This is a genomic window from Clostridium sp. Marseille-QA1073, from assembly GCF_054863625.1.
Window position 1 is genome coordinate 115,343 of sequence record NZ_JBSVQM010000008.1, and the last position, 57,671, is coordinate 173,013.

Sequence of the window (57,671 nt, forward strand, 5' to 3'; positions counted from 1 at the left end):
ATATTTTCAGCCTTTCCAAAGATTATTACATTTTCAAATTTAGTATTAAATGTTTTAGATAAAACTTCAATATTATCAACAATTGAAAAACATACTTTATTATTAAAATTTATATTATCAAGTTTGTGTCCTACAGGAGCACAATGAAAATAAATAGCATCATTGTAGTATACATAATTTAAAGTTGTACAGTAAGGATAACCATTTTCACCTATAGTACCCAAAGTGCCTTCTTGTCCTCTTTCTAATAGTGCAAATATATCTTTATCATCCATTGCTTTGTTAATCTTTATCATCTCTTTAAACATTGAAAATACCTCCACATCCTTTAATTATTTAAATAAGATTAGTTTTATATTAACATATCTTTTAATTATATGTAATATATAATAAATATATTGTAAGTTTCACATTATATACTGTAGAACTCTATGTAATTATCAATCAAAACTTTGAGTTAATGATAAAATAAATTAATAGTGTAGAATGGAAGGGTCTGTGGGGTAGAAAAATTAAAATCTACAAATGCTGTGATGAGCGGTGTTTGTGGGATTTTTTGTTTTGAAATGAAAGGGATGTGCCTTGTAAAAATTAAAACTTGATATAACTGACGAACTTCTCACCAGTATGTAAATCATTTGTGGCTCCTGCTAATAGTATTATTTTCAGTGTTATTTATTAATACTTTTAAATTCTCAGCTTCATTTTTAAGCCGTACTTCTTCCTCTTGGTTCAATGAGTGGTTTTGTCATAAATTCAGTATAATCCAGTGATTAAGAACTTATGGGTAGTATAAATTATTCTGATTGTTGGTAAAAATGAATTACTCTTCACTGGATGTTTTAAATTCCAGTAGGCCTCAACACCCTTATATTCAGAATAAACATCCTTCTATCACAAGCTTAGAATCTCTGACTTTCTCATACCGGTAAAGGCGGCTGCTCGAAAGAAAGTCTTAATCTTATCATTTTTAGAAAGCTAAAGATGTGTCAAGAACTCTTTTAAATCTTCTTTAGCATAGGTTATGATTCCATTAGTTCAATAACTGTGCCGATAAAATTACAGATATAACTATGAATGCCGATTAGAGAATAGAACTATTAAGCAATTATCTTTTAAGCGACAAGAAACTTTACAACAAGTGATTTAATTTGTTGATATAAAGTAAAATAGAGTGTAATATAAAACATACCGAATGAATGTTTTTTAGAAAAAGATTAAAGGAGGATTAAAGAATGTGTTAGAAGACAGCACTAAAAACAGGGTTAGAGAATAGAACCATTAAAGAAATTATCTTTTAACCCAGAAGAAACTAGAAATTTATGATAAGTGATTAAGTTTGTTTACATAAATTAAAATGGAATGTAGTCTAGAACATACCGACTAAATGTTTGTTAGAAGGAGAGCTGAGTAATGAGTAAAAGGTATAGTACTGAAGACACAATTAGAGATATTTTAGATGCATCGACGCGGCTGTTTGTAGAAAAAGGTTATGAGAAAACGACTATCCAAGATATTGTCAACGAATTAGATGGCTTGTCGCGTGGAGCGATTTACCACCACTTTAGATCAAAAGAAGAGATTATTGATGCAGTTGTAAAGCGACTTGTTCCAGGCTCAGAGTATATAGAGGCAATTAGTAAGCGCCAGGATCTAAATGGCTTAGAAAAAATTCAACATTTACTAGTGGAAACGCTAATTAATAAAGATGTTAGAGCTTCATTTGGGATGACATTTCCTTTATTTAATAATCCAAAATTTTTCATGATGCGTATGATTAATAGCAACGAGGTCCTATCACCCCAAGTTGAATTATACATAGACGAAGGAAATAGGGATGGATCACTTGATGTGAAGTTCCCAAAGCAGATTTCAGAGATTATTGTCCTATTATTAAATACTTGGTTTATGGTATCTTTATTTCCCAACACTATAGATACTTTTTGGGATAAAGTTTATGCAGCGAAATATGTGTTCGATGGTATAGGAGTTGACGTACTAAGCGATGAAATTATAGAAAAAATTATTAGTGAAATAAAGAAAACGGAGGCAGAAAATGAAGGAAAATAAAAAAAGTGGTATTAAACAAGTTCTGCATATCCTAAAGATAAGTGCTCTTGCACTTATACTGATAATAGCCTTAGCATTGGGAGGAATCTTTACAGCTCACCGTTTAAGTTTACAAAGTGAGGCTAAGAAAATTGTAGATTATGGACAGAAATTAGAGGTTTTCGATAGCACGATGAACGTATTTATTGAAGGTAAGGGCGAAGAAACAATTGTTCTTTTAACAGGCTATGGCACGGCAAGTCCAAGTATTGATTTCAAGCCGCTAATTGATGAACTTAAAAGTGATTATCGTGTGGTTGTTATCGAACCCTTTGGCTATGGATTAAGCGGGCAAACGGAACGTGAGCGAACAGCAGAAAATATGGTTGAGGAGATTCATGATGTTGTTAAACAATTAAATATAGACTCCTTTATTTTGATGGGTCACTCAATTGCAGGCATTTATGGGTTGAACTATGTCAATACTTTTCCTGAGGGTGTCAAAGCTTTTGTTGGGATTGATTCAAGTGTTCCGAACCAACCTTGGCCAGGTTTTGATGATAGATTAATCAACTTCGTGCAAAAATCAGGAATCTTCAGATTAATAGTAAAATTGAATCCTGAAAGCTTCATGGGTGAAAATATGAATGAAGAGTCTTCTGATCAATTGCGCATGATTACCATGAAAAATATGGGAAATAAGACCGTGCGAAATGAACTAAAGTCACTAGGACAGAGTTTTGATTCGGCAAAAAGTCTGTCGTTTCCAAAGGAAGTCCCTTTATTACTATTCGTAGCTGAAGCAAGCGAAACGTCTATAGAAGGATGGCTTGAGCTTCATGAACAGCAAATTGAAAACTCATCTAAGAGTAAGGTGGTTGAATTGCCAGGAACACACTATCTTCACCACACGCAATCTAAAGAAATCGCAGAAGAATTAAGGAAATTTTTAGATTAATAGCAAAAAGCTGATAATAAGAATAGGAAGTGCCTATACTTTTTTGGCTGCTAACTCAAATAAAACAGTATATTTAGAGAGAACTTATTGTCGATTCATAAATGTAAGTTGCAATAAATTCTTTTTTTATTTTAAAGAAACCATTGCTTCTATCAATCATCAATGCCATGAATGAATTAGTCGAATTATATGATAAAATAATCATAAGGTAAGTAATTTATAAATTCAGTATAAATTATTAGTTGAAAGTAGAATTGATGTCATGTAAGTTAAAAAAAAGTGACGAATATACTCCATTCTAATAAATAGATATTTTTATTAAAGCGGAGCATATTGCATTATAGCATCTCTTTTAATAGGTTTTAAATATAAAAGATAAAATAATCAGTTGATTTATAAATATATAACTAATTATTTTATTCTAAAATTAAGGACGAATTGGTAGTTTTGAATATAAATCTACATCAGTTAATTTGTTAACTTGGGATATTATCAGTTTGTCATCAACTTTATCTATAGTAACTTGTCCTATAAGTTCTACGTCATCTTTAGTATTTTTTTCTACATTATTTAAATTTATTATAGCCTTAAAATTATAAACTTTATCTGTATCACTTTCTTTAAACTCTTTCAATTCTATGAACTTAGAATTAGTTTTATTGGCAACTAAGTGGCTTATATACGCATAATTAAGTCTATCAGATGTAATTGCTTTAAAGGCATCATCTGATAATAATTCTTTATATCTAAGGGTATATTGATCATTAGGAAATCTGTCAATAACTTCATTAAGATTAACTTTAGTGTAATCTTCTATGTCATATAAAGCATGAAGAAAATCTTCTGTTAATTTTTCTTCAGTATTTGCTTTACTGCATCCTATTAAGAATATTGGAATAATAAATACTATTAGAAGTATAGGAATTAACTTTTTAAATTTCATAACATTACCTCCTAATAAATAATTTTTTACTTGACTTTTTTTCATATATTAGATAAAGTATTTTAAATATTATAAATCTTTTCATAGAATTACCTAATTAAAGAGTATACTATTATTATATTAACATATTTTACAATAATATATTAAAAGATCCTTAATATAAGAACTTTAATAACTACAAAAAAGAATAATATAAATAAATTAATGTTGTTTAGTAATTAAAAATGTTGAACAAGTTTTACGGTACATTAATAAAATTTATAGGGGTAAAGTATATGGGTAAAACTAGTAAAATCTTAATTATGACTTTTTTAACAATAAGTTGTATTTTATTATTAGGTTGTGAAAAAACAGAACATAAAATTGTTCTTAATGATTTTTCAAAAGAACAAAAAGAACTATTACAAGGTACTATTGATACTGATTTTAAGGCTTTTAAGATAATTGGAAGTTTAAAAGAATATGATAATATAGAGTTGAATTTATGTATTTATGAAAAAGGAAAGCTTATAGGTGAAAATAACATAGTAGGTATGACTTTAAATAAAGAAGATACTTTAAAGTATATAACTATGAGTTTATACCAATACTCGGATAAATATAGTGATAAAGGGGAATTTAAAATTGCTATCATAGGTGATCATTTTAATAATTCAGTTAAATCTAATATAGACTTTAATAATAAGTCAAATGAAGTTGGGAAATTTTATAACAACGAAGTAAAAATAGAAAAAGATGTAGAACATATTTTATTCGCACAATTAGAACAAAATCAAGAAACAGGTAGTATGAGCTTTATTTTTGATAGAAAAGATGAAGTAGATAGAGCTATAAAAAACTATGATAGAGTAGTTTTATTAAAATGTAAATTTAAATAGGAGCATATTTATAAGAAAACAGCTATATTTGGAGTTTCTTTAATTTACCTTTATAATAGCAGAAATAAACTAGTTAGTTAAAAGAGAAATTCTATTTATAATATAGATAAATTTTTTAGGGAGGCAAAGAGATGAAAAGAGAAGAAGCGTTTGAAATTTTAAAAAAATATATGAGTAGTGAAAGTTTATTTAAACATTCCTTTGCAGTGGAAGGATCAATGAGAGGACTTGCAAGAAAATATAATGAAGATGTAGAAAAGTGGTCTATAGTAGGTCTATTACATGATATAGACTATGAAAAATATCCTGATACTCATCCAGAGGAAGGACAGAACATTTTAAAAGAAGAAAATGTAGAGGAAGAAATAAGAGTGGCTATTTATGGTCATGCAAAGGAGGCAAAATCATACAGGGAAAGCCTGATGGCAAAAGCACTTTTTGCAGTAGACGAGCTTTCAAGTTTTATTGTAGCATGTGCTTTAGTTAGACCTTCAAAAAGTTTTGAAGATTTAGAGTTAAAGTCAGTAAAGAAAAAATTAAAAGATAAGGGTTTTGCTAAAGGAGTAAATAGAGAAACAATTAAAGAAAGTAGTGAAGAATTAGGACTAGAGCTTTCTGAACTTATAACAGAAGTGATAGAAGCGCTTAGAGTTAGAGAAAGAGAATTAAACTTAGAGGGTTACACATTACTTTAATTATGTGGAATGAATAAATTTAAGTATATTCTTGCTTTAAATAATGTATAATTCATAATACAAAATACATGGAGATTAGTTTTACCAAACTAATCTCTTTAACTGATTCTCATAGCGGCGAACAGTGTTCGCCATAATATTTTTATATTAATATTAAATTTTGCATTATGAATTGAAATACTTAAGAGTGTAACTACATTTAGCTATATATTAACTTTTAAGGCAGTTTATCTATATATGGGAGAAAATGGTTATGGTAAAAGTAGAGATTTTAACAGATAAAATAAAAGGATTAATATTAAAATTTTTATATAAGGAAGAGGAGATAAATCTTTTTATAATACATTGTATTGAAAGCAATAATATAGGAGATTTATATATAGATAGTGAAGAAAGTATAGGAGCTATATTGCATATAAAGGATGATGGAAATTCACTTTTTACTAATTTTTATTATAATAATAAAAAGGGTTTTGAAATTATTGTAAAAGAAATTAAAAGAATAAATAACCCACGTATGCTTTTGGCAGCTAAAGAAGATGATGTAAGAGAAATCCTAAAGAGATTAAATATAAGTAAAAATATAGATAAAAATTTTTATTATATTTTTGATAATGAGAAAAAACTAAATTTACATATAGGGGAATTTAATTTTAAAAAAGCAACTTTTAAAGATAAAAATTTTATTAAAGAATCATATATAGATTTTTTTGGGGCAACTTCTGAAGAAGACATAAAATCTTTAACTAATGATGAAAAAATAAAATATGATTTAGAAAATGGAGTTTATTTGTTATATAGTAACTATACTCCAATAGGATTAGCTAAATTTAGCGAGTTCAGTAAACATTTTGGAGAAATTACTACTGTTTATATAAGAAAAGAATATAGGGGCAAAGGTCTAGGAAAAATTCTTATGAGTAAAATGGTAGAAATATTAATAGAAATGGGAAAGACACCAATAACTCAAGCAAATATGAAAAATTTAAGTGCAAAAGCTATATATGAAGGTATAGGATTTAAAAAATACTGTGACTATGCCTTTGAATTCTTAAATAATTAAAATTTATTTTTAAGTTCTTTTTATAGTAAACATATATAGTTAATTACTAAATTAAAAAGTCGTGATGGTTAATCACGACTTTTTGTTAGTTTGCTACTATATTTACAAGTCTACCTTTAATTACTATAACTTTTCTTACAGTTTTTCCTTCAAGAGCAGCTTTTATATTTTCAGTGTTTAATGATGCTTCTTTTATTCCAGCTTCATCAAGAGTTGTTGGAACGTCAATTTTAGCTTTGATTTTACCATTAATTTGTATTGCTATTTCAACTTCATCTTTAATTAAAGCAGATGGATTGAAAACAGGCCAACTTTCGTTAAATACTGAATAATCCATACCTAAAGCTTCCCAGTGTTCTTCAGAGAAGTGAGGTGCAAATGGTGCAAGAAGTTTAATATAATCTATTAATGTTTCTTTTAGGAAAGCAGGATTTTTAATGCTTTCATTAAGATATTTAGATAGGGCATTAGTAAACTCCATCATTCTTGCTATTGCAGTATTAAATTGAAGTTTTTCAGCATCTTCAGATACACCTTTTATGGCAAAATGTCTCCAATAATTAAGCTCTTTTTCAGCAGTTTCTATAACTTCTTTATTATTATCCTTGCTTCTAAGTTCAGCTATAGAATGTTCTAGAACTCTTTCTATTCTCTCAACAAATCTGCCTATAGATTTTATTCCATCATCACTCCAAGCTCCACCTTCGGTATATCCAAATCCAAACATTATATACATTCTAAATACGTCTGAGCCATATTCTTTAATATATCCATCAGGAGATATAGTGTTTCCTTTAGATTTACTCATCTTAAGTCCGTCAGGTCCTAAGATTAATCCTTGGTGAGTTAGAGATTTAAATGGTTCTCCAAAGTTTATATAACCAAGGTCTCTTAATGCTTTAGTTATAAATCTTGCATATAATAGATGCATGCAAGCATGTTCAGGTCCTCCAACATATTTATCTACTGGAAGCATTTTATTTGCTAATTCACTATCAAAACAAACTTCATTATTTTTGTTATCTACATATCTTAAATAGTAGAAAGAAGAACAAACGAAGGTGTCTAAAGTGTCTGCTTCTCTTTTAGCAGGGCCACCACAACATGGGCATGTTGTATTTATGAAACTTTCACATTTAGCTAGTGGAGATTTTCCGTCTGGTGTAAATTCTACATCATATGGAAGTTCTACAGGTAAATCCTTCTCAGGTACTGGCACTGTTCCACATTTTTCGCAATATATTATTGGAATTGGTGCACCCCAATATCTTTGTCTAGAAACTAGCCAATCTCTTAATCTATAGTTTATTTTCTTCTCACCTAAATTTAAATCTTGAAGTTTATTAACTATAGCTTCTTTAGCTTCTTCACTAGAAATCCCATCAAATTCTTTACTGTTTACAAGTTTACCAGGTTCAGTATATGGAGGATTTTCTCCACCTTCAATAACTCTTTCTATTGGAAGATTATATTTAGTTGCAAAGGCAAAATCTCTTTCATCATGTGCTGGAACAGCCATAACTGCACCAGTTCCATAAGTATTTAATACATAATCTCCAATCCAAATAGGAATTTTTCTTCCGTTAATTGGATTTATAGCATAAGAACCAGTAAATACACCAGTTTTTTCTCTTGTTATAGATTGTCTTTCTATATCAGATTGCTTTTTAGCATTTTCTTTGTATTCTTCTACAGAAGTTTTATACTCCTCGGTAGTTAACTGATCTACTAGCTCATTTTCAGGAGCTAGAACAACATAAGTTACTCCAAATAATGTATCAACTCTTGTAGTGAATACATTGAAGGAAATATCTTTTCCATCTACTTTAAAAGTAGCTTCTGAACCTGTAGATTTACCTATCCAATGTTTTTGCATTGACTTAGTTTTTTCTGGCCAATCAAGATTATCAATTTCATTAAGAAGTTCTTCAGCATAATCTGTAATTTTTAAGAACCATTGAGTTAAATTCTTTTTAGTAACTTCACTAGAACATCTTTCACAAACACCATCAATTACTTGTTCATTAGCTAAAACAGTATTACAATCAGGACACCAGTTTACTGGTGCATTTTTTCTATATGCAAGCCCTTTTTCATATAATTTTAGGAATAGCCATTGGGTCCATTTATAATAATCAGGACGACAGGTTACTACTGAATTTTCCCAATTAAACATAGCTCCCATAGCCCTTAATTGTTTCTCCATAGTTTCAATATTTTTTTCTGTTGAATCCATTGGGTGAATTCCAGTTTTTATTGCAAAGTTTTCAGCAGGTAATCCAAAAGCATCAAAACCCATTGGTTGAAATACATTATATCCTTGCATTCTTTTCATTCTAGCCCACGAATCAACAGGTCCAAAGTTAAACCAATGACCTGCATGAAGTTGACTTCCAGATGGATAAGAGAACATTTCCAAAACATAAAGTTTTTTATCTAAATTATTTTTATCAAATTTATATAGGTCTGTTTCTTCCCATTTTTTTTGCCATTTCTTATCAATTTCTGTGCTATATCTAGCCATATTATTTCCTCCTAATCTATAGTGAATTTTTATTATTTTAAATAATATATAAGCCTATAAGCTTTTTCTATCTATGAGAATCATTGAACATGGTATTAAAATACAGGTTTTAGCTGTTTTGTATTAGTAGATATATATAAGATTATTATAAATAAAAAAAGCCTTCATCTCGTAAAGAGACGAAAACTTATAATTCCGCGGTACCACTCTAATTAGGCACAATGCCTCACTTTAAAATATAACGGTTTAATCCGTACTTGCTTTTTACAAGTAAGCTCCTAGGCAAGTTCATAGTTCTTAATTACTGCATTACACCAAACTGCAGCTCTCTGAGAATTAAGGTGAATATTACTACTCCTAATCAGTGCAATAACATATTAAGTTAATAATTTTAAATTATAAATTAAAATCTTTTTATTGTCAATAGTTTACTAATTTTTATATATAGTATTAATTATTTAATTTATGAATAAAGTTACTATCTACATAAGTTATAAATATAGTTAGTGCATAATCATAAATTATAAACATAAATTGATAAGCTAATATCAAAAACAAAAAGTTACTTGGCATCGATAATGAGGGTACAAATAAAAATTTATAAATTAAATAAAATATTCCCATAGATATATTAAAATATACAATCTTTAATATAAATTCTAAAGACATTTTTCTTAATCTCTCTATGTAAAGTTTTATAAAACCATAAAGTCCAAAAAAAATAGTATAAGATAGCCACATAGATTTCAATGGAAGTATAAAGTAAGATAATAAGGAAACACTTACATATACTATAATAGAGTTTTGTATGCTAGTAGTTAATATTGATAGAGGGATTATAGCTGAAGCCACTCCTAAAAGAAATATTGTATTAAAAGGCAAAAATGAAGTGGAATAAAGAAGAAACAGACTAAGCGCTACATATATTCCACCTCTTGCAACAAAACTTGCTTTATTGTTCATATTATGTTTTCCCATATTAAAAAACCTCACAATAAATTATTATTTTAAATTATTATGTTGTAAATTTAGTTATATTCACAAATGAATCTAAAGAGTAGTTTATTCTTTCTAAAAATGATTTTTAATAGTATAAATTATATTATTAAAAGCAACTAATTAAATCTCCACCCATACATTCACAACAAGTATCTGCGCACCAAAGTTTACAACAAAGATCGCAGCATTCCCCATCACTACCTCTTCGCGTTCCATAATAAGTTTGTCTATAAGAATTTTGTCTTTGATTTAAGCTATTTAGTGTCTGTCTATACTCAAAATTATTTGGATCCATATTACAAGCTTGATGAATTAAATTATAGGCATTATCAAACCATCCTTTTCTATAATTAACCATACCCATTAAAAAATACCATTCTGCAGTTCTATCTGATATAGAATTAAGTTTTGATTCTGCACCACCTATATTTCCTCTATTTAAATCCATTCTTATGCTTTGATAAATGTTAAAATTATTATTTCCTCCACTATAACTTTGATAGTTACTAGAACTTGCATTATTTTTAGTAAGAGCATCATAAGCATCGTTTATTTCTCTCATCTTTTCTTCAGCTAAATCTTTTAGAGGATTATTAACATATTGATCTGGATGATATTGCTTTGCTAGTTCTCTATATGCTTTTTTTATTTCATCTTGTGATGCACCTTGTCTTACGCCAAGTACCTCATATGGATTTCTCATGTTTCTTACACTCCTTAATCTTTATACTTTCAATTTTTTCCATTAAGCCAAGCTGAAGGATGTTGGTTAAAAGCTCTTTATTTTTCTTTAATGGAAGATTTTCTAAAGAAGCTACACAACTTTCAGCACTTAATATTAGATTAAATTCAATTCTTTCCCTAATGGTTTCTATAAATTCTTCAAAAGTAAGTTTTTCACTATTAAAAGCTTTTTCAATAGCGTTAAATTTATGGTTTTCCATATCTTCCTTTAAGTCATCATAGGCATCAATTAAATATATAAATCTTCCTAAATTATATCCAAGCCAATAAAGGGCAGTGTTATCTTCTTTCTTATAATATTGAGAAATTATATAACCAGTTAAATCTGCAAATATATCAGAAATTTCATCTATATTTATGGGATCTTTAGAATTCTCCATTTTACTTAATAAATCTAGTTTAGTTTTCATATAATCAATTATTTCTTTTTTTTGTTCATCACTAATTTTTATATACTTTCTTAAAAATTTAGATAATAATTTACTAATTTTAGAATTATTATCATTGTAATTATCTAATAATTTAAAGTAGGTTAAAGTTACATTACAAAAAGCTGCATATTTTAAAGCATCATTATCAATTACTTTAGGTTTTTTATTTAGTGGATGTGCAACACAAATAGATTTCTCATATTGAATTTTATCTTCGTTAAGTCCATCTAAAAGTATAGCTAAAAAAGTCATGTCATAATTTAAAGTAAATCTAGGTATATGACCAAAAGTTTCCTTTATAGCTAAACATAATCCACAGTAATAAGCTTTAAATTTTTCATAGTCTTTTACTTTAAGCTCCATTTTACAGGGAGTAACATATCCAAACATTATAGTCCTTTTAAAGCTCCTTTATTTTTATCTTCTAAAATTTCATGAATAGTTTTAGAAGTAGTATCTTTCATAGTGTACCCTAATAGCTTTACTACATCCATGATTTCATCCTCGTTACTAGATTCAATTTCTACGTAAGGAAAAGGACAAAAGCTTTTATCATTAATGTCTATTTCAATTAGGGTATTTTTATACTTATAACTTTCTCTATATTTTTTAATAGACTCTACTAATTCTAGGCCTAATGCTTTAAAAATATTAGAGCCTTCAACGGAGTCTAATATTTCAATTTCATGCTCTTCCATTACCTTATATTTTTCTTGGCTTATAAGCTTTTTAGTAGTCATATAATTTATTGTTTTATTATGTAAATGATCATCTACTATTCTAATTCTAGCATAGCCTTTGGCATTTAATAGTCTTCTATCTGAAAAATCATATATATTATTAATTTGGCTTTCTTCCTTAACCTTTACTGCATTAATATCTTTCAATTTTTTTCGTATATCTTCTACGTCAATATCTAGTATTCTAGTTTCCATTTCTTTCAAGGTTCTCACTCCTTTTAGGTAATTATATCATAATTTTTTTTCCTAAGCTTTATTTTAATTTGTTTATAATTTATTTTTAACTAGATTAATATATTTAACAATTACTTTGGAGAAAAATTATATATTGTTATATAATTATATTGATCAATTGATAATTGTCAATTAAGATAAATTCATTTATAGATGATGAATTGACTTTTAAAATTTTTTAATTAATTTAAATAATTAGTCAATGCTTAGAGGAGGTTTAACATTTGGATTACATTAAAGAAATAAATATAATTGAAGCAGTGATTCATATATTAGATAACAATGCTGATGGAGCTGTATTAAATGAATTTGCACTAGAATTAAATGAGGAGATATATACTTTCCTTTTAAAGCATATTCAGAGATGTTTAAAAGATGAAGAATTAAAGTATGCTGTTTTTAATGAGGAAAGGAACATAGTTAAAGATCTATCCCAAGAATTTTTGAATGGAGAAAATAACATTTTAGGAGTATCTAAAGAATTAGCAAGACAGATGTTTGTGCTTATGAGATCCAAAGGAAATATTCCATCTTGTGATTTAATTACCGTTAGTTTTTCCACAGAATATGGAATGTTTTTAGGCATATTTAAAATGGATTATATAAAAAATTATATGCATACTATTGAATATATAGATGATAAGGTAGGAATTGATATAATTCCTCAATTTACAGGATTACCTTCTTCAAGTTCTCGAATTCAAAAATGTGCTTTTATAAAAGCAATTAGAGATGATAATGAATATGATCTTATGGTAATTGATAAGCAAAGTAAAAATAAAAATAATGAAGATTATGGTTCAAATTATTTTATAGATAGTTATTTAGGATGTACTATAATTGATAATGAAAGAGACATGACTAAGACCTTTGTAAAAGCGGCAGAAAAATGGACTCAAAATGCACTAGTTGAAAATGCTTCTGAACAGGAGAAGATTAGAACTCATATTAAGAAAAAGCTAAGAGAAGAGGAAAATATTGACGTTAATGAGTTAACTGAGGAAATTTTTAATGATAATGAAGAAAGAAAAGAAAGCTTTAAAACTTTTATTGCTGATCAAGGAGTGGCAGAAAAGGTTTCTATTGATAAAGAATGGGTTGATAAAAGACTTAAAAGAATAAGATTAAAAATTGATAAAGATATAGATTTATATTTATCAGAGGAAGCTTATCATGATTTTGAAAGATTTGAAATTAAGCGTAATGGTGATGGAAGTATTAATATGATAATAAAACATATAATGAATTACGTAGAAAAGTAATAAATGAACATAATAATTACAAATTTATTAACAATAATTATAAATATGAATAAATACAAGAGTCGCTAGAAAAAATTCTAGCGACTCTAAACCGTTGAACTTGACTTAAATATAAATTTGGTAATATCTAAATATAAAATTAAAGTATATATTATGTTAATATTTTATCAACAAAATATAAAATAATAAACCCTAAAATTACATTAGGTATATAAAAAAGATAAATTAACTAGAATTATGCGTATTTTTTATAATAATTATTAATTCTAGATGTCTTATTAACATAGTTACCACTCCTCTAAATTTAGTTTCCATTTAAGAATATCATATATACAGAATAAATATATAGGTTTATATGGATGTGTTTACAAAAAAATAATATTTATGAATTATTTAGTAAAACTTTAGATTAATTAAAATTTTTAATTTAATTAGGCTATGACTTATTAAATTTACTTATAAAACCTATATGAATAAATAATAATTGATTTAAAGGATAATATTATAATCATGTCTAATTAAAATTGTTAAGAATATTTCAATTATTTCGACTAAGGAGGAGCGTAATGTCAAGTTATGATGAGAATGAAATAAAAAGTATAGTCTGCTCTATAATGCAAAGTGATAAATTTGTACTTCTTCCAATAATACAAGAAGAAAAATACCTAATTTATGAAATTAATATTAAAGGTGATAAATATGCCACCTTTAAACTTTCTAAGGAAAATATAAATACTAATGCTAATGTAATTGAAAAAGGTGTTTTAGAAAGTGGAGAATATTGGGTAATGGAAGGGGATTAGATATATATAGATGTACCCCTCCTAAATTTAATTTATACACTCATAAAATTGTGTTAACAAATTGTTTTAGCTTATATTTATGTAATTGAGAATTGACGATTGACAATGGACAATTATGGATACTTCTCTCAAGAGAAGTTTTGAACTTATTCCTTTGATTTATTTTTTGAAGTTACATAGTAATTTTTTATAAAAACTAGCAATTGTATTGCCAGTAAAAAATCGATTAAAGAAATTAGTTCGATTAAAACTAATTTCCACCATAATTTTCAATTGTCCATTTTCAATTCTCCATTGAATAAAGTTCTATATTGATTAAAGTTGTGAATTGAAATATTTAATGACGTACATATATATTGCTTTTTAATGTAGTTTATTCTCGTAATAATAATAAATAGGCGGCACCTGATTTAAATATATCATCACCATGTATCTTTCCTATAGGTTCACCTCCAAAAGCATTATCGTAAATAAAACCATTTTTATCTACATATCCTACAGGGAAACTCCCTTTGCTATAATCATAAACTAATCCATTAGTATCTACCTTACCAATAGGAGCGTTTATAGTGTGATTATAAATAAGTCCTTCTTCATCTATTCTTCCAACAACATTACCAAAAAGTGAATCATCATAAACTAGTCCATCCTTTTCGAATACACCAATTGGTCTAATACTGAAAATATTATCATATATTTCACCCATATCAATACCTCTTAAATCATAATAAAAATACATTATAATATATGATAAAGGAAGTCTTATATTACGTTAAAACATAAAATTAAAAGAAGATTGATAAAGTATATGCTGTGAAATAAAATATAACCAGGAAGTAATTGAAAATTGTTATCAATAAATAATGAATTTTATTAGATAAGGAGGAGACTATGAATACTGCATTGTTTGTATTTATTCTAACAGCATTATCAGGACTATCTACAGGAATAGGAAGTGCTATAGCATTTTTTGCTAAAGAAACTAATAAGAAATTTTTAACTACTTCCTTAGGAGTTTCTACAGGGGTTATGCTTTATGTATCTTTTATAGAAATATTAGACAAATCAAAATACTCCTTATCCTTAGTTTTAGGAGAAGAAAAAGGAGTTTATATAGCCATAATTTTATTTTTTTAGTGGAATGATATTAATTTGAATTATAAATAAATTTATATCAGATATAGACCATGGAGAAGAGGGCGATAGTAATCTCTATAAAATAGGCATACTTTCTGCACTAGCTATTGCTATTCATAATTTTCTGGAAGGGATAGCTACTTTCACTGTAGCTTTAAATGAACCTGCAGTGGAAGTTTCTATAGCTATAGCAATTGCTATACACAATATACCAGAGGGGATAGCAGTGTCTGTGCCACTTTATTATGCTACAGGAAATAAGAAAAAAGCTTTTAAATTATTATTTTTGTTAGGACTTACTGAACCTTTAGGAGAAATAATTGGATTTATTGTTTTTAGAAATGCTTTTAACGATTTAACTTATGGAGTTAGATTTGGGGTGGTAGCAGGAATTATGATTTATATATCTTTAGATCAAATAATGACTACTGCAGAAAAATATGGACAGCATAAATATGTTATGAGATGTACTTTTGCAGGAATGTTGGTAATGCAAATAGCTTAGTATTACTTATGTAAATGCAATTAATTTTTAATAAGTAGCTTAAAAAACGTGGCTGCTATGAGCCACGTTTTTCTATTTATTCATAGAATTTTGACATCCTAAAACACTTGTTATCTTATCTTCAACTAGTACTTGAATGTTTTTTCTAGCTTCTCCAAGATATTTTCTTGGGTCAAACTCACTTGGTTTATCACCCATAACTTTTCTTATTGTACCAGTCATAGCAAGTCTTAAATCTGTATCCATATTAATTTTGCAAACAGCCATTGATGAAGCTTTTCTTAACATTTCAGCAGGAACTCCTTTAGCGCCTTTTATATCTCCACCATTTTCATTACACATAGCAACATAATTTTGGTCTACAGCTGAAGCACCATGAAGAACTATTGGGAAGTTATGTATCCCAGCTTCTTCTAATTTTTTTGTTATTGTTTCTAATCTATCAAAGTCTAACTTTGCTTCGCCTTTAAATTTATAGGCACCATGACTTGTTCCTATAGCAATAGCTAAGGAATCAACGCCAGTTCTTTTTACAAAGTCAACTGCTTGATCTGGATCTGTATAAGTAGCTTCATGAGCAGCAACTTTAACTTCATCTTCAACTCCAGCAAGTTTTCCAAGTTCTGCTTCAACAACTACGCCTCTTTCATGAGCATATTCAACTACTTCCTTTGTAAGTTTAACATTTTCTTCATATTCATAATGAGAACCATCAAACATAACAGAAGTAAATCCAACATCTATACATTTTTTTACTAATTCTAAAGAATCACCGTGGTCTAAATGTAGGGCTATGTCTATTCCAGAATCTTCTACCGCAGCATCAATCATTGCTTTTAAATAAGAAGGTCTCATATATTTCATAGCGCCTGAAGAAACTTGAAGAATAACAGCAGAATTTTGTGCTTTACATCCATCTACTATTCCTTGTATAATCTCCATGTTATTGATATTGAAAGCACCAATAGCATAATTTCCCTTAAAGGCTTTATCAAACATTTCTTTAGTGGTAACAAGTGCCATAATAATTCACCTTTCCTTTCAGCGTAATCCTTTTAATAATATAACTATCTTTATTATAATGTATGCTATTAGTATTTTCCATATAAATTAGGATTATTTACAAATTTATAGAGTTGACATGTTAAAATTATATATCAAAATACATTACGAAGAGTTATCTTTTGACCTTCTTTAATTCCTTCAATTAGAGACTTTACAAGATGAATTGAGGATAGTGAATGAGTTTTATCTTCTTCCTTAGTGTACTGAGTTAATTTTAAAGCCTCATTATATATAATATCTAATTCTTCATGATTTAAGAATAGTGTTACTATAGACATATCTTTTTCATAACTAGTAAGTAGTGCCATAGAATTTATATATGCATTATCCCACTGTTCAAAAGCAATGGATGATTCAGTTTCATAAGCAATTTCTAAAAGTTTGTCGCAGGTATTATTTGTATATTTAGTAGAATAATAAAGCCCTACTAACATGGCTAAAAAAAGCATAAAAGGCAATATAACTTTTTTCATCTTTCTACCTCTTTATAAATTTATTTTTTATTATTCTCCTTAAGTTGATAAAAGAATTTATCGTCTTCGTAAACTATTCCTATAAATACATCTTCATAAGATTCGATATTGTTTTTTCTAAGTTGTTTTTTAACCCATTTCATATTTTTACCTACTTTTTCTAGGTTTTGATTATTTATGGTGCCATCATTTATAATTATCATAGGCATAGATCTTTCTTGTACACTTATATTTAAAAATTTTGGAGTTATAGGAGTATTTTCTTCTTTAGGCATTATAGATATATTTCCATTAGTTTCTAATATAGCATAATGAATATCGGATAAGTTGAAATATCCATTTAACCGTAACTCTTCTAATAAATCATCTAGATTAAATCTTTGATTTCTAAGTTCCTTTAAATCAACTTCACCATCTTTTATTAATATGCTAGGCTCTCCGTTTAATAAAGTACGTGCTTTTTCGCTCTTAAGTTGAATTATTGAAGTAATTATTTGAAGAACAACTAATGTAGTTATAGGAATCATAGAGCTAATAAGTGGCATTCTATTGTCTTCCATTGGAAGAGCCGCTAACTCTGAAATCATTAATGCAGTTACTAAATCAAAAGGTTCCAATTGTCCTAGTTGACGTTTACCCATAAGTCGCATTATTATTAATAAAAAACTATATAATATAATTGTTCTTATTACTAATATGAACATAATTTCACCTCCTAATAGTTTTAGTCTTCCAATTTTTCAATAAAATATTATTAAATAAAGGATACAATTCATAGGAGTGCAAATATAATAATATTAATAATTTTTGAGGTGTTGAGATGAAAAAAATTAAATTACAATTTGAGAAAGATTACATTATCGAAGTTAATAGTGGAGTTAGTTGCCATGAGGTTGTAAAAAACTATAATTTAGAAAAAGATGTACCAGTAGTACTTGCAAGAGTTAATGGAAAACTATGCGAATTATCTTCAACTATAGAAGAAGATTCCACATTTAACATTGTAGATATTAAAGATAAATTTGGAATGATGACTTATATTAGAACCCTTCAATTTGTTCTTATTAAGTCAACCTTAGAATTATTTAAAGATGCTCAAATCACTATTGGACATTCTTTAAGTAAAGGGTTATTTGGAGAGATTTATAAAAAATCTAAACTTGATATAGATGATATATATTTAATAAAAGAAAAGATGAAAGAAATTATAGGCAAAGATATTAAAATAAATAAGAAGTGTTTTCAGAAGGAAGAGGCAATTAAAATCTTTAAAAACTATGGAATGGATGATAAAGTAAGACTTTTAAGCTCCATAGATTTAGAAAAAGTAAATTTATATGAATTAGATGGACAATACGATTATTTTTATGGTCCAATGGCATATTCTACAGGTGTTTTAAAAATCTTTGATTTAATTTATTACGATCCAGGATATATTTTAAGATTTCCAACATCAGAAGAACCTTTTAAAATTCCTAAATTTGAAGAGCATAAAAAGCTTGCAAAAGTATTTTATGAAGCTGAAAAGTGGGGAGAAACTATTAATATTGAAGATGTTGGAGCATTAAATAAAATTATTGATAATGGAGATATTATTAATTTAATTAGAGTAGCAGAAGCTCAGCAAGAAAAGAAAATTGCATATATTGCAGATAAAATAAGTGAAAATAGAAGTGTAAATCTTGTGTTAGTTGCGGGACCATCTTCCTCAGGTAAAACAACTTTTTCTAAGAGGTTAGGGATTCAGTTATCTGTTAATGGACTAATACCTATACCTATTTCACTAGATGATTACTTTGTAAATAGAGAGGATACACCAATGGATGAGTTTGGCGCATATGATTTTGAATCTATATATGCATTAGATTTAGAACTATTTAATAATCATCTACAGATACTATTATCTGATGGAGAAGTAGAGGTTCCTACTTATAATTTTAAGACAGGTAAAAGAGAGTGGAATGGTCATAAAATGAAGCTTCCTCATAAGGGAGTCTTAATTGTAGAAGGAATTCATGGTCTTAATGAAATGCTAACTTCTTCAATAATAAAAGATAGAAAATTTAAAATTTATATTAGCCCATTGACACAACTTAATTTAGATGATCATAATAGAATAGCGACCACTGATGTAAGGATGATAAGAAGGATTGTAAGGGATTTCCTTTCAAGAGGTTATGGAGTGGAAGATACCCTAAAAATGTGGCCTTCAATTAGACGTGGTGAAGAAAAAAATATTTTTGTATTTCAAGAAGATGCGGATGTTATGTTCAATTCTGCTTTAATTTATGAACTTGCTATACTTAAGAAGTATGCTTTGGCTGAGCTTCGTAAAGTACATCCAGACAGCACAGTTTATGATGAGGCAAGAAGGCTTATAAGTTTTTTAAACTTCTTTAAGGAAGTTGATAAGAAGTTAGTACCTAGTAATTCACTTATGAGAGAGTTTATAGGAGGTAGCTGCTTTTATCAATATTAGTAATAGAAATAAATGCTAGGTTTATCCTAGCATATCCTTTGAATTTTATAGTTTAAAATATTTTTAAGTTGAAGTTTGTTTTAAATTGATTAATTATTTTGAGTATAAGTACTTTATAAAATATTACAACAAAACTTTAAAGTAGGTAAATTTTAAAAATTTATTACTACAGAATTATGTAGGAGGAAATATATGAAGAATTACAGTGCTTTTGATATTTTAGGACCTATTATGATTGGTCCATCAAGTTCGCACACTGCAGGAGCAGCTAGACTAGCAAAAATAGCAGCTAAGATAGCAGGAGAGAAAATTGTTAAAGTAAAGTTTTTATTACATGGTTCTTTTGGAAAAACTTATAAAGGACATGGAACAGATAGAGCGCTAGTGGCGGGAGTTTTAGGAATGGATCCTATGGATGAAAGATTGAGAGATGCTATGGATATAGCAAGAGAAAAAGGATTAGATTTTTCTTTTGAAGAAGCAGATTTAGGTGATAATGTTCATCCAAATACAGTAAAATTTATTTTAACTACAAGTGAGGGATTAGAAGTTAATGTTGTTGGATCATCAATAGGTGGAGGAAATATAGAAATTTTTGAAGTTGATGGTCAAAGATTAAAATTTACAGGAGAATATCCAACACTTATTATAACTCATTTAGATACACCAGGAGTAATTTATAAAGTTACTACTGTACTTTATAAAGAAGATGTTAATATAGCTTCTATGAATGTATATAGAAAAGGTAAAGGCTCAGAAGCATCAATGGTAGTTGAAATAGATAGTATTGTAAATGACGATATTATACATAAGCTAGAAGAAGTAGAAAATATAAAAACTGTAGATCAGATAGTACCACCGAAGGAGGGAGAATAGACTATGTTCGCTAATAATGCAGTTGAACTAATAGAGATATGTGAAAGAGAAAATATAAGTATAGCTGAATACACAATAAGAGAAGAAATAGAGACAACTGGATTAACTCGCCAGGAAGTAATTGAAAAAATGAGAAAAAATCTAGAAGTTATAAAAAAATCTTCTAGAGAAGCTATGGAAAAGGAAGTTATCTCTGTAAGTGGGTTAATTGGTGGAGATGCCATTAAAATAAGGAAGTATCTAGAGAAGAATAAAGATAATACACTATGTGGAGAAACAATGATAACTGCTATGGCAAGAGCGCTTTCTACTTCAGAAGTAAATGCAGCTATGGGAAAAGTAGTTGCTGCACCTACTGCTGGAAGTTGTGGTATAATTCCAGGAGTTATAACAACAGCAGGAGATAAACTTAATAAAACAGAAGAAGAGTTAATAATGGCATTATATACTGCAGCAGGAGTTGGAATTCTTATAGCTAAGAATGCTACACTATCAGGAGCAGAAGGTGGATGCCAAGCAGAATGTGGAAGTGCCGCTGCAATGGGGGCAGCAGCAGTAGTAGAAATGATGGGAGGAACTCCTAACATGGCTTTTGATGCTGCAGCAATAGTAATTAAAAATGTAGAGGGGTTAGTTTGTGATCCAATTGCTGGATTAGTTGAAATTCCTTGTGCGAAAAGAAATATAGCTGGCGCAGTTAGTGCATTAACTACTGCAGAATTAGTTATGGCAGGGGTTAAAAGTAAAATTCCTTTTGACGATTGTATAGCTGCAATGTATAAAGTTGGTCGTGAATTGCCAAGTTCTTTAAGAGAAACAGCTATGGGAGGTCTTGCAACAACTCCTTGTGGATTAAGATTAAGAAAACAAGTATTAAAAGAAAATAATTGATTTAGTACATAATGCCTGTTGGTTTCCAACAGGCTATTTTAATTCACAATTCACAGTGCACAATGCACAATTAAGGAGAAAATTATTTTTTGATTAGCAATTTTATATTGCTAATTATATGGCGAACACTGTTCGCCACTACAGAATAAATCCCAAATTTCTCAGTGATAGCTGAGAAATATCCACAATTGTCAATTGTCAATCGTCAATTCTCAATTGTAAAATTGAGAATCAATTTTACAAGTCACCTTTTGTCAGTGTTTGAATAAAGTAGAAATAGGAAAAAGTCTAAGGAGGATAAAATGGAAGCAAAACATGGGAAAACAATAAACATGACAATATTTTTAAAATTTGTGTTACCTATAATATTTTCTTTAATATTATTATTTATAAACACCTCCTCTAGTATTTTAAATTCTATACTTTATTCAATAGCAATGATTCCTTTAGCAATGATGTTAGGAAACCAAACTTCGAATATGACCGAATATATAGGTGAGAAAAAAGGGGGATTATTAGCAGCTACAGTGGGAAATATCCCTGAACTTATGATGGGATTATGGTCAATTAAATATGGGATGATAGGTATGGCTAAAGCAGGGCTTATGGGTGCTGTTATAACTAATATGCTTTTAGGACTTGGACTTGCTGTTTTTTTTGGAGGAATACAGTTTAAAGAACAAAAATTTAGTAAAATGATAGCTAGAACAAATTTTCATTTGCTACTTTTAGCCATATCATCAATTATAATAATATCATCATTAAATAAATATGGAGTAATAAATAGTTCTAAAATGGTATCAGTTAGTGTAATTGTTTCTTGTTTATTAGTTGGAATTTATATATTGGGACTTGTATTCTCTTTATATACTCATAGAAATTTATTTGTAATTACTAAGGAGAGAAACAGTAGTGATTATAAAAAATTTGGAAAAGAAGCTTTTATAATACTGATTAGCATGGCTATAATTTCAAGCTTGTTATACTTTGTAAGTGAAAAACTAATTTTTAATGTGAATAATATAGTTAAAAATTATAATATTTCTCAAGAATTTATAGGAATCATATTGATTCCACTTTTAGGTAGTTTTGGAGAAAATGCTACAAGTATAGTTTGTGCTGTAGATAATAAGATAGATTGCAGCCTTGAAACTGCAATAGGGTCAAGTATACAAATAGCATTGTTTGTAACTCCATTATTAATAATTTCCTCTGCAATTATGGGATTGAATATGACTTTAGTATTTTCTACTTTTCAAATTATAATGCTTATCATTGCTGTGGCTATGTCTTATTTTGTATTCCAAGATGGTAAAACCTATTGGCTTGAGGGGGGAGTACTAACTGTAACCTATCTAATAATAACAATAGCTTATTACTATATAGGGTAAAGTTAAGTGCATAAAAGTATTTTAGAATTAATATATTAAATTATAATCAATAAATTATGGTGATAAAGTGGGACATAGAAGGGTAATTGAAACTTACTATAAAGATGTAAATAACTTAGTATTTTTATTGGAGAAACTAGTAGGATCATATAGATTATTAGTAGGGGGAGCAGATGAACTTAATAAAATAGCACTTGCTAAGAAAAGTGATGTTAAACATGCATTAAAAAGAGCAGATGATCTAGGAAAAATAATAGATGATGTTATAGAAGCATTGGATTGCGCAACTCACGATTGTACTTGCTATACTAAGATAAAAACTAATGTAGTTAAGAATACACTTAACACTCAATATATTCAAGCAGAAATTGAAGAAGATTTAAAGTTTAATGGATAGTTGAAGATAATGAATTATTCATTGTAAAGAAATTAAAGATAAATATGAGAAAAGTTGAAAAACAAAAATTCACAAATATTAATGAGTTTTTTATTAGTATATACTATAAATGTAAAAGTGGTAACATTTAGTCACCACTTTTATTAATTTACCTTTTTTTAATTTGTAGTTTACTAACCATAAGGTAAGAAAAAACCAACATAAGTATAACAGTCACGGTAACTTTAGGTTGCATATTTTCTGTAAAAATAGCATATATAGCCATAATGCTACCTGCAATAGTTATAGGAATTCCTGTAAATACATTATTAAATTCTGAACTATTATAACGTGCTAATCTAAAAGCTCCAGCTACAGGGAATATTATAAGTGTACTATATCCAATAAATCCTAAATTTGATAATCTATAAAGCGTAAATATTAACATTGAAGGTGCAACACCGAAAGATACTAAGTCCGCTAGTGAGTCAAGTTCTTTACCAAGAGGACTTGAAACACCTAGAAGTCTTGCAACAGTACCATCATATCGATCTAATACACCTGCAAGAAGTATTAATGCAGCTGCTACTTTAAAATTTTGTTGCATTGTAAATTGAATTGATAAAACTCCACAAATTAAATTACCAAATGTAAGTGAATTTGGTATAGATGATTTTTGCATGATATCACCTCTCGTCATCAACAAATTTCTATTAATATTGCTATGAATTTAGTATAAATAAAGTATAAAGACAATGATCATTATACTATAGTTTGATAATTAATATAAGAGCATTAGGCGCTTTCTTAATGAAATTATAATAATTTTATAAGTTTTCCCTAATAAAACATGAAAGTGTAAATATTCAGATTAATAAATGGGTAAAATATGATGGAGGTGATATTATGAAAATTAATGACATTATGACTAAAGAAATTGTAAAAATAAACAGTAATGAGTCAATAAATAAGGCTGCAAGAATGATGAAAGAACATAATATTGGTGCAGTTCCAGTTTATGATAATGACAAGGTAATAGGAATAATTACTGATAGGGATATTGTAGTTAGAGCAATAGCGGATGAAAAAAACTTACAAAGCACTACTATTAGAGAAGTGATGACATCCAATCCTGTATGTTTGAATAGTGATGAAGCTGTAACGGAAGCTGCTCGAGTTATGAGTGAAAGACAAATTAGAAGAATAATAGTAAAGGATAATGAAGAAGTAAAAGGAATAGTATCATTAGGGGATTTAGCAGTTGAAAAGATTCCAAAAGAAGAGATTGGTGAAACTTTAAAAGAAATATCTACTCCATGTACTCCTTCTTTTTAAAAGGTTTAAAACAATCAATAACTACTCTACTAAATTGAAAAAGTTTGTACCAAATAAAATATTAAAATATCTAAAAGTAAATCATATGTTATCCTATTTTGTATATATTGCTTTGTTGGAATTTTAGTAGAGTATTACTATGATAGAAAGTAATTTCTTGTTTAGTATAATACATATTCAAAAATAACTAGTCAGTATGTTTATGCATTTTTTAGCATACTGTGCTGTAAGAACTTCATGATAGCTGGGTTATCATTAAAATCTGTATCCTTATCTAATACAAAATATATGACTAGTTATTTTATCTTACATGATAAAATATACCAATATCTTTGAATTGTTGCTTTTTTAGAGACTCAATATAATAAATTATGAAGTACAAATCCATTGAAAATACCTTGTCTAAAAATACTATAGAGGTTACAATTATTAAATAATGTGTTATTTTTTAGTTAGGAGGAAAGTCATGAAAAAGGTTAAGTTTATATACAATCCTTATTCCGGTGAAAATGCAATTATAGATGATTTAGACAAAGTTATAAAAATACACCAAGAATATGGCTTTTGTGTAGAACCTTATAGGATAGAGAGAAATAAAAGTATAGAAGATGGATTTATAGGTATAAATGATAATTTTAAATATATATTAATTGCAGGTGGGGATGGTACTATTGATTCTGTAGTAAATCATATGAAAAAAAGAAATATAGACTTGCCAATAGCAGTATTACCAGTAGGAACAGCTAACGATTTTGCAAAAAATATTATGGGAATGCCACAGGATATAGAAAAGGCGTTAAGACAAATATTAGAAAGCAAAGTTAAATACTTAGATTTAGGAAAAATAAATGATAAATATTTTGTAAATGTAGCAAGTACAGGTATTTTTACTGATGTATCTCAGAAAACTGATACTAGTATGAAGAATACAATGGGTAAATTAGCATATTATATTAAGGGTTTAGAACAAATTCCTAATATAAGAAAACTTAAAGTAAAAATAACTTCCCCTAAGGTTAACTATGATGGACTTATGTATGCACTATTAGTTTTTAATGGTAAAACTGCAGGGAATATAAAATTAGCGCAAAAATCTGAAGCTGATGATGGACTTTTAGATGTAATTGTTATAAAAAGTGATGTAATAAAAAATGCTTTAAATAATTTATTTATAATAGCTACAAAAAGAGATATTTATGATATGAATGGGGTTCTATGTTTTAAAACGGATGAGTTGATTATTGAATGTGATGAAGATATAGTAACAGATATTGATGGAGAAAAAGGACCAGATTTCCCCCTTTATATAAAATGTGAAAGAAGAGCACTTAAAGTATTAGGATATCTTAGAGAATGTAATTATTTATCATAATTAATTAAAATAATAAATATATATTACTAAGAATAAGTGAAATGGAGACGATAACTTGGTAGGATATATTTATTTAGCATGTATATTGGGAATGATAATGCTAATCTATGAGGGAATTACTACTTCTATAAGCTATGCACCTGAAAAAATAAAGCATATAACAGTAATGGCCTTAATTTTAGTAATATTAAGATATATTTCACTTTTACTCCTATATTTGAATCAAAGGCCACTATATATGTACTTGTTAAAGCCAATAATGTTTTTAGAAATAGTTTATTTACCAATAATAGGATTTATATGTATTTATATTTTCTCTAGAAATAATAAAATTAAACTTAACTATTTTTACTTTATAAGTACAATATTTTTAGTGATTTATTTATTTGTAGCAGTAAAAGCACCAATAAAAACAACTTTATCAGAATTATATGGATATACTATAATACTTGAAAAAGATTATAATATGTACTTAATATTATGTATAATAAATACAATATATTTTGCTATGGGAATTAGAGCTTGTGGATATAAATATTCAAATAAATTAGGCTCATTATTAATACTGATATCGTCCTTACTAACACTTGCTTCAGTACTTTTAACAATAGTAGATATGAGGTTTTTGGAGTAAAGTTAGTTGGTGAGATATTATGGGTAATAACTATGGTTTATGGATTAGAAAAATTTAGACAAAATTATAAAAAAGAAGTTTTTTCAAAATAATTTTTAAAATTATCTAAAAAACGGCTTATTTTCTATTCAAATTAAAGAAAACATTAAAATTTCATTGCTATCAGCAATGAAATTTTAATGTTTTTATTTTTTGCGTAATAAAATACAGATAACTTAAATATTTATTCTTTTAAGATTAAGACATATTTTTTCTATTTTTATGCAATTACACTTAATTAAAAATAATATTAATTAGTATTTTTAAAATTATCAAAAAAACTACTACAATTTTTTTGCCCTTTTTGATGATTTTAAACTTTTTTATTTTTATAGGATTTTTTACTAGTATCTTGCTTTTGCACTTTATTTTTTCCTTGATAACCTTGTTTTTTTATAGGCCTAGGGGCAATTAAGCAATTTGATCCAAATCCAATTAAGTCACTTCTATTTGCTTTAATTAGTGCACTTTTAACCAAGGCATGATTCTCAGGATTTTGAAACTGTAGAAGTGCTCTTTGCATACTTTTTTCTTTATGTTCTTTAGGTACATAAACTTCTTTTTCAGTTATAGGGTTTATACCAGTGTAATATATAGTAGTTGAAAGGCTTCCAGGAGTTGGATAGAAATCTTGTACTTGTTCTGGCATATGTCCCATAGTTTTAATATATTCTGCAAGTTCAATAGCTGCATTTATATCACTACCAGGATGGCTAGACATTAAATATGGAACAACAAATTGATTTTTTCCTAATTTTTTATTTATGTCTGCATATTTCTTTTTAAAACTATCATAAACCTGCTTTTTAGGTTTACCCATTTGTGATAATACTTTATCACTTATATGTTCTGGGGCCACTTTAAGTTGCCCGCTGATATGATGTTCACAAAGCTCATGAAAAAATTTTGTATTTCTATCTTCCATTAAATAATCATAGCGTATGCCAGAACGAATAAATACTTTTTTTATTTTAGGAAGAGATCTTACTTTTCTTAAAAGACTTAAATATTCGCTATGATCTACAATTAAATTTTTGCAAGGAGTAGGGAACATGCATTGTCTATCTTTACATACTCCATGTTTCAGTTGCTTTTTACAAGCTCTATGTCTAAAATTAGCAGTAGGTCCACCAATATCATGAATATACCCTTTAAAATTACTATCTTCAGTTAAAAGTTTGGCTTCATCTATTATAGATTGCTGACTTCTATTTTGTATTACTCTCCCTTGATGATATGTTAGGGCGCAAAAAGAACAACTTCCAAAGCAACCTCTATGACTTGTAATTGAAAATTTAACCTCTTGTAATGCAGGGATTCCTCCCATAGGTTCATAAATTGGATGATAGGTTCTTGTATATGGAAGATTATAAACTCTATCCATTTCTTCTTCTGTTAGTGGGTGTTGAGGAGGGGTTTGTACCACATATCTATCACCATAAGGTTCAATTAAAGTTTTTCCCCATATAGAATCTTGCTCTTTTGAATAGAGCTTGTAGCTTTTAGCATAGGCTCTTTTATTCGTAGAAACTTCTTCAAAAGAAGGAAGTAGAATGTAGTCTTTAATATTAGAGATATCTTTAGTTATATAAGATGTGCCCCTTACATGATGTAATCTTTCTACAGAACTTCCATAGCTTAAAAATTTAGCTACTTCTAATATAGGTCTTTCACCCATACCATATATTAATAAATCTGCTTTAGAATCCATAAGGATACTTTTTCTAACCTTATCATCCCAATAGTCATAGTGAGCAAATCTCCTAAGGCTAGCCTCAATACCACCAATAATTATTGGAACATTTTTATAGGCCTCTCTTGCTCTATTGCTGTAAACAATAACTGCTCTATTTGGCCTATATCCTGATTTTCCACCAGGAGAGTATAGATCATCACTTCTTCTTTTCTTAAAAACAGTGTAATGATTAACCATAGAATCAATATTACCAGAGTTTATTAAAAAGCCATATTTAGGTTCTCCTAATTTTTTAAAATCATCAACACTATTCCAATTAGGTTGAGCTATTATTCCAACAGTATATCCTTCACTTTCTAAAACCCTTCCTATAATGGCTGTACCAAAGGAAGGATGGTCTATGTAAGCATCACCAGTAATGATAATGAAGTCTAACTGTTCTATATTTCGCTTTTTCATATCTTCTTTATTTATAGGTAAAAATTCTGTATTTAATTTCATATAAAGTCCTCCATAGAGATAGTATAATCTATTAATAATTATCTTTTGTTAATAATTTATTATAAAATATTTTAATTTTAAGTAAAATTTAAAACATAGCCTAATATTAACACAAGTATTAAAAAATATGAATAACAATATATTCTTATAAATTATTTAAAATGAGGATAACTATAGGGGAATTAATCATATAATGGAAATATACTACAGATATGAAGGAGTTTTAATTTAAATATAGAATTAATTTTCTATAATAGACTTAATTATATAATATATAATAGATAACTAAGGGTAAATATACATTTTTATTTAAAAACATGAATTTAAGTTCTAAAATATGATTTTAAAATAATAAAACAAAAAAACGTCCTATATAGTTTAGAACTAATTGTTTTCAAATGTGAAATGAAATAACTAGTCAAATATGAAAAGAATATTTATGTCATAATGACTAGTTATCTTTAGGAGATGAATAGTTTGTTCTTAAAGTTATAGTTATTATGAAAGATGAAATTTTAACTATTTTCTAGGATCATCGTACTCATAATTTAATCCTTCAACTAAATCTTGAATAGAAGTATTAGCATTATTAACTTGACCTTTAGTTGGAAGACCATTATTAGAAATTTCATCCTTTAAGTCCTTATCTTCATTAAGATTAGTTAAACTAGGATCTACATAATCATCAATTTTCATTTTAACATAAGGTGTACCTTTAGGATTACTTACATCAAATTTTTCTCTTTCTTTATTCATTATATATCACTCCTTTATTTTAAAATTTTGATTTCTTATTTTAGTATGAGATGTATTGAGGAAATTATGTATGGATATTTATATAAAGATATGTTATAAAGTCAAATTGATATTATTATGTAATATTTTAGAAGGGTGATGTGAATGGCATTTGAAATATATAAAAAAGGATTTATATTTTGTATTTTATATGTAGGTTTTATGTTTATATTAGGAGGAGTTTTCGATGGGTTAAATCTAGACGGAGTAGATTTGCCCAATGATTTATTAGCAAATGTTATGCATATTAATGGAACTTGTATAATGGCTTTTTTAACAGTTTTTACTGGATGCGGCATGTATTTAAGTGAAAAGGATTTCAAATGGTATTATACATTAGTAATATCTATAGCTTTAGGATTAGGGATATCTAAAATTATTAATAAATTTATAATAAAGCCACTTAAGAAAATAGAAGAAAGCTTTGATATGAAAACAGAAAGATTAATTGGTGAAAAGGCAGTGGTTACTACAACGATATATGAAAATGGTTTTGGGCGAATATCTTACGTATATAATGGAGTTAAAATGACTTCGCCAGCTAAAGAAATAAATTTAAAGCAATTAGATGTAAATACTCTAGTATGTATAAAAAAAATTGAAAATCAGGTATTTTATGTGGAAAAATTGTAAAATTATTAATATAAAGGAGCAATAATCATGAATTCACCTTTTTTTATTCCTCTTATAATTTTAGGAGTATTATTATTACTAATCTTATTATTATTTTCACTATGGAAGAGAGTGCCTCAAGATAAGGCATTGGTAGTAACTGGTCTTAAGAAGAGAGTAATTAGCGGAGCAGGAGGATTTGTTTTTCCTCTACTAGAAAGAACTGATATTATATCTTTAGAGAATATGAAAATTGATGTACGAACTGACGGAGCTTTAACAGAGCAGGGTGTTGGAATAATAGCAGATGGAGTAGCTATTGTTAAAGTTAAATCTACAACAGAATCTATTTTATCTGCAATAGAACAATTTAATACTGGCAATGAAGCTAATACTATAATAAATATTAAGGATACTGCGAAGGATGTACTGGAAGGTAAGTTAAGAGAAATTATTTCAAAACTGACAGTTGAAGAAATATATAAAGATAGAGAAAAATTTGTTTCTCGAGTTCAAGAAGTTGCAGCGGTAGATTTGGCAGAGTTAGGATTAGAAATTAAAGCTTTTACTATTAAGGACTTATCTGATAATGATAACTATTTAGTTAATTTAGGTCGTCCAAGAGTTGCTCAAGTTAAAAGAGATGCTGATATAGCTCAGGCAGAGGCACAAAAAGAAACTCATATAAAAACTTCTCAAGCTTATAGAGAAGGAGAGGCGGCTAAAATACTTGCAGAAACTCAAATTGCTGAATCTAACAAAGAAAAAGAATTGAAAGTTCAAGCTTATAGAAAAGAACAAGAAAGTGCAAAGGCTGCATCAGACCTTGCATATCAAATTGAAAGTAACAAAGTTCAAAAAGAAGTTACAGAAACACAAATGCAAGTTGAAATATTAAGAAAACAAAAAGAAAGAGAACTTGCTGATGAAAATATGAAGATAGAGCTTGTTAAGAAGGAAAGAGAAATAGAAATTGCAACTCAAGAATCTTTAAGAAAGGAAAGAGAGCTTGAAGCAACGATTAAAAAACAAGCAGATGCTAATAAATACAAACAAGAAAAAGAGGCAGAGGCAGTTAAATTTAAAGAAATTGCTGATGCTGAGGCTAGAGCAAGAGCCATAGAACTTGAAGGTAAAGCTAAAGCAGAAGCATTAAAACTTCAAGGTATGGCAGAAGTAGATATTATACGAGAAAAAGGACGTGCAGAGGCGGAGGCAATGATGAAAAAAGCAGAAGCTTTTAAAATGTATAATGATGCTGCAGTTACTCAAATGATAATAGATAAGTTACCAGATATAGCAAAAGCAGTTGCAGATCCATTATCAAAAACTGAGAAAATTGTTATTATAGATAGTGGAGAGGGAAATGGAAAAGGGGCTTCAAAGGTTACTAAGTATGTAACTGACATAATGAGTTCCCTTCCGGAAACTGTTAATGCATTAACTGGAGTGAATATAAATGATTTATTTAAAAGTAAAGCTGAGGAAATGCAAAATAAAGATGAAAAAGTAGACCATAAAGAAATAGAAAAATAAAATAAAGTGGTGAGTTAGTCACCACTTTATTTTATAGACAAACTACTTTAAAAATTAATGTATAGCTGAATATAGCTACAACCTTAAGTATTTCAATTTACAATGCAAAATTCATAATTATGGATATTTCTCAATATTAACTTACACCCCTGCGGTCTATAACATAATTACAAATTTAAATAAAATTAAAGTAGTTATAAGATTTAAATCTGTAACTATTTCTGTTTAGAGCTCTGGGGTGCAGTAGGATATAGCACTACATCTGCATTATTAAACGATATTATAATTAATTTGTTTATCTCCAAAGTTCTAGTGTAAATTAATTGATTTGAGTTCCAACCTATACTGTACCTCAGAGGAACCCTAAATGGCTTCACTACTGTTCCCCTGAGGTGGAGTAACCAGCAATTACATTGCTAGTAAAAAATTCATTAAAAAAATTATTTTGCCTAAAAATAATTTCAACCTTAATTGTGCATTGTGAATTTTGAATTGTGCATTGATTAATCAACAATCTTATTAATATTTCATCAAAATCTTATTAAATTAGCTACTGATAGGGTTACATTTAAAGTTATTTATTGTATAATATAGTAGAAGATATTTTATATGATTTAATTAAGTTAAACAATTTAAATAATTAACGTTAGGTGAGGCTCCTATATAGATATACGCTACTGCCCCGAAACATCGAGAGATGCCAATGGGTTAACAGGTACTACCGAACCAAGGTTTTACTTAATGTAGCTGGCATAATGTCCAAAGCTATATAGTGCTAAAGCTCAAACATAGTTTTATAGCTAGAGATCTCACTTTATTTAAGTGAGCTTTTTATTGTGTATAAATATATTTTCTATAAGAAAAATTTTAATTTAAATTTATTTTAGGTGGTGAGTTTGAATGGAAAGTGGCCCTCGAACTAGAGAGTCAAAATTAAAATTAAATAGGTTTCAGAGAAATATCTATGATTTAATAACTTTCTGTTCAAAAAGATAATAGATATTTCTCTGGTAAGAGGAGGAATATCTATGAAAAAGCTAAATGAATTCTTTTTAAGTAATATTTTAAATGCCTATATTTATGATGAATTAGATGATAATATAGGTAGATTAATAGATATATATGTAACTACAGAATCAGGATATCCAAGAGCTATAGGCTACAAGATTAAAAAAGGCAAAGAATTGTTAAACTTTGAATTTAGAAATATAGATATTTATAAAGAAAAATCAGCTTATGTGGTAAAGGTTATAGGAGCAAAAGATATTATCCCTAGAAGGTACTCCTATCTCCTATCTAAAAATCTTTTAGATAAACAAATTGTTGATATTAATGGCAAAAAAGTTATTAAAGTTAATGATTTAAAGATGATAAAGACAGCAGGAGAAATAAGAGTTTTAGAAGTGGAATCTGGATTACTATCTTTATCTAGAAGATTTGGAATGGAAAGCCTAGTCAAAGGATTTTGTAGATTTATAAATAAGGAAGTAAAAGATGATTCTATAACTTGGGAAAGTGTTCAATCTATAGAAATGATTGATGATAGATTAAGACTTAGTGAACCATATAAGAAACTTACAGAACTTCATCCTGTAGAACTTGCAGAAATTATTGAGGGATTATCTTCAGAGGATAGAAGAAAAATATTTGAAAGCTTAAGAAATGATTTTGCAGCAGATACGCTAGAAGAATTAGAAACGGAAATCCAAATAGATATTTTAAAAAATCTTAGTAGTGGAAAGGCAAAAGAAATATTAGATGTTATGCCTAATGATGAAATTGCTGATATTTTAGAAGATATGGATGATGAAACTAAAGAAAATTTATTAATAAATATTGATAATGAAGATGAGCTAGAGATAAGGGATCTTATGGAATATGAAGATGAAATGGTAGGTAGCATAATGAACACTGACTTCATTTCTATAAATATTGATATAACTGCTAGTGAAACCATTGATATTTTAAGAGCGCTAAAGCCAGATGATGAGGTTGCACATTACATTTATATAGTAGATCAGAATGAAAGACTTCAAGGTTTTATATCTTTAAGAGATTTAATTTTAGCAGATCCTAATTCAAAATTAAAATCTATAATGAATACAAAAGTTCTACTAGTAAAAGACAGTGATGATATAGAAAAAGCTGTTCAACTTTCAGTAAAATATGAACTTTATTCATTACCGGTAATAGATGAAGAAGAGAAATTATGTGGGGTGGCAGTGATGAGTAACATTATTGAAGAATTACTAACACCTAGCTGGAAGAGAAAACTTAAAAAATCAAGTTAATATATAGCTTTATAATATAAATCTATATGTTATAAAAAGCAAATTATTTATGAAAAATCGTGACTAGGAGTCACGATTTTTTACTTCAGAGAAGAACATAAAAAATTAGAATTATAATAATAACCATGGAGAACAGATATAAAAATAATTTAAGACTATTATGCCGTAATTTATTACATAATAGTTTTAAAAAGATAATTTACTGTTCTCTGAAATATATTTTTAGTAGCAATAATAAATGGCTTTTACAATAAATGTATATTGTGTTTTTTACATTCATCTATCATATCTAAAGGCCAAATTGAGGATTGTACTTCACCAATATGTATCTTGTTTAAAAAATACATACACATTCTAGATTGACCTATACCTCCACCAATGGTATAAGGAAGTTCATCCTTAAGTATTGAACTATGGAATTGAAAGTCTCTTTTAAAATCTGAGTTTGTAACTCTAAGTTGATGGTCTAAAGCAGCACTGTCTACTCTTATACCCATAGAAGAAAGTTCTAAACCTTCTTCAAGCATTGGATTCCAAAAGATAATGTCTCCATTTAATTCCCAGTCATCATAGTCTGCTGCACGATTATCATGTTTTTTTCCTGAAGCTAACTCTTTTCCGATTCCAATGATAAAAATTGCACCATATTCTTTAGAGGCAAGATTTTCTCTTTCCTTAGATGATAAATTAGGGTATTCATCTTCTAATTCTTGAGAAGTAATAAAGGTTATTTTAGATGGAAGCTTTTTACCTAAATGAGGATATTTTTCAAAAAGGTAGTTTTCTGTATCTTGAAATACAGAATAAATACTTGTTACAGTATTTTTAAGATAGTCTAAATTCCTTGAAGATTTATCTATAATTTTTTCCCAATCCCATTGATCTACATAGATAGAATGAATATTGTCTAGATGCTCGTCTCTTCTAATGGCGTTCATATTAGTATAAAGACCTTCTTCAACTTGAAAATCATATTCGTGAAGAGCAAGTCGTTTCCACTTTGCAAGCGACTGGACAATTTCTAATTCTTCACCAGTATGAAGTATGTCAAAAGACACAGGTCTTTCAACTCCATTTAATGTATCATTAAGTCCTGATGATTTTCTCACAAATAGTGGTGCTGAAACTCTAGAAAGATTAAGAGTTTTAGCTAAATTTTTTTCATAGAATACTTTTATTTCCTTGATTGCCTTTTGAGTTTCCTTAATAGTCATTGATGGAATGTAAGGAGTTTTGCTTAAGCTAATCATAGAAACACCTCCTTTAATTGTATTATCATAATTTAAAATGCTACAGATGTAAAGCTTATTAACAAAAAATATATAATATTCATTGTTTGTTTTAAATTTATCAAAGTAAATATATATTACTTACAAATTTAATCTATGCATTTATTAGAATTATGTTATCCAATTATTTGAATTTTTACCTTATATAATTGAAAATCGACAATGGCGAATTACTAATACTTCTTTTTTATAAGAGAAGTTTTCATTTGATTTTTTTTCACGTAGTACAGTCGCTTTTATTAGAAAATCTATCAAAGAAATTAGTTTGATTAAAACTATATTTGGCCATAAAAATACACCTCCAAAAGTTAAATTTTTAGATCTAACTTTTGAGGTGTACTTCAATTACCACTACTTTTTCTATTTAACTTTTTCTTGAACATATTTAATTATTAAATCTACTGTAGCTAAAATAGAATCCATATGGGTTCTTTCATATCCATGGGAAGCAAATATTCCAGCTCCAATTAATGCAGTTTTAATATCATATCCTGCTCTTAATGCTGCAGAAGCATCAGAACCATAGTTAGGGTATACATCAATTCTATAGTCTATATTATGAGCTTTGCAAAGCTCTGTTAATCTTACTCTTAATTCTACGTCATAAGGACCAGATGAATCTTTAGCAGCTATACAGCAGGCATATTCTGTAGAATTTTGTTCAAGTCCAGGACAACCCATATCAACAGCAATAAATTCTTTTGTATTTTCAGGTATTGCAGAAGAAGCTCCATGGCCTATTTCTTCATAATTACTTATAAATATGTTTATTGTATGAGGAAGCTCTATTTTATTTTCTACAATATATTTTAATGTGTATAATAATATTCCTACACTAGCTTTATCATCTAAGTGTCTTGATTTTATAAATCCACTTTCAGTAAATCTAGTTCTTGTATCAAAGCATATAAAATCTCCAATTTCAATTCCTAAATTTTTAACATCTTCTTTAGAGCATACCTTCTCATCTAAAATTACTTCCATATTTTCAGCTGTTCTTTTTAAGTCTTTAGCTTCTGAACCACTAATGTGAACAGATGGTTTTATAGTTTGAATTGTACCTTCAAAAGTTTTACCATAAACAGTTTCAATAGTGCAATTTTCACCTTCAATTGATGACATCATATATCCACCTAGTGGAGTTAAAGATAATTTTCCATTGCTTTTTATGCCGCTAACCATAGCTCCTAAAGTATCTACATGAGCAGATAAGGTTTTTTGATATTCATTGTTTTTACCCTTTATTGTAGCAATAATTGCACCCTTATTTGTAGTTTTATATTCTATATTTAGTTTGTCTAGTTCACTTTTTATATAACTCATTATTTTTGCAGAATATCCAGATGGACTTGGTATTAATAATATATTTTTTAGATAATTTTTAATGTCTTCTATATTGTACATAATAACACCCCTTAATTGTAATATATGTATTTAATGCCATTTATTAATAGTATCATTGTTTTTAATATTATCATAAGGAAGTAAAAAAATCTATGTTTTGTTATAGATAGAAAACTATTTTTCTATTTTCTTTATGCTTAATCTATAAATACATTCATATAATTAATTGTGGAGGTGTATTATGTGAAAAATAAAATACTATCAACAACATTAATTATAATTCTTTTTATATTTTGCGGAATTTTATCTTTTAGTTTTTTCACGATAAGAAAATATGATAAATTAATATATCCTAATGTACATGTTGAAAATATTCCTGTATATGATCTAAAGATAGAAGAAAGTAAGGTAGTTTTACATAAAGATTTAGAAGAAAAAATATATAATAAAACATTAGAAATATTAGTAGAAGATGAAATATATAGGACAGATTATATGGAGTTAGGGGTTAAATTCAATGTTGACAAGGCACTAAGTGAAGCTTTTGCCTATGGTAGAGATTTTAATATATTTAAGAAGATGTTCATTATTACTAAACCAAACTATATAAATATTAAAGTTGAATTGACTTTTAATGAACAAGCTATAGATGGTATTATAGCTAAAATTGAGAGTCAAATAAATGTAAAAGCTGTTGATAGTAAAATTAAACTGATTAATAATGGAGAATTTCAAATATCAGATGAAATAAAAGGTAAAAAATTAGATAGAGATTTATTAAAAAAAGATATAATTAAAAATATAAATACTAATCTAGATATAGAGAATATAATTATTCATGCTACCATTAATGAAGTTAAGCCAAGGCGTACTAGAGAAGAACTTTCAAAAATTAATACAAGCATAACAAGTTGTAGTACCAATTTTAATAGTTCTTCCAGTGAGAGATCAAACAATATAAGGTTAGCTACTAATGCAATTGATGGTACAGTAATAATGCCAGGCGAAATTTTCAGTTTTAATAATATTGTAGGTGAAAGAACCTATAGTAAGGGATATGAGAAAGCTTCTGTGATTATGGGTGATGAGTTTATAGATGGCTTAGGTGGAGGGATTTGTCAAGTTTCTACTACCCTTTATAATGCAGTTATAAGGTCTGATTTAGAAGTAGTAGAAAGAAGACCTCATAGTCTTTATATTACCTATGTACCTTTAGGACAAGATGCTACTGTGAATTATGGTACTACAGATTTAAAATTTAAAAATAATCTACCTTATCCTATATATATTCATGGGTACACTAAAAACAATACCTTGTCTTTTGATATATACTCTAATAACAAGATGAAAAAGAAAAGCTATAAGATTGAAAGTGAAATTTCGGAGGTTTTAAAACCTATGGATAAAATAAAATATGATAACAACCTTCAAAAAGGAAAAAGATATGTAGAAAAGGTAGGGAAAAATGGATATATAGTTAATGTTTATAAATATATTTATGAGGATGGAAAATTAATAGAAAAAAAGCTTGTTTCAAAGGATAAATATAGAGCAACAAATAATATAGTTAGAGTAGGAATGTAATAAATCTCTAAGGAGTTTCTTAGAGATTTTTAATTTTGTTGTATTATAACTATATTATAATTACATAGCGCAGAAGCCAAGAAAGAAGGGGGGCCTATATGATGAAAATAGTCATATTAATTGTGATAGCGTTAATTACTTTAATAGCAACAGTATTATATTTAAAGTTATCTATTAAAAGGAATAGAAATGAAGGTTTAATATTTAAAAGTGATATCATATATATTGGAGGATATGATGGAATAGATCAAGATAAAGATTGTAATTTTATAGTTTACTACAATAAACTATGTTTTAGTATAGATGAAAATATTGAAAAAGTTTATGACCTTATAGACATTAAGGAATGTAAAATAATAAAAAAAAGTGAATTAATAGAAGCTTTAGATAAAAAGCAAATAACTTTATTAAGTAAAATTGATTATGACAAATTAATAGAAAATAAATATATATTATTTAATATAGAAGAAAAAGAAGAAAAAAATACAATAATATTTACTGCTAGCTATCCTGAATTTATTGTTAGCACGATACATGGCATTATGGAAGAAGAAATTTAATATACAAATGGCAAATACTATATTTATATAGCAACATTATATAATAAGCTTAAATATACTCTAAAGAATAAAATATTTTGTAAATTTCTACAATTTTTTAGAAAAAATGCACATTTATATGTAAATTTAAGAACATTTTCTTTTTTTAAAAATATATTGATATTAGAATATGAAAAGAAAACTTATGTTTATAAAAGTTGGTGTTATAAATGTGGTGTTGTAATGAATTACTTTTATTGATTTTATTATTAATATTACTAGATGATGAAGATTGCTGTAGGCCAAAGTATAAGATTAAAGTAGATAATGGTGAATGTAAATCTTGTAATAAATGTAATAATGCTGAAAATGATTGTGGAAATATAATCATATATTCACATAAGGTTAATATCTTTAATAAAGTGTAAATATCTTTAAATACTTAATCTTCAATGGAGTAGGTAACCAATGTGAGTATTGATATGACTACATGTTAATTTAAGAATTAAAAAATAAATATTATCAATATATTACTAAGATTTACACACTGTATTGAAGTTGAATTTAAAAAATGTGTATAAGAGGTGCATAATATGAGTGATATAAACAAAGAAATACTAGGTGAAGAAGAATTATTAGAAGAGGAATTACTTGGAGAAAATATAGATAAAAGATTGGAATCAAATAATGAATCCTCACATAAGCACGAATGTAGTTCAAATTGTGGAGTAACAAAGATTTATAGTAAAACTGTTAATATTTGGATAAATGGTTGTGGAAAATAAAATAAAAAATTAACTAAAAATGCTCTAAATTTTTTAAAAAATTTAGAGCATTTTTAGTTAAAAAACATTAAAAGATCTCTCCAAATAAATTAGTAGGTATTTTAGTATATTTTTCTACATATGAAAAGTAACAAAGGATTGTAATACTTCATAATACATAATATATAAATAAACAATTATTATGTATTATGTTTATTTTATAAGGAGTGAAAAGCTTGGCAAAATATAATGATAATAGTATTTTGTTAAAAAGTATTAATATATATAAAATAGAAAAAATTGAAGTTTCAAAAGATTTAATGGAGCTTTATAGTATAAATATTAATGAGAGCAATAGAAAAGATTGTTATTATACTTTTCAAAGTGATTCGTTAGGAGAAGTTTTAAAATAAAATTAAGTAATTTTTAAGAAAAGTGAAAATTCACTTTTCTTTTTTTAGCAATTTGAAAGGATCAAGTAAGAAAATATTTATATGGGAACAAAAAAGAATAATTATATTAAAATATTTAAATTAAATTTAAGCTATTAATAAATAGTGTATATTATCCAAAAATAACTTAAATAACCATATGGTAAGTTTAATTTTTATAGTATAATTATGTAATAGCTTAAGTGCTCTGATCACAAAAATGAATAAGAATATGATATGATTTACATAAATCAGAATTTTTCGCTTATTGGGGGTATTATTATGAACAGAGAAATTCAACTAATTGAGAGTATAGTAAATAATATTGAAAAAGTAATTATAGGAAAGAAAAATGAAATTTATAATATAATGAAAGGTATTTTGGCTGATGGTCATATACTAATTGAAGATGTACCAGGAGTAGGGAAAACAACATTAGTAAAAGCGCTAACTAAAACTTTAAATTTAACTTATAGTAGGATTCAATTCACACCAGATTTATTACCGTCAGATATTATAGGAGTGTCTATATATAATCCTAAAAATCATGAATTTGAATTTAAAAAAGGACCTGTATTCGCTAACATTATATTAGGAGATGAAATAAATAGAACTTCACCTAAAACTCAATCAGCTTTATTAGAGGTTATGGAAGAAAAGCAGGTTTCAGAAGGAATAACAACTTATATTTTAGAAAAACCATTTATTGTTATGGCAACTCAAAATCCTATAGAATATGAAGGTACTTTCCCATTACCAGAAGCACAGCTTGATAGATTTATGATTAAAGTTAAAATGGGGTACCCCAATGAACTAGATGAAGCATCTATATTAGATATATATAGAAAAGAAAATCCACTGGAAACTCTAGAATCTATTATAACTCGAGAAGAAATTTTAATGCTTCAAGATAAGGTTAGGGAAGTTTATATAAACGAGGAATTAAATGAGTATATAGTAAGCATTGTAAATGCTACTAGACATAACAAAAGCTTGATTTTAGGGGCAAGTATAAGAGCATCATTAAGTCTGCAAAGAATTGCACAAGCTACTGCATTAATTAAAGGTAGAAATTACGTAATTCCTGAAGATATAAAGGAAAATGCTAAATTGGTTTTATGTCATAGAATTCTATTAAGTCCTAGCACAAGAGCTAGTAGGGTTGATGCTGAACAAATTGTTTCTGAGATATTAAGAACTATACCAGTACCAAAGGTGAAAAAATATGATTAAAGTTAATATTAAATTTATATTACTTATAATTATTTCTTTTATTTTTGCCAAAGTTTCAGGGGGAAATCTTCCTTATAGTGTTTTTTACGCCTTATTTATAATGCTTCTAATATCTATATTATATATATATTTATCATTACAATGCATTCAATGTAGAATAAAACATAATGAAGTAGAGTATAGTGTTGGTGATGAAGATGAATTTTCACTAATTGTTAGCAATAAAAGTTTTATTCCCGTACCATATGTGGAAACAATAAACAATACATTTTCTAATTTAATTAAAATATACAAGGGAGATGCATTTTTTCTTCAACTAAATAGTGATAAATGGATTAAAAAAACCATTACTTTTAATAAAAGAGGAATATATGATTTTGGAGTAACAACAATTAGGATAACGGATTTATTTAATATAATAACTTTTAATAAGAATATAAATCATAAGCTAGGAGTAAAGGTATATCCTAAAATTTATAATATAAAGTTTTTTCAACTTGGCGGTAGCGAAAAACTAGAAAACTTATTGAGTAATGATAGTAAAGTAGAAGATTTAACATTAATTAAAGATATAAGACAATATAGAATAGGAGATAGTCTTAAAAGAGTTCATTGGAAGATTAGTGCTAAACAAGGAGAATTATATGTAAAAAATTATGATTATATTTCAGGTACTCAATGTAATTTGTTTTTAAATATGAAGAAAATAGATTTTACCAATAAAGAGGAAGAATCGAAAGAGGAACTTATGATTGATTTCACTGCCTCTTTATTAAAAAAAATTGCAAACTTAGGGGTAAAATCAAAAATATATATAAATAATTTTGAGAATAAAAGATTTGAAGTGGAAAGCTCTATGGATTTTAGTGGGATTATGGAGTATTTTTTATTTCACGATAGTGATGGAGAAGGAGACTTTGTAGACTTTATAAATAGTAACTTAAATTCCTTAGGAGGAAAAAGTTTTTTAGGTATAATTACCTGCAATTTAACTTCTACATTGAAAGATGAACTTTTACATTTAAAAAGCGTAGGTTATAATGTTAATTTATTTTATTACAATAATTCTTTAGGAGTAATAGAAGATATTAAATTTCTTACAGGTACAGGAATTAACTGCTATAATTTTAAAGAAATTATAAAAAATAGCTTATAGCTAATTAAGAGATCAGGTGAGCTTATGAGTAGGATAAAGGAAGAATTAATAGCAATACTATTAGTATTTATTAATCTAGTAGTGACTATAAAAATATTAATAGAAAGTTTTAAAATAGTTGGATTTAATTATAAATTTATATTAATGTTATTTTTAATAGGTATAATTTTATATGAATTCTATTCCAAAGTATTAAATAAAGTTAAGTATAGAATAGTGTTTACCTTTATTTTGTTAGCATTTGGAGTAATTTATGGATATAAAAATAAAGAGTTAGTAATTAAATTTTTCAAAATGTTATTATTAAAAATGCGTTACAAATAAATAAACAGCTTTTAGAAAATAGTACAACTTATTTTTCTCAATATGTAGAGATATTTTTAATAATTCTACCTATTTTAATCGCATTATTAGTTTATATAACTTATAAAAAAATAAAAGTATAATATTATTAAATTTTATATTTGTAGTAAGTTTTTGGTATTTACGTTATAGCCAAATAATAATAAACAATCTTTATTATTATTTATTTGTAACTATAATAACTTTTATTGTAGCCAATTATTTAAAATTAGCAAAAAAATATAAAAATATGGAATTAAAAATTAGTTTAGATATAAAAAAGATAATTCCATACGCATTAATCATAACTTTTTTAATCATAAAGGTTATATCAGCATTGCCGCAACATTATAGTGGTATGGATTTAAGTAATTATGGAGAATTTTTAAATAATACCTTTGCAAAAACAAGTGACGATAGAGAAATTGCATTAAATGGCAAATTTACTATAAATTCTTCTGGTTATAGTAATAGCGAAAAAAAGTTAGGTGGGCCTATTACTTTAAATAAACAGGAGGTATTTAGAGTAAAATCTCCAAAACCATATTATCTAAAGGGGAGCGTAAAAGACTATTATACAGGAAGTTCTTGGAGTGCTATGGAGAGGAGACTTATTAAAAGAGATAAAGATTATGATTTTGAGAAATCATATTCACTAAAACGAAGCATAGGTGTAGGTGCATCTCTAGGAAATATTACAATTACTCCTACAAAAAAAATTAGTACTACAAGCTTTTTTACTCCTAATATGGGTGTTGGTATAAAAGGTGATTATGATGAAATTTATTGTGATGAAATTCCTACATTTTTATCAAAAACAAATGTAAATAAACCGTATAATGTTATTTATTATATATATAAGGAATCTTATGGTGATGTAACAGAAAATATAGAAAATATGATAAATGGTAAAGGATATATTGGAGATGCACACGAATTTAATTACTATAATCTTCCTACAAGAAATTTTACAATGGATGATAAATATTATACTAATGACAGATATTCTAATTTAGATTATATAATAGAAGAAATTATGGAAAAAGATTATTTAAAATATATGCAAATTCCAAGGAGTGTGCCTTCACAAGTTTATGATTTAACCCATGAGATAATTGGGCAAGATAATACGGTTATTGAAAAAGCAAGAAGTATTAGAAATTATCTAAGTGAAAATTATCCTTATACTTTAAAAGTTTCTAATGTACCTATGAATTCAGACTTTGTTAATCATTTTTTATTTGAAGAGAAGAAAGGATATTGTACTTATTTTGCTAGTGCAACCGCTATTATGTGTAGAATTGCCGGAATACCAGCGCGATATGTAGAAGGGTTTAAAACTCCTAATAATATTGATGAAAATGGTGAATATATTGTAACTAATGGTGAAGCACATGCTTGGTGTGAAGTATTAATAGATCCTAGTAGAGATATATGGGCAGTGGTAGATCCTTCTCCTACACCTACTGAAGTCGAAAATCAAAATACAGTAGAAGAAGATAATAAAGAGGAGCAATCCATAGGAAATGATAATAAAGAAAATGAATATAAAGGACCTAGCAAGAATAGAAGTAATATGAATGAAGAAGAGGAAAATTGGCAATCAGAATTAAGTCCTAAAAACAATAATATATTTAAATATTCATCTTTAATAGTTACAATATTATTGTATATATTAATTAGAGTAGGTAGCTTTTATAAAAGAAAGAATAAAATAATATATAATAAAAGTATAATACCACTTTATCAATATTACTTAAGAAGATTAGAATCTATAAGAATTATCAAGAATAAAGAAATAGGGGATTTAGAATTTGTAAACAGTATAAAAGACTCTAATTTAAAGGATAAGTTAAATAATCTAGTGAATCTTTCTTATGAAGAATTTTACGGTAACAAAACTGAAAATGCCTCAATAGAAAGATTAGAATACTTTAATTTTATAGAAGAGTATATTAAGAATAAAGATAATAGGATAAACTATATAATGAAGAAGTATTTTGGATTATAACAAGTAATAATATTGAGAATTTATTAAATATTTATAGGACCAAGTTTACCACTACAAATTTGCTAATATGGTAAACTTGGCCTTATTAAATAGAGTTATAATAATAGAAATACAAAGTTATGACAAAACGTCTAATTTAAAGATAAAATATAAATAGCATCTTATTACCCTAAGGTTATTTATAGCAAAGGAGAATAGAAATGAAATATAAGTTAATATGTACAGACATGGATGGAACTCTTTTAAATAGCGTAAAGGAAATAAGCAAAGAAAATCTCGATGCCATAAAAAAAGCTCATGATAAAGGTGTGAAAATTGCCATATGTACGGGAAGAATATTCACTTCTGCTAAATATTATGGAGACCTTATAGGTGTTAAAGCTCCTATAATAGCTTCTAATGGCGCATATATAAGAGAGAAAGATAAAGAGGAAGTTATATATAAATGTATATTGGAAAAAAAAGATTGCTTTGAACTATTAGAAATATTTAAAAAGCATGATTTAGTTCCTCACTTTTATACTGCAGATAGTATATATGCAGCAGAAACAAGTTATGCATTGAGATTTTATTCTAAATCAAATAAAACATTACCAAATGGTTTTCAAATAAAAATTAAAGAAGTAGAGGATTGGAATGAAATTTTTAGTGTAAATGAACTTGATATTTTAAAAGCTGTTGCTTTTGATGATGATATAGAAAAAATAAAAAGGGCAAAGCAAGAGATTAAATCTTTAGGAAAATATGAGGTAGTGAGTTCACTAGTTAATAATTTTGAAGTTATGAATAAAAATGTTTCTAAGGGTAGGGCAGTAGAAATGTTAGCTAGTTATTACAACTTATCTAAAGATGAGATAATAACAATTGGCGATAATGAAAATGATTTATCAATGATAGAATATGCAGGACTAGGAGTAGCTATGAAAAATGGTGAAGAAATAGTAAAGAATAAAGCTAAATACATAACTTCAACTAATGATGAAGATGGGGTTAAAGAAGTTATAGAGAAATTCATATTAAATGAAAATATTTAAATAATTCTAATAAAAATGTCATTGTTATTTTACAATGGCATTTTTATTTTTACAAATTAAAAGCTTTAATTTTGTTATACTAATTATAGTACAAATCGGTGTTTTAAATAAAAAATGACCAGAGGTCAAAAAACTATTGATTTTCTTCTAAAATAGTAATAAAATATATCTAGAGCAAAAAATGACCTAGAGTCATTTTTACTTCGAAGGAGTGAAGTGAGGTTGGAAACAAAGGGCAAAGAGCCGATGAAAAAGTCAGAAGCTAATAAACTTGAGAAAAAGAAAAATCTAATGGATGTAGCTTATGAACTTTTTACAACAAAGGGTATAAATGATACTTATATTAGTGAGATAACTAAGAAAGCTGGAGTAGCAAAAGGAACTTTTTATCTTTATTTTAATGATAAATATCATTTAAAACATTTAATTATATTAAATAAAAGTAGTTTAGTGCTAAAAGAAGCAATAGAAGCTTCAAATAAAAAATGTTTTGATGATTTATCTGATGAAGTAATATTTTTTATAGATTATATAATCAATTATTTAAAGGGAGATAAAAAACTTCTAAAGCTAATATATAAAAATCTAACCTGGGGGCTTTATAAAAAAGCTTTACTTAATGAAAATGAGTACCAAGAAATGAATGATATATATTTTCACTTTGTAAAAAAGCTAAAGCAAAAACAAAATATAACAATGGATGCAGAAAAATTGTTATTCTTAATTATTGAATTAACTGGTGGAGTTTGCTATAGTTCAATAATTTTAGAAGAACCTGCACCTATTGAATCAATGAAACCAATACTATTTGAATCAATAAAAAAATTACTTAATTAAAATATTTAGAGGGTGGGGAGTTAAAATGAAGAAAATCAGTAGAGCAATTGCTAAAAATAGGATATTAATTTTAATACTATCAGTGCTACTTATATTTCCATCTTTATATGGTTTTATAAGTACAAGAGTCAATTATGATTTGCTTACTTATTTACCAGAAGAATTGGATACAATGAAAGCACAGAAAATATTAAATGAAAAATTTGATAGTGGATCAATGTCCATGTTAATTATTGAAAATATGGAAGCTAAAGATATAGTTGATTTAAAAGAAAAAGTTAGCAAAGTTGAAGGTGTTCAAAAGGTATTATGGGTTAATGATATTTTAGATACATCAGTACCAAAGGAAATTTTACCTGAAAGCTTTAGTAAAGTATTTTATAGTGATGATTCAACTATGCTAATTATAAAATTTGAGGATGGTTCTTCATCAGAATCTACTCAAAATGGTATTGGTGAAATAAGAAAAATTGCTAATAATAAATGTTTTTTAAGTGGTATGGCAGGAATAGTAAAAGATACAAAAGAGTTAGCAGATAAGGAAACACCGTTTTTTGTACTAATTGCAACCGTATTATCTGCAACAGTTTTAGCTTTGACAATGAATTCTTATATTATTCCAATCATATTTTTAACAAGTATAGGTTTTGCAGTATTATATAACTTTGGAACAAATATATTCTTTGGAGAAATATCTTATGTAACTAAAGCTTTAGCAGCAGTTTTACAACTAGGGGTTACCATGGACTACTCAATATTCTTATTACACAGGTATGATGAAGAAAGAGGATATACAGAAGATAGAGTGGAAGCAATGTCGGAAGCTATATCTAATACTATGGGAGCAGTAGCAGGAAGCTCATTAACTACAATTGCTGGATTCCTAGCATTATGTGTTATGAAATTAGGATTAGGTAGAGATATAGGTTTTGTTATGGCTAAAGGGGTATTTATTGGACTAATATGTACAGTTACATTACTTCCAGCATTAATACTAACTTTTGATAATGCTATCCATAAATTTAATCACAAAACAATATTACCTGAATTTGAAAAAACTGCATCATTAGTTACAGAAAAATATAAATTATTTTTAGTAATATTTATAATTGCATTTATACCTGCTATATATGGGAAGGTGAATACTAAGGTTTATTATAATCTTGATGAGTCACTACCAAAGGATTTACCTTCAATTGTGGCTACTAATAAACTAAAAAATGATTATAATATGACTACAACAAATATGATAATTGTTAAAGATACAGTTTCTAATAATGATATTAACAAGATGGTAAAAGAAATTGAGAATATAGACGGTATAGAAGCTGTTTTAGCTCCTGAAAAATTTATTGGACCAACTTTACCAGAGAACTTTTTACCAGATACAATAAAAGATAATTTTCAAAAGGAAGGTTATAAACAAATAATTGTTAACTCTTCTTATAAAGCAGCTACAGAAGAAGCAAATAAGCAAATAGAAGAGATGAATAAAATAGTTAAATCTTATGATAGTGAAGGTGTAGTAGGGGGAGAAGCTCCACTTACAAAAGATTTAATTGAAATATCAGATACTGATTTTAAGAGGGTTAGTACAGCATCAAATTTAGCTATATTCGTTATAATAATGGGAGTATTTATGTCATTATCACTTCCAATATTATTAGTTCTATCTATAGAACTTGCTATATTAATTAACTTAGGTATTTCTTATTATTTAGGGACAACCATACCTTTCGTTGCATCTATAGTAATAGGCACTATACAATTAGGGGCAACAGTTGATTATGCAATACTTCTAACTTCAAGATTTAGAGAAGAGATGAGAAATGGACTGGACAAATATTCTGCTATGACTATTGCAGTTCAGAGCTCAGCTAAATCAATTGTAACAAGTGCTTTAAGTTTCTTTGCTGCAACTGCAGGTGTTGGAATCATTTCGAAGCTTGAAATGATTAGCTCCTTATGTACATTAATGGCTAGAGGGGCAATTATAAGTATGTTAATAATATTATTTATACTTCCATCAATACTTTTAGTTTGTGAAAAAGTCATTGAAAAGACTAGTAAAAATTTTAAAGGTGAAAGTGGGGCAAAAGAAGATGAAAAAATGTATGTCTAAAAGAGTATTAGCTTTAGTAATGGTAGGAACATTATTAAGTGGAAATATGGTTTATGGAACAGAATTAGTTAAAAAGGATGAAACAGTGTATGTTACTTTAGATTTCCAAGGAAATGTAAAAGAGAGAATAGTAAGTGATTGGTTAAGTTCTGATAATAAAAATTCTGAGATAAAAGATAAAAGTGAGTTAGCAAACATTAAAAATTTAAAAGGTAGTGAAGAACCAGAGATATCAAACAAAAATGTTACATGGAAAATGGAAGGAAAAGATATATTTTATCAAGGTACAACTAATAAAAAACTTCCACTAGAAATTAAAATTTCTTATGAACTAGATGGTAAGTCAATTAAACCAGAAGAGTTAATAGGAAAGTCTGGTGAACTAAAAATAAAAGTTGATTATAAAAACAATGAAAAACATAAAGTAACTGTAAAAGGAAAAAATAAAGTAATATATACACCGCTTACAGTAGCTACATTAACAACATTACCTGTAGAAAATTTTACTAATGTAAAAGTGAATGGTGGTAAAGTGATAAATGACGGTAATAACCAAATAATAACTTTTATTAATATGCCAGGGTTAAAAGAAAGCTTATCTTTAAAGGATGGAGTTTTAAATATACCAGAAAACTTAGAAATTACAGCTAAGGTTGAAGATTTTTCTATGTCACCTATGATGATTACTGCTACACCAGAGTTGTTAATAGAAGATATAGAAGGCATAAAATCAGTAGATGAATTAATTGAAAGCATAGACAAACTTCAAGATGCTAGCAGTAAACTTGTTGAAGGCACAGAAACTTTCTCAAAGAAACAAGTTGAATTTAGTAATGGCTTTAAAACTTATTATGAAGGTGTAAGTAGATTTGCATCTGGTGCGGGAGAAGCAATTGATGGAATAGGTAAAGCAGCTGACAATCTAGGCAAGCTATCTGAGGGGACTTCTAAGCTGTCATTAGGATTGGAGGAATTTGGTTCTAAAGTAAATGAATTTACTAATGGTATTGAGAAAATAACTTCAAGCACTGATGCACTTATAGATGGTCAAAACCAAGTAAAAGGTGGAATAGAACAAAGTTTGCAAGGTGCAACTACATTGAAAGAAAAGAAAAATTTAGAACTTCAAGGATTAGATGAATTAAATGGTAGTATCGAACAATTGGAAAAAGTGGCAAAAGCTTTATCTCAAGTTCCAGGAAATGAGGCAATGGTTGGCCAATTAAATATGATAATCCAAGGACAAAAACAAGGCATAGCTTCTCTTAAAAATGGTGGAAATGAATTTTTAGGAGGACTTGAAAAACTAGAAGGAGGATTATCACAAACTAAGGCAGGATCAGAAAAAGTTCTTGCAGGAATGTCTCAATTAAAAGAAGGTGGCACAGCACTTAAAAATGGAGGAAGCCAGATTTCACAAGGAGCTAAAGCTTTAGCTGCTGGTGCTGATGAAGTATCAAGTGGTGCAACAGCATTAAAAGAAGGAACTTCTAAATTAAGTGATGCTAAAACTTCTTTAAATGATGGACAAAAGCAATTAATTGATGGTGGAAAAACACTTCAAGATGGATCAGAAAAATTAGCTTTAGGTGCTGATGAATTATTTAATAATATGAGTAAATTCCATAATGAAGGAATTGAAAAAATGAAAAATGAAGTTAATAATAAGATGGGCGATTTAAGTGAAATAATTGAAGTAAAGGATGAAATAGTTAAGCTTTCAAAAGATTATGGAACATTTACTGGACTAGGAGAAAATATGGAGGGTAAGGTTAAATTTGTAATGAAAACTCCTGAGCTTAAAAAATCAGAATCAAAGGAAAAAGTAGAAGAAAAAGTAGAAGAGAAAAAAGGTTTTAAAAATTGGATAAAAGAAATCTTCAATAAAGAATAAAAACTCGCCTCATAAGAAATACTTATACAGTATTCTTATCATATATAATATTAATATTATAAATTTAAAAGAAGAAATCCTAATGCAAATTAGGATTTCTTCTTTTCATAGCTTATAATTTTAAATGTGTGTAATATATATGTAATGTATAAATGAAATTTAGGTACTATAAATAAAAGAAATTTTAAAGTATAATATTTTGTATATCTATATGAAGATAAATTTAATTTAATAGAATTAGTAATTGGGAACAGTGCTCTTTCCCATCATTGAGGATTATTTTATAATTAATAAAAAAATTATGATTTCAAGTGATTGTATTAAAGTATACTAACTTTACGAATTTAGCTAATTAGAGTATGATAGTGATTAATGACATAATATGGAGGTATAGCTATGAATTTAAATATAGTATTATTTCAACCAGAAATTCCTCAGAATACAGGAAATATAGGAAGAACTTGTGTGCTTACAAATTGTAAGCTTCATCTTATAAAGCCATTAGGATTTAGTCTTGAAGAAAAGGAAATTAAAAGAGCTGGACTAGACTATTGGCCATTATTAGATATAGAAATTCACGAATCCTATGAAGCTTTAAGAGAAAAATATAAAGAAGGAACTTTTTATTTTTGTACTACAAAAGGAGAAAAGTTCTATAGTGATGTAAGTTTTAAAGAGGGTGACTTTTTAGTATTTGGTCGTGAATCTAAGGGGTTACCAGACTATATAAGAAATGATAATATAGATACTTTAATAAGAGTTCCTATGATAAACACTACTACTAGGTCATTAAATTTATCTAATACTGTAGCAATTATAGCTTATGAGGGTTTAAGACAACTTGGATTCCCTAAAATGAAATAGGAGGAGTTAATTTATGGAAGATAAGAAAATTAAAATCATAACGGATAGTACCTGTGACTTACCAGATCATATAATTAATAAATATAATATAGAGATGATACCCTTAGTATTCACAATAGATGGTGAAACTTATCTTGATAGAGTGGATATTAAACTACCGGAATTTCTAGAGAAAATGAATAATTCTAGCGAACTACCTAAGACTGGACAGATAAATCCTCATAGATTTTATGAGATATATGATAAATATTTAAAGGAAGGATATAAAATAATATCAATACATATATCATCTAAAATGAGTGGAACCTATCAGTCAGCTCTAGTGGCAAAAGAGATGTTAAATAGTGAAGATATAGCAGTAATCGATTCTCAATGTGTATGTGGGGCCCTTGGAGCTTTAGTAGTAAAGTCATGCTTGCTAAAAGAGAAGGGTTTAGATTTTACATCAATTAATGAAGAAATATTAAAATCAATACCAAAGATAAGAAGTATAACATGTTTTGAATCTTTAGATAATTTGGTTAAAGGTGGAAGATTATCTAAAGCAGCTGGTGTTATTGGAAGTTTTTTGGGAATTAAACTTTTGCTATCTATTGAAGATGGAGAAATGACAGTTAAAGATAAGGTAAGAGGAAGTAAAAAAGCACTGAGAAATATGTTGGAGTATATAGAAACCTATGGAGTTGATAAGACTACTCCTGTGATATTAATGCAAGCAGCACCAGAAGAAGAGAATATGGGAATATACAATAGCATAAAGTCACATATGGAAAATAAACACATAGAATATATTGAATGTGAAGTGGGATGCGTAGTTGGTACTCACTCAGGAAGAGACGCTTGTGCAGCGTTTTTTATAGAGGAATAAAGATTAGCTATTATAGTTTAATATTTTAATAATTTAAATTTTAAATAAGAATATAAATAACTTATAAAACTAGAATTTACAAATAATAGAAGTACTAATAAAATTGATTGTTAAACTTGATTTATATAATCATTAATTAAAAGTTAAAAAGTTAATATTTTAAAATATAGTATTAGTAATTGATAAACAATTAACAGACTTCTTGAAAAATATAGATCATTTGAACTTTTTAAATTGATTATAGAGAATTTAAATAAGGGAAAATGATAAAAGATATAGAAATTTATTGACGAATGTTGTATACTTGGGTTGTAAGTTAAAACAAATTAAAAACAATTTAATAGAAATGTGGATGAAATTTTCGGGAGATAATCTATTAAAGATAATTATTAATAATTATTTTTATAACAATGGGTAGCCGAAGAAGCAAAAATTTATTTTGCCAATAAATTTGAAACTCTCAGGCAAAAGGACCGAAAATGGACATAACTCTGGAAAGCGGTAAGCACCGAAGGAGTAAAACTCTCAGGTTTAAGGGACAGAGGCATAGGCAAAGTTAATTATTACTTTTGCATATGCCTTTTTTATATGTGAAAAAGGAGGGAAGCTAGGTGATTGAACCGTTATTTATAATAACCAATAATTCATTGTCAAAGAGAACCTTCGAAACAAAGTATAAAATAATCTATATAGATGGTTCAGCAATGGAAGTACTAAAAAATGTTAGAGATAACATACATTTAGGCCATAAGCTTCTAACTCATCCACTAATGAGTAGTGTTAAACCTAACGAAACACCATATAGAACCGTATGTTTATCATTAAATAGGGAGTCCTTAGATATTCAGTCATTAGAAATAATTGAAAGTACTATAATGACTACAGAAAAGTTTTTAAGAGATTTCAATACTCCAAATTGGAGTGATAAAATATTACAAGATTTTCAATTGATAGATTGCGATTTAATAGATCATGCAATCAATTAAGGAGGGTTACCCATGGAACATATTATTTATGATACTATCATTTTAGGTGGAGGTCCTGCAGGATTATCAGCTGGATTGTACGCTGCAAGATCAAGAATGAAAACATTATTAATAGAAAGAGCAAAGTTCGGTGGACAGACAGCTACTACTGATGAATTAGAGAACTATCCAGGATCTATTGAAGATTGTACAGGAACAAGCCTTAGCCAAAGAATGAGAAAACAAGCAGAAGAATTTGGAACTGAATTTGCTAAAGATGAAGTTGTAGAAGTTCAGCTTGAAGGAGATATTAAAGTAGTTAAAACAAGAAAAGCTACTTATGAAGGAAAAACAATAATAATAGCTACTGGTGCATATCCAAGATTAGGTGGATTTAAAAATGAAATTGAATTAAGAGGAAGAGGAGTTTCCTACTGTGCGACTTGTGATGCTGACTTCTTTACAGACTTAGATATCGCGGTTATAGGTGGAGGAGATTCAGCTATAACAGAAGCAATATACTTAGCTAAATTTGGAGAGACTGTAACAATAATTCATAGAAGAGATCAATTAAGAGCTGCAAAATCTCTACAAGAAAAAGCTTTCAAAAATCCAAAAATTAAATTTATTTGGGATAGCGTTGTTGAAGAAGCTAAAGGTGAAGAAATCCTTGAAAGCTTAGTAATTAAAAATGTAAAAACTGGAGAACTTAGCGAATTAGCAGTAAATGGTTGCTTTGTCTTTGTAGGATACTTACCAATATCTGAGCTATTTAAAGGAAAAATAAATATGAATGATAGAGGAGATATCATCACTGATGAAGAGATGAGAACTAATATTCCAGGAGTATTTGCAGCTGGAGATGTTAGAGAAAAATCTTTAAGACAAGTTATTACAGCAGCAGCGGATGGAGCTATAGCAGCCACAAACTGTGAACATTATATAGAGGAAAAATTTAACTAATAGTTAAATACTAATAAAATTATTTTTTTAAACAGAATTGTTTGAAAAGTTAATTAAGTTCAAAAATTTTTATAATATATTTATATTGTGAAAATTTAAGAACCATTGACTAAAAAAATATGAAATAGGAAAATATACTCATAAAGGTAATAAGCTTACTTTTATTGAAGAAAGAGAGGGAATTTTAATGTTAGAATTAAACAAAGATAATTTCGAGGCAGAAGTGCTTAAAAGTGATAAGCCGGTATTTGTAGATTTTTGGGGAGATAAATGTGAAATCTGTTTAGAGTTAATGCCAGGAGTTCATGGATTAGAGCCAAAATATGGTGATAAAATTAAATTTGCTAGCTTAAACATAGGCGGAGCTAGAAGGGTTGCTATAGGACAAAAAGTTTTAGGATTACCAACAATGAAGATATATAATGGTGGAGAATGTGTTGATACAATTACTCCAGATAAAATATCTACATTAGATGATATAGAAAATTTCATAAAAGCTTACTATGAAAAATTATAATTTATTTTTTAATTAAGATGTTATTAAGGTAAGCAGTAAACTGCTGCTTACCTTTAAATAAAAAAACAAAATTAGGTTAAACTCATATATTCATAGGAGGTGAATGTTTTGCGTCTAGAGATTGGAAACATCATTATAAAAGATCTTCAATTCGGAGCAGAAACAAAAGTTGATAATGGAGTTCTTTATGTAAATAAAGAGGAATTACTTAAAGAAGTATCTGGAGATGAAAGAATAAGTAGTATCGATTTCGATATTGCAAAACCAGGTGAAGAGGTTAGAATAATTCCTGTTAAAGACGTAATTGAACCAAGGGTTAAAGTAGAGGGGAATGGAGGAATTTTCCCAGGCTTTGTAAATAAAGTTGATACAGTAGGTTCAGGAAGAACTCATGTATTAAAGGGAGCTGCGGTTGTTACTACTGGTAAAATTGTAGGATTCCAAGAAGGTATCGTTGATATGTATGGAGAAGGAGCTAAATATACACCTTTCTCTAAAACAAATAACTTAGTTGTCATATGTGAACCAAAAGAAGGTATAGGACAACACGAACATGAGGAAGCTGTAAGAATGATAGGCTTTAAAACAGCTGTGTACTTAGGCAAAGCTGGTAAGAATGTTGAACCAGATGAAGTTAAAACATTCGAAACATTGCCACTATTAGAACAAGTTAAACAATACCCAGATTTACCAAAGGTTGTATATGTTTACATGCTTCAAACTCAAGGATTATTACATGACACTTATGTTTATGGTGTAGATGCTAAAAAAATAATTCCAACATTTATATACCCAACAGAAGTGTTTGATGGAGCTATAGTAAGTGGAAACTGTGTGTCTGCTTGTGACAAAAACCCATCATATGTTCATATGAATCATCCAATAATAGAAGATTTATATGAAAGACATGGAAAAGATTTTAACTTTATTGGATGCGTAATCACAAATGAGAACGTATACTTAGCTGATAAAGAAAGATCTTCAAATATGGTTGCTAAATTAGTAGAATTCTTAGGAGCAGATGCTGCTATAATTTCAGAGGAAGGCTTTGGTAACCCAGATGCTGACTTAGTTATGAACTGTAATAAAATCACAGCTAAAGGTATTAAAACAGTACTTTTAACAGATGAATATGCAGGACAAGATGGTAGTTCACAATCACTAGCTGACTCAACTCCAAAAGGAGATGCAGTAGTTACCGGAGGAAATGCTAATGAGGTTGTTATACTGCCAAAAATGAAAAAAATAATAGGACATATTGAGGCTGCTGATATAATAGCTGGAGGACACGTTGGAAGCTTAAGAGAAGACGGTTCAATAGAAGCAGAAATACAAGTTATAACAGGAGCTACAAGTGAGGTAGGATTTAATTACCTAACAGCAAAAGGATATTAATATAACCGAATTATTTAGAATATTATAAGTTTCACGAATGTTAAGTTTTTAATATGAAAGGAAGATAAAATTATGTTACAAGGAAAAAAGGCTATTTGTATAGGAGATAGAGACGGAATACCAGGACCAGCTATAGAAGCTTGTTTAAAATCAGCGGGAGCAGAAGTAGTGTTTGCATCAACAGAATGCTTTGTCTGAACGGCTGCAGGTGCAATGGATCTGGAGATCCAACAAAGAGTTAAAGATCTAACTGAAAAATATGGTGCAGAAAATATGGTAGTAGTAATTGGAGGAGCTGAAGCAGAAGCATCTGGATTATCAGCTGAAACAGTTACAGCAGGAGACCCAACTTATGCAGGACCATTAGCAGGAGTAGAACTAGGATTAGCAGTTTATCATGTAGTAGAGCCAGAAATTAAAGACGAATGTGATGAAGCTATCTATGATGAACAATGTGGAATGATGGAAATGGTTTTGGAAGTTGATGAAATAATAGGTGAAGTTAAATCTGTAAGAGATCAATATAGCAAATACGTTTAATTTTATGATAGATTTATGATTAAAAATTAAGGAATTAGTAGTAAAACTGAAATTGATAATTGACCTTAAAAGCTTTTGCTTTTAAGGGTCAATTCCCAATGAAAGGGGGAAAATGCATGATTAAGATAGTTCATTATATAAACCAGTTTTACGCTGGAATAGGCGGAGAAGAAAAAGCAGATATTAAACCAGAGGTACGTGACGGCTTTGTAGGACCGGGAATGGGATTAAATGGATTGCTTAAAAAAGAAGGTGCAGAGATAGTTGCAACTGTAGTCTGCGGAGACTCTTATTTCGCTGAAAATACTAAAGAAGCAAAAGAAGAAATATTAGAAATGGTTAAGAAGTATGAACCAGATTTATTTATAGCTGGACCTGCATTCAATGCTGGAAGATATGGAGTTGCTTGTGGAGATATAGCTACAACAGTTAAAGAAGAATTAAATATACCAGTTTTATCAGCTATGTATATTGAAAATCCAGGTGCTGATATGTACAAAAAGTTTGTGCATATTGTATCTACTAAAAATAGTGCAGTTGGAATGAGAGATGCTCTTCCTAAAATGGCTAAATTAGCTTTAAAATTAGCTAAAGGTGAAGAAGTTGGATCACCAGCTGAAGATAACTACATTGAAAGAGGCATCAGAAAGAA

The 57,671-nt window shown here is 27.8% G+C and carries 57 protein-coding genes, 2 riboswitches and 1 other annotated feature (2 of these 60 running past the window's edge); of the genes, 41 read left to right on the forward strand and 16 right to left on the reverse strand.

The features are described from left to right. Nucleotides 1-308, reverse strand: partial view of a pyridoxamine 5'-phosphate oxidase family protein gene (locus ACY1IQ_RS09435; protein ID WP_461613703.1) — the 5' portion only. The gene continues 160 nt to the left of window position 1, outside the view; 308 of the gene's 468 nt are visible here — the first part of the coding sequence; it begins with the start codon at nucleotides 306-308; its stop codon lies beyond the left edge, outside the window. 1,105 nt (nucleotides 309-1,413) lie between these two features. Here ACY1IQ_RS09435 and ACY1IQ_RS09440 point away from each other — a divergent pair. After that, on the forward strand, nucleotides 1,414-2,070 hold the full coding sequence (locus ACY1IQ_RS09440; protein WP_461613704.1) for a TetR/AcrR family transcriptional regulator: 657 nt from the start codon (nucleotides 1,414-1,416) through the stop codon (nucleotides 2,068-2,070). Continuing rightward, nucleotides 2,057-3,007 (forward strand): alpha/beta fold hydrolase, encoded by a 951-nt coding sequence (locus tag ACY1IQ_RS09445; RefSeq protein ID WP_461613705.1) that lies wholly within the window; start codon nucleotides 2,057-2,059, stop codon nucleotides 3,005-3,007. The genes ACY1IQ_RS09440 and ACY1IQ_RS09445 overlap by 14 nt, the downstream gene beginning before the upstream one ends. Before the next feature lie 427 nt (nucleotides 3,008-3,434). Here the strand turns inward: ACY1IQ_RS09445 and ACY1IQ_RS09450 are convergent, their stop codons facing one another. Then, nucleotides 3,435-3,950, reverse strand: coding sequence for a hypothetical protein (locus tag ACY1IQ_RS09450; protein WP_461613706.1), 516 nt, complete (start codon nucleotides 3,948-3,950; stop codon nucleotides 3,435-3,437). Between the two features lie 275 nt (nucleotides 3,951-4,225). On the opposite strand from ACY1IQ_RS09450, the gene ACY1IQ_RS09455 reads away from it, so the two are divergent. From ACY1IQ_RS09455 to ACY1IQ_RS09465, 3 genes are all read left to right on the forward strand, one after another. After that, nucleotides 4,226-4,828: a hypothetical protein gene (locus ACY1IQ_RS09455; RefSeq protein WP_461613707.1), complete on the forward strand. Its 603-nt coding sequence runs from the start codon at nucleotides 4,226-4,228 to the stop codon at nucleotides 4,826-4,828. Between the two features lie 131 nt (nucleotides 4,829-4,959). Beyond that, nucleotides 4,960-5,523 (forward strand): HD domain-containing protein, encoded by a 564-nt coding sequence (locus tag ACY1IQ_RS09460; protein ID WP_461613708.1) that lies wholly within the window; start codon nucleotides 4,960-4,962, stop codon nucleotides 5,521-5,523. A gap of 253 nt (nucleotides 5,524-5,776) precedes the next feature. Further along, nucleotides 5,777-6,586 carry a GNAT family N-acetyltransferase gene (locus ACY1IQ_RS09465; RefSeq protein ID WP_461613709.1) on the forward strand — a complete coding sequence of 270 codons (810 nt, stop codon included), beginning with the start codon at nucleotides 5,777-5,779 and terminating at the stop codon, nucleotides 6,584-6,586. Between the two features lie 85 nt (nucleotides 6,587-6,671). On the opposite strand, the gene leuS is transcribed toward ACY1IQ_RS09465, so the two are convergent. The 5 genes from leuS to ACY1IQ_RS09490 all read right to left on the reverse strand — a co-directional run bounded on the left by leuS (nucleotide 6,672) and on the right by ACY1IQ_RS09490 (nucleotide 12,228). Beyond that, the gene (gene leuS, locus ACY1IQ_RS09470) at nucleotides 6,672-9,110 is read right to left on the reverse strand and encodes a leucine--tRNA ligase (protein WP_461613710.1); all 2,439 of its coding nucleotides are present in this window, start codon (nucleotides 9,108-9,110) and stop codon (nucleotides 6,672-6,674) included. Nucleotides 9,111-9,282: 172 nt separating this feature from the next. Continuing rightward, nucleotides 9,283-9,484, reverse strand: a binding site (T-box leader). 76 nt (nucleotides 9,485-9,560) lie between these two features. Continuing rightward, nucleotides 9,561-10,088, reverse strand: a complete 528-nt coding sequence (locus ACY1IQ_RS09475) for a hypothetical protein (RefSeq protein WP_461613711.1) — start codon at nucleotides 10,086-10,088, stop codon at nucleotides 9,561-9,563. 127 nt (nucleotides 10,089-10,215) lie between these two features. Further along, nucleotides 10,216-10,812, reverse strand: coding sequence for a J domain-containing protein (locus tag ACY1IQ_RS09480; RefSeq protein WP_461613712.1), 597 nt, complete (start codon nucleotides 10,810-10,812; stop codon nucleotides 10,216-10,218). After that, nucleotides 10,796-11,674: a DUF5685 family protein gene (locus ACY1IQ_RS09485; protein WP_461613713.1), complete on the reverse strand. Its 879-nt coding sequence runs from the start codon at nucleotides 11,672-11,674 to the stop codon at nucleotides 10,796-10,798. The genes ACY1IQ_RS09480 and ACY1IQ_RS09485 overlap by 17 nt, the downstream gene beginning before the upstream one ends. Then, nucleotides 11,674-12,228, reverse strand: coding sequence for a class IV adenylate cyclase (locus ACY1IQ_RS09490; protein ID WP_461613714.1), 555 nt, complete (start codon nucleotides 12,226-12,228; stop codon nucleotides 11,674-11,676). Before ACY1IQ_RS09490 ends, ACY1IQ_RS09485 begins: the two co-directional genes overlap by 1 nt. A gap of 254 nt (nucleotides 12,229-12,482) precedes the next feature. Here ACY1IQ_RS09490 and ACY1IQ_RS09495 point away from each other — a divergent pair, with 254 nt between their 5' ends. Beyond that, the gene (locus tag ACY1IQ_RS09495; RefSeq protein ID WP_461613715.1) at nucleotides 12,483-13,520 is read left to right on the forward strand and encodes a nucleoid-associated protein; all 1,038 of its coding nucleotides are present in this window, start codon (nucleotides 12,483-12,485) and stop codon (nucleotides 13,518-13,520) included. Between the two features lie 566 nt (nucleotides 13,521-14,086). Continuing rightward, nucleotides 14,087-14,323, forward strand: a complete 237-nt coding sequence (locus tag ACY1IQ_RS09500) for a hypothetical protein (protein WP_461613716.1) — start codon at nucleotides 14,087-14,089, stop codon at nucleotides 14,321-14,323. A gap of 373 nt (nucleotides 14,324-14,696) precedes the next feature. On the opposite strand, the gene ACY1IQ_RS09505 is transcribed toward ACY1IQ_RS09500, so the two are convergent. After that, nucleotides 14,697-15,029 (reverse strand): hypothetical protein, encoded by a 333-nt coding sequence (locus ACY1IQ_RS09505; RefSeq protein ID WP_461613717.1) that lies wholly within the window; start codon nucleotides 15,027-15,029, stop codon nucleotides 14,697-14,699. A gap of 185 nt (nucleotides 15,030-15,214) precedes the next feature. Between ACY1IQ_RS09505 and ACY1IQ_RS09510 the strand changes: the two genes are divergently transcribed. Beyond that, nucleotides 15,215-15,460, forward strand: coding sequence for a hypothetical protein (locus tag ACY1IQ_RS09510; RefSeq protein ID WP_461613718.1), 246 nt, complete (start codon nucleotides 15,215-15,217; stop codon nucleotides 15,458-15,460). 112 nt (nucleotides 15,461-15,572) lie between these two features. Continuing rightward, on the forward strand, nucleotides 15,573-15,965 hold the full coding sequence (locus ACY1IQ_RS09515) for a ZIP family metal transporter (protein ID WP_461613768.1): 393 nt from the start codon (nucleotides 15,573-15,575) through the stop codon (nucleotides 15,963-15,965). A 72-nt stretch (nucleotides 15,966-16,037) separates the two neighbouring features. On the opposite strand, the gene fba is transcribed toward ACY1IQ_RS09515, so the two are convergent. The 3 genes from fba to ACY1IQ_RS09530 all read right to left on the reverse strand — a co-directional run bounded on the left by fba (nucleotide 16,038) and on the right by ACY1IQ_RS09530 (nucleotide 18,207). Beyond that, nucleotides 16,038-16,988 carry a class II fructose-1,6-bisphosphate aldolase gene (fba, locus tag ACY1IQ_RS09520; RefSeq protein ID WP_461613719.1) on the reverse strand — a complete coding sequence of 317 codons (951 nt, stop codon included), beginning with the start codon at nucleotides 16,986-16,988 and terminating at the stop codon, nucleotides 16,038-16,040. A gap of 134 nt (nucleotides 16,989-17,122) precedes the next feature. Next, the gene (locus ACY1IQ_RS09525) at nucleotides 17,123-17,503 is read right to left on the reverse strand and encodes a DUF4363 family protein (RefSeq protein ID WP_461613720.1); all 381 of its coding nucleotides are present in this window, start codon (nucleotides 17,501-17,503) and stop codon (nucleotides 17,123-17,125) included. Nucleotides 17,504-17,523: 20 nt separating this feature from the next. Next, nucleotides 17,524-18,207 carry a DUF421 domain-containing protein gene (locus ACY1IQ_RS09530; protein ID WP_461613721.1) on the reverse strand — a complete coding sequence of 228 codons (684 nt, stop codon included), beginning with the start codon at nucleotides 18,205-18,207 and terminating at the stop codon, nucleotides 17,524-17,526. Between the two features lie 116 nt (nucleotides 18,208-18,323). On the opposite strand from ACY1IQ_RS09530, the gene ACY1IQ_RS09535 reads away from it, so the two are divergent. The 5 genes from ACY1IQ_RS09535 (at nucleotide 18,324) to ACY1IQ_RS09555 (ending at nucleotide 23,537) form a co-directional block, all read left to right on the forward strand. Further along, nucleotides 18,324-19,982 (forward strand): nucleoside kinase, encoded by a 1,659-nt coding sequence (locus tag ACY1IQ_RS09535; RefSeq protein ID WP_461613722.1) that lies wholly within the window; start codon nucleotides 18,324-18,326, stop codon nucleotides 19,980-19,982. 192 nt (nucleotides 19,983-20,174) lie between these two features. Beyond that, nucleotides 20,175-20,858: an L-serine ammonia-lyase, iron-sulfur-dependent subunit beta gene (gene sdaAB, locus ACY1IQ_RS09540; RefSeq protein ID WP_461613723.1), complete on the forward strand. Its 684-nt coding sequence runs from the start codon at nucleotides 20,175-20,177 to the stop codon at nucleotides 20,856-20,858. Between the two features lie 3 nt (nucleotides 20,859-20,861). Beyond that, nucleotides 20,862-21,749: an L-serine ammonia-lyase, iron-sulfur-dependent, subunit alpha gene (sdaAA, locus tag ACY1IQ_RS09545; RefSeq protein ID WP_461613724.1), complete on the forward strand. Its 888-nt coding sequence runs from the start codon at nucleotides 20,862-20,864 to the stop codon at nucleotides 21,747-21,749. A gap of 302 nt (nucleotides 21,750-22,051) precedes the next feature. After that, nucleotides 22,052-23,140, forward strand: a complete 1,089-nt coding sequence (gene cax / locus ACY1IQ_RS09550) for a calcium/proton exchanger (protein ID WP_461613725.1) — start codon at nucleotides 22,052-22,054, stop codon at nucleotides 23,138-23,140. Nucleotides 23,141-23,207: 67 nt separating this feature from the next. Continuing rightward, nucleotides 23,208-23,537, forward strand: coding sequence for a hypothetical protein (locus ACY1IQ_RS09555; RefSeq protein WP_461613726.1), 330 nt, complete (start codon nucleotides 23,208-23,210; stop codon nucleotides 23,535-23,537). 148 nt (nucleotides 23,538-23,685) lie between these two features. Here the strand turns inward: ACY1IQ_RS09555 and pssA are convergent, their stop codons facing one another. Then, nucleotides 23,686-24,198 carry a CDP-diacylglycerol--serine O-phosphatidyltransferase gene (pssA, locus tag ACY1IQ_RS09560; protein ID WP_461613727.1) on the reverse strand — a complete coding sequence of 171 codons (513 nt, stop codon included), beginning with the start codon at nucleotides 24,196-24,198 and terminating at the stop codon, nucleotides 23,686-23,688. 224 nt (nucleotides 24,199-24,422) lie between these two features. Here pssA and ACY1IQ_RS09565 point away from each other — a divergent pair, with 224 nt between their 5' ends. The 3 genes from ACY1IQ_RS09565 to ACY1IQ_RS09575 all read left to right on the forward strand — a co-directional run bounded on the left by ACY1IQ_RS09565 (nucleotide 24,423) and on the right by ACY1IQ_RS09575 (nucleotide 26,857). Further along, nucleotides 24,423-24,851, forward strand: a complete 429-nt coding sequence (locus ACY1IQ_RS09565) for a CBS domain-containing protein (protein ID WP_461613728.1) — start codon at nucleotides 24,423-24,425, stop codon at nucleotides 24,849-24,851. A gap of 466 nt (nucleotides 24,852-25,317) precedes the next feature. Continuing rightward, nucleotides 25,318-26,223: a YegS/Rv2252/BmrU family lipid kinase gene (locus ACY1IQ_RS09570; RefSeq protein WP_461613729.1), complete on the forward strand. Its 906-nt coding sequence runs from the start codon at nucleotides 25,318-25,320 to the stop codon at nucleotides 26,221-26,223. A 55-nt stretch (nucleotides 26,224-26,278) separates the two neighbouring features. Next, nucleotides 26,279-26,857, forward strand: a complete 579-nt coding sequence (locus ACY1IQ_RS09575; RefSeq protein WP_461613730.1) for a hypothetical protein — start codon at nucleotides 26,279-26,281, stop codon at nucleotides 26,855-26,857. A gap of 352 nt (nucleotides 26,858-27,209) precedes the next feature. Here the strand turns inward: ACY1IQ_RS09575 and ACY1IQ_RS09580 are convergent, their stop codons facing one another. Further along, nucleotides 27,210-29,093, reverse strand: coding sequence for a YgiQ family radical SAM protein (locus tag ACY1IQ_RS09580; RefSeq protein ID WP_461613731.1), 1,884 nt, complete (start codon nucleotides 29,091-29,093; stop codon nucleotides 27,210-27,212). Between the two features lie 519 nt (nucleotides 29,094-29,612). Continuing rightward, complete coding sequence (locus ACY1IQ_RS09585) at nucleotides 29,613-29,849, reverse strand: hypothetical protein (RefSeq protein WP_461613732.1); 237 nt, start codon at nucleotides 29,847-29,849, stop codon at nucleotides 29,613-29,615. 144 nt (nucleotides 29,850-29,993) lie between these two features. Between ACY1IQ_RS09585 and ACY1IQ_RS09590 the strand changes: the two genes are divergently transcribed. The 3 genes from ACY1IQ_RS09590 to ACY1IQ_RS09600 all read left to right on the forward strand — a co-directional run bounded on the left by ACY1IQ_RS09590 (nucleotide 29,994) and on the right by ACY1IQ_RS09600 (nucleotide 34,327). Further along, complete coding sequence (locus ACY1IQ_RS09590; protein WP_461613733.1) at nucleotides 29,994-30,521, forward strand: NfeD family protein; 528 nt, start codon at nucleotides 29,994-29,996, stop codon at nucleotides 30,519-30,521. 27 nt (nucleotides 30,522-30,548) lie between these two features. Further along, nucleotides 30,549-32,036 carry a flotillin family protein gene (locus ACY1IQ_RS09595; RefSeq protein WP_461613734.1) on the forward strand — a complete coding sequence of 496 codons (1,488 nt, stop codon included), beginning with the start codon at nucleotides 30,549-30,551 and terminating at the stop codon, nucleotides 32,034-32,036. Nucleotides 32,037-32,671: 635 nt separating this feature from the next. Then, nucleotides 32,672-32,838, forward strand: a riboswitch (M-box (ykoK) riboswitch). 226 nt (nucleotides 32,839-33,064) lie between these two features. Then, complete coding sequence (locus ACY1IQ_RS09600) at nucleotides 33,065-34,327, forward strand: magnesium transporter MgtE N-terminal domain-containing protein (RefSeq protein WP_461613735.1); 1,263 nt, start codon at nucleotides 33,065-33,067, stop codon at nucleotides 34,325-34,327. A 245-nt stretch (nucleotides 34,328-34,572) separates the two neighbouring features. On the opposite strand, the gene asnA is transcribed toward ACY1IQ_RS09600, so the two are convergent. Next, complete coding sequence (gene asnA / locus ACY1IQ_RS09605; RefSeq protein ID WP_461613736.1) at nucleotides 34,573-35,577, reverse strand: aspartate--ammonia ligase; 1,005 nt, start codon at nucleotides 35,575-35,577, stop codon at nucleotides 34,573-34,575. 399 nt (nucleotides 35,578-35,976) lie between these two features. Then, nucleotides 35,977-37,020, reverse strand: a complete 1,044-nt coding sequence (locus ACY1IQ_RS09610; protein WP_461613737.1) for a M42 family metallopeptidase — start codon at nucleotides 37,018-37,020, stop codon at nucleotides 35,977-35,979. Between the two features lie 183 nt (nucleotides 37,021-37,203). On the opposite strand from ACY1IQ_RS09610, the gene ACY1IQ_RS09615 reads away from it, so the two are divergent. The 21 genes from ACY1IQ_RS09615 to grdB form a co-directional block, all read left to right on the forward strand. Next, nucleotides 37,204-38,544, forward strand: coding sequence for a VanW family protein (locus ACY1IQ_RS09615; RefSeq protein WP_461613738.1), 1,341 nt, complete (start codon nucleotides 37,204-37,206; stop codon nucleotides 38,542-38,544). Between the two features lie 98 nt (nucleotides 38,545-38,642). Next, nucleotides 38,643-39,104 carry a hypothetical protein gene (locus tag ACY1IQ_RS09620; RefSeq protein ID WP_461613739.1) on the forward strand — a complete coding sequence of 154 codons (462 nt, stop codon included), beginning with the start codon at nucleotides 38,643-38,645 and terminating at the stop codon, nucleotides 39,102-39,104. A gap of 209 nt (nucleotides 39,105-39,313) precedes the next feature. Beyond that, nucleotides 39,314-39,511, forward strand: coding sequence for a hypothetical protein (locus ACY1IQ_RS09625; protein ID WP_461613740.1), 198 nt, complete (start codon nucleotides 39,314-39,316; stop codon nucleotides 39,509-39,511). Nucleotides 39,512-39,676: 165 nt separating this feature from the next. Beyond that, a complete protein-coding gene (locus tag ACY1IQ_RS09630) occupies nucleotides 39,677-39,868 on the forward strand; it encodes a hypothetical protein (RefSeq protein WP_461613741.1) in 192 nt (63 codons plus the stop codon). A 215-nt stretch (nucleotides 39,869-40,083) separates the two neighbouring features. Then, nucleotides 40,084-40,260 (forward strand): hypothetical protein, encoded by a 177-nt coding sequence (locus ACY1IQ_RS09635; protein WP_461613742.1) that lies wholly within the window; start codon nucleotides 40,084-40,086, stop codon nucleotides 40,258-40,260. Nucleotides 40,261-40,560: 300 nt separating this feature from the next. Further along, on the forward strand, nucleotides 40,561-41,511 hold the full coding sequence (locus ACY1IQ_RS09640; protein ID WP_461613743.1) for an AAA family ATPase: 951 nt from the start codon (nucleotides 40,561-40,563) through the stop codon (nucleotides 41,509-41,511). Then, on the forward strand, nucleotides 41,504-42,667 hold the full coding sequence (locus ACY1IQ_RS09645; protein WP_461613744.1) for a DUF58 domain-containing protein: 1,164 nt from the start codon (nucleotides 41,504-41,506) through the stop codon (nucleotides 42,665-42,667). Before ACY1IQ_RS09640 ends, ACY1IQ_RS09645 begins: the two co-directional genes overlap by 8 nt. A gap of 24 nt (nucleotides 42,668-42,691) precedes the next feature. Further along, nucleotides 42,692-42,991, forward strand: a complete 300-nt coding sequence (locus tag ACY1IQ_RS09650) for a hypothetical protein (RefSeq protein ID WP_461613745.1) — start codon at nucleotides 42,692-42,694, stop codon at nucleotides 42,989-42,991. A 268-nt stretch (nucleotides 42,992-43,259) separates the two neighbouring features. Then, nucleotides 43,260-45,020, forward strand: a complete 1,761-nt coding sequence (locus tag ACY1IQ_RS09655; RefSeq protein WP_461613746.1) for a transglutaminase-like domain-containing protein — start codon at nucleotides 43,260-43,262, stop codon at nucleotides 45,018-45,020. Between the two features lie 200 nt (nucleotides 45,021-45,220). Further along, entirely contained in the window at nucleotides 45,221-46,054 is an 834-nt protein-coding gene (locus tag ACY1IQ_RS09660; protein WP_461613747.1) for a Cof-type HAD-IIB family hydrolase, read from the forward strand. Nucleotides 46,055-46,270: 216 nt separating this feature from the next. After that, the gene (locus tag ACY1IQ_RS09665; RefSeq protein ID WP_461613748.1) at nucleotides 46,271-46,891 is read left to right on the forward strand and encodes a TetR/AcrR family transcriptional regulator; all 621 of its coding nucleotides are present in this window, start codon (nucleotides 46,271-46,273) and stop codon (nucleotides 46,889-46,891) included. 25 nt (nucleotides 46,892-46,916) lie between these two features. Further along, nucleotides 46,917-49,013: an efflux RND transporter permease subunit gene (locus tag ACY1IQ_RS09670; protein WP_461613749.1), complete on the forward strand. Its 2,097-nt coding sequence runs from the start codon at nucleotides 46,917-46,919 to the stop codon at nucleotides 49,011-49,013. Further along, nucleotides 48,994-50,907 carry a hypothetical protein gene (locus ACY1IQ_RS09675; RefSeq protein ID WP_461613750.1) on the forward strand — a complete coding sequence of 638 codons (1,914 nt, stop codon included), beginning with the start codon at nucleotides 48,994-48,996 and terminating at the stop codon, nucleotides 50,905-50,907. Before ACY1IQ_RS09670 ends, ACY1IQ_RS09675 begins: the two co-directional genes overlap by 20 nt. Nucleotides 50,908-51,303: 396 nt before the next feature. After that, the gene (locus tag ACY1IQ_RS09680; RefSeq protein ID WP_461613751.1) at nucleotides 51,304-51,771 is read left to right on the forward strand and encodes a tRNA (cytidine(34)-2'-O)-methyltransferase; all 468 of its coding nucleotides are present in this window, start codon (nucleotides 51,304-51,306) and stop codon (nucleotides 51,769-51,771) included. 13 nt (nucleotides 51,772-51,784) lie between these two features. Continuing rightward, entirely contained in the window at nucleotides 51,785-52,639 is an 855-nt protein-coding gene (locus tag ACY1IQ_RS09685; RefSeq protein ID WP_461613752.1) for a DegV family protein, read from the forward strand. 352 nt (nucleotides 52,640-52,991) lie between these two features. Further along, a riboswitch (glycine riboswitch) is annotated at nucleotides 52,992-53,125 on the forward strand. Between the two features lie 125 nt (nucleotides 53,126-53,250). Then, nucleotides 53,251-53,625: a GrdX family protein gene (locus tag ACY1IQ_RS09690; RefSeq protein WP_461613753.1), complete on the forward strand. Its 375-nt coding sequence runs from the start codon at nucleotides 53,251-53,253 to the stop codon at nucleotides 53,623-53,625. A gap of 12 nt (nucleotides 53,626-53,637) precedes the next feature. After that, the gene (gene trxB, locus ACY1IQ_RS09695; protein WP_461613754.1) at nucleotides 53,638-54,567 is read left to right on the forward strand and encodes a thioredoxin-disulfide reductase; all 930 of its coding nucleotides are present in this window, start codon (nucleotides 53,638-53,640) and stop codon (nucleotides 54,565-54,567) included. 187 nt (nucleotides 54,568-54,754) lie between these two features. Further along, entirely contained in the window at nucleotides 54,755-55,084 is a 330-nt protein-coding gene (locus ACY1IQ_RS09700) for a thioredoxin family protein (RefSeq protein WP_461613755.1), read from the forward strand. 108 nt (nucleotides 55,085-55,192) lie between these two features. Beyond that, nucleotides 55,193-56,479, forward strand: coding sequence for a glycine/sarcosine/betaine reductase component B subunit (locus ACY1IQ_RS09705; RefSeq protein WP_461613756.1), 1,287 nt, complete (start codon nucleotides 55,193-55,195; stop codon nucleotides 56,477-56,479). Nucleotides 56,480-56,551: 72 nt separating this feature from the next. Further along, the gene (grdA, locus tag ACY1IQ_RS09710; RefSeq protein ID WP_461613757.1) at nucleotides 56,552-57,019 is read left to right on the forward strand and encodes a glycine/sarcosine/betaine reductase complex selenoprotein A; all 468 of its coding nucleotides are present in this window, start codon (nucleotides 56,552-56,554) and stop codon (nucleotides 57,017-57,019) included. A 116-nt stretch (nucleotides 57,020-57,135) separates the two neighbouring features. Continuing rightward, nucleotides 57,136-57,671, forward strand: partial view of a glycine reductase complex selenoprotein B gene (gene grdB, locus ACY1IQ_RS09715; protein ID WP_461613758.1) — the start only. Its footprint extends 769 nt past the window's final position; 536 of the gene's 1,305 nt are visible here — the first part of the coding sequence; its start codon is at nucleotides 57,136-57,138; its stop codon lies beyond the right edge, outside the window.

What these genes read in the sequence shown, in the direction of transcription:
- ACY1IQ_RS09585 (WP_461613732.1), bottom strand. Translation starts at nt 29,849, where the DNA reads ATGAATAAAGAAAGAGAAAAATTTGATGTAAGTAATCCTAAAGGTACA.
- ACY1IQ_RS09565 (WP_461613728.1), top strand. Translation starts at nt 24,423, where the DNA reads ATGAAAATTAATGACATTATGACTAAAGAAATTGTAAAAATAAACAGT.
- ACY1IQ_RS09455 (WP_461613707.1), top strand. Translation starts at nt 4,226, where the DNA reads ATGGGTAAAACTAGTAAAATCTTAATTATGACTTTTTTAACAATAAGT.
- ACY1IQ_RS09670 (WP_461613749.1), top strand. Translation starts at nt 46,917, where the DNA reads ATGAAGAAAATCAGTAGAGCAATTGCTAAAAATAGGATATTAATTTTA.
- ACY1IQ_RS09580 (WP_461613731.1), bottom strand. Translation starts at nt 29,093, where the DNA reads ATGAAATTAAATACAGAATTTTTACCTATAAATAAAGAAGATATGAAA.
- ACY1IQ_RS09445 (WP_461613705.1), top strand. Translation starts at nt 2,057, where the DNA reads ATGAAGGAAAATAAAAAAAGTGGTATTAAACAAGTTCTGCATATCCTA.
- ACY1IQ_RS09640 (WP_461613743.1), top strand. Translation starts at nt 40,561, where the DNA reads ATGAACAGAGAAATTCAACTAATTGAGAGTATAGTAAATAATATTGAA.
- leuS (WP_461613710.1), bottom strand. Translation starts at nt 9,110, where the DNA reads ATGGCTAGATATAGCACAGAAATTGATAAGAAATGGCAAAAAAAATGG.
- ACY1IQ_RS09460 (WP_461613708.1), top strand. Translation starts at nt 4,960, where the DNA reads ATGAAAAGAGAAGAAGCGTTTGAAATTTTAAAAAAATATATGAGTAGT.
- ACY1IQ_RS09505 (WP_461613717.1), bottom strand. Translation starts at nt 15,029, where the DNA reads ATGGGTGAAATATATGATAATATTTTCAGTATTAGACCAATTGGTGTA.
- ACY1IQ_RS09570 (WP_461613729.1), top strand. Translation starts at nt 25,318, where the DNA reads ATGAAAAAGGTTAAGTTTATATACAATCCTTATTCCGGTGAAAATGCA.
- ACY1IQ_RS09655 (WP_461613746.1), top strand. Translation starts at nt 43,260, where the DNA reads ATGGAATTAAAAATTAGTTTAGATATAAAAAAGATAATTCCATACGCA.
- ACY1IQ_RS09610 (WP_461613737.1), bottom strand. Translation starts at nt 37,020, where the DNA reads ATGTACAATATAGAAGACATTAAAAATTATCTAAAAAATATATTATTA.
- ACY1IQ_RS09700 (WP_461613755.1), top strand. Translation starts at nt 54,755, where the DNA reads ATGTTAGAATTAAACAAAGATAATTTCGAGGCAGAAGTGCTTAAAAGT.
- ACY1IQ_RS09485 (WP_461613713.1), bottom strand. Translation starts at nt 11,674, where the DNA reads ATGTTTGGATATGTTACTCCCTGTAAAATGGAGCTTAAAGTAAAAGAC.
- pssA (WP_461613727.1), bottom strand. Translation starts at nt 24,198, where the DNA reads ATGCAAAAATCATCTATACCAAATTCACTTACATTTGGTAATTTAATT.
- ACY1IQ_RS09630 (WP_461613741.1), top strand. Translation starts at nt 39,677, where the DNA reads ATGAGTGATATAAACAAAGAAATACTAGGTGAAGAAGAATTATTAGAA.
- ACY1IQ_RS09525 (WP_461613720.1), bottom strand. Translation starts at nt 17,503, where the DNA reads ATGAAAAAAGTTATATTGCCTTTTATGCTTTTTTTAGCCATGTTAGTA.
- ACY1IQ_RS09625 (WP_461613740.1), top strand. Translation starts at nt 39,314, where the DNA reads ATGTGGTGTTGTAATGAATTACTTTTATTGATTTTATTATTAATATTA.
- ACY1IQ_RS09465 (WP_461613709.1), top strand. Translation starts at nt 5,777, where the DNA reads ATGGTAAAAGTAGAGATTTTAACAGATAAAATAAAAGGATTAATATTA.
- ACY1IQ_RS09590 (WP_461613733.1), top strand. Translation starts at nt 29,994, where the DNA reads ATGGCATTTGAAATATATAAAAAAGGATTTATATTTTGTATTTTATAT.
- ACY1IQ_RS09450 (WP_461613706.1), bottom strand. Translation starts at nt 3,950, where the DNA reads ATGAAATTTAAAAAGTTAATTCCTATACTTCTAATAGTATTTATTATT.
- ACY1IQ_RS09510 (WP_461613718.1), top strand. Translation starts at nt 15,215, where the DNA reads ATGAATACTGCATTGTTTGTATTTATTCTAACAGCATTATCAGGACTA.
- ACY1IQ_RS09660 (WP_461613747.1), top strand. Translation starts at nt 45,221, where the DNA reads ATGAAATATAAGTTAATATGTACAGACATGGATGGAACTCTTTTAAAT.
- ACY1IQ_RS09440 (WP_461613704.1), top strand. Translation starts at nt 1,414, where the DNA reads ATGAGTAAAAGGTATAGTACTGAAGACACAATTAGAGATATTTTAGAT.
- ACY1IQ_RS09480 (WP_461613712.1), bottom strand. Translation starts at nt 10,812, where the DNA reads ATGAGAAATCCATATGAGGTACTTGGCGTAAGACAAGGTGCATCACAA.
- ACY1IQ_RS09650 (WP_461613745.1), top strand. Translation starts at nt 42,692, where the DNA reads ATGAGTAGGATAAAGGAAGAATTAATAGCAATACTATTAGTATTTATT.
- ACY1IQ_RS09685 (WP_461613752.1), top strand. Translation starts at nt 51,785, where the DNA reads ATGGAAGATAAGAAAATTAAAATCATAACGGATAGTACCTGTGACTTA.
- ACY1IQ_RS09535 (WP_461613722.1), top strand. Translation starts at nt 18,324, where the DNA reads ATGAAAAAAATTAAATTACAATTTGAGAAAGATTACATTATCGAAGTT.
- trxB (WP_461613754.1), top strand. Translation starts at nt 53,638, where the DNA reads ATGGAACATATTATTTATGATACTATCATTTTAGGTGGAGGTCCTGCA.
- asnA (WP_461613736.1), bottom strand. Translation starts at nt 35,577, where the DNA reads ATGATTAGCTTAAGCAAAACTCCTTACATTCCATCAATGACTATTAAG.
- ACY1IQ_RS09680 (WP_461613751.1), top strand. Translation starts at nt 51,304, where the DNA reads ATGAATTTAAATATAGTATTATTTCAACCAGAAATTCCTCAGAATACA.
- ACY1IQ_RS09500 (WP_461613716.1), top strand. Translation starts at nt 14,087, where the DNA reads ATGTCAAGTTATGATGAGAATGAAATAAAAAGTATAGTCTGCTCTATA.
- ACY1IQ_RS09600 (WP_461613735.1), top strand. Translation starts at nt 33,065, where the DNA reads ATGAAAAAGCTAAATGAATTCTTTTTAAGTAATATTTTAAATGCCTAT.
- ACY1IQ_RS09475 (WP_461613711.1), bottom strand. Translation starts at nt 10,088, where the DNA reads ATGGGAAAACATAATATGAACAATAAAGCAAGTTTTGTTGCAAGAGGT.
- ACY1IQ_RS09675 (WP_461613750.1), top strand. Translation starts at nt 48,994, where the DNA reads ATGAAAAAATGTATGTCTAAAAGAGTATTAGCTTTAGTAATGGTAGGA.
- cax (WP_461613725.1), top strand. Translation starts at nt 22,052, where the DNA reads ATGGAAGCAAAACATGGGAAAACAATAAACATGACAATATTTTTAAAA.
- ACY1IQ_RS09645 (WP_461613744.1), top strand. Translation starts at nt 41,504, where the DNA reads ATGATTAAAGTTAATATTAAATTTATATTACTTATAATTATTTCTTTT.
- ACY1IQ_RS09620 (WP_461613739.1), top strand. Translation starts at nt 38,643, where the DNA reads ATGATGAAAATAGTCATATTAATTGTGATAGCGTTAATTACTTTAATA.
- ACY1IQ_RS09595 (WP_461613734.1), top strand. Translation starts at nt 30,549, where the DNA reads ATGAATTCACCTTTTTTTATTCCTCTTATAATTTTAGGAGTATTATTA.
- sdaAB (WP_461613723.1), top strand. Translation starts at nt 20,175, where the DNA reads ATGAAGAATTACAGTGCTTTTGATATTTTAGGACCTATTATGATTGGT.
- sdaAA (WP_461613724.1), top strand. Translation starts at nt 20,862, where the DNA reads ATGTTCGCTAATAATGCAGTTGAACTAATAGAGATATGTGAAAGAGAA.
- ACY1IQ_RS09530 (WP_461613721.1), bottom strand. Translation starts at nt 18,207, where the DNA reads ATGTTCATATTAGTAATAAGAACAATTATATTATATAGTTTTTTATTA.
- fba (WP_461613719.1), bottom strand. Translation starts at nt 16,988, where the DNA reads ATGGCACTTGTTACCACTAAAGAAATGTTTGATAAAGCCTTTAAGGGA.